The following is a 57,671-nucleotide window of genomic DNA, read 5'->3' as shown; positions in this document are numbered from 1 at the left end:
CTGGTGGTGAAGCCAGTGTCAAGTCTCTGTTCCACCTGCCCAAATAACTCACAAAAAAGATCATCTCTAGGTACACAAAAGCGAACAGCAACATGGCATATACGCCACGAGTGAGCTCCTTTTTATCCCATAGGATCAATGGCATGATCAGAATAATCACGTACCCGATGGCTCCTCCTAGACTTTTTCCAGTCCACAACTCCCACCCCAACAGGTGGTGCGTCATCGCCAAGAAGTAAAAATGTACGGCATGATTAACAGCCAATACAAGCCACACCGTCCATGCGACTGTTTGCTTCTGATTAGAAGCGTATATTGTCTTCCAACCCTCCAGTCCGACCCATAGATAGAGTCCTGAGAACAACCCCAGTGACACTCTCGCTGAGTACCTTGCTGTGAGTTGATATTGGATCGCTTTGTCCGCGAAAAACTGCCCTACTCCCCAGAACAAAACCATCTCACCGACCACTACAGCCAGTACCCACAGCGCTATGTTCTGAGCTTTCTTCACTACACCAAATACTGCAACAAGTCCGGCTTGTCGTTGAGATACTCGTAGACAAAATTCTTGGCAGTCATGCGGTCCAGCAGCCCTTGTAAGTTGTCTTTGTTTTGCAACTCGATTCCGATCAAAGCGGGTCCTTTTTCGCGGCTGTGCTTTTTCGAATATTCGAAGTGCACGATATCATCTCCTGGTGATAGTATCTCCGAGACGAACTCCTTGAGTGCCCCCGCTCGTTGTGGAAATCGCAAGATGAAATAATGCTTGAACCCCTCGTAGAGCAACGAACGTTCCTTGATTTCTTCGGTACGGGTGATATCGTTGTTGCTGCCGCTGATCACGCAGACGACATGCTTGCCTTTGATCTGCTCCTTGTAGAAGTCCAGAGCGGTCAGCGTCAAGGCGCCTGCAGGTTCTACCACGATGGCTTCCTCGTTGTACAGCTGTAGAATCGTCGTACAGATCTTGCCCTCTGGCACGAGAATAATCTCCTCCAGCCCGTCTTGGCAAATCTCCAAAGTCTGAGTCCCCACGGCTCGCACTGCCGCACCATCTACGAAAGTGTCGATCTCGTCGAGGGTCACATTCTCCCCTGCAGCGATGGAGTCACGCATGGCCGGTGCTCCAGCAGGTTCTACCCCGATGATTTTGGTCGCTGGCGACAGTTCTTTGAACACCGTGATGATGCCAGAGGCCAGACCTCCACCCCCGATCGGTACAAACAAATAGTCGATGGGCGCACCAGTATCATTGGCGATCTCTAGTCCTACTGTTCCTTGTCCTTCGATGATTTTCTGATCGTCAAACGGATGTACAAACGTCGATTGGTTTTCTTCGCAATAGCGCTGCGCCTGCTTATAGGCGTCATCGAAGGTGTCGCCTGTCAGTACGACTTCTACCTTGTCCTTGCCAAACATCTTAACCTGCCGGATCTTCTGCTTGGGCGTGACATTCGGCATGAATATCGTGCCGCGTATACCTAGCTTCTGACAAGAATATGCTACGCCCTGAGCATGGTTGCCGGCACTGGCACAGACGATTCCATTGTCTTGTTGGGCCTTGCTGAGGCTTGCGATTTTGTTGTAAGCTCCACGGAGCTTGTACGAACGTACGACCTGTAGGTCTTCACGCTTGAACTCCACCTCCGCATCGTAGCGCTCGGAGTAGTTAAGATTGGGCATGAGCGGAGTATGCACCGCCACGCCTTCCAGCCCCTTGCTCGCTTTCATCACACCTACCAGTGTAGGTTTATTGGATTTGACAGCCGACTCCATAGCTTAGGACAGTGTTGCCTCTACTGATTCGTCGACATCTGAGGTACAGAACTCATAGATTGCTTCAGCGATTTTGCTAAAAGTCTGCTTCAACACCTCTTGGTTCTCTTCGAGTAGCGTGATTCTAAACCCTCTCAATTCGGACTGAAACGAAGACAAAGGCACTACACACACGCCTTTGGCAGCTAGCAAGTAATAGACGAAGCGCTTGTCTGGCTCTCCAATTTTCTCCACCCAGTCTTCCGCTAGGGCTTGGATTTGCTCGTCCTCGATCTTCAAAAACTGCTTGTCATTGATAGATCCGTCTTTGAATACAATGGTGTTGTAAAACGCCCCATTGGTCTTGTTGAAAGTGATGTAAGGAATCTCATGGAGATACTGTGAAATGATCTCACTTCGCTCCTCAATTTCTTTTCTACGCTCACGCAGATACTCCTTGAACTTCGGATGTTCTTGGATGATAGGCAATGCCTTTTGCGGCAAAGTCGTCGAACATACCTCTACCATCTTGGCATTTTCCAGCGTCGAACAGTACTGATCGAACTGCTCATCCACCTTGCGGTTGTAGAATTCCATCCAACCACACCGAGACCCTGGCCATGGAGTATCTTTGGATATCCCCTTCATGGCAATCCCAGGTACATCACCGAGTACTTCGGCGAGAGATTTGGTCTCTACACCATTGTAGATGATGTTGGTATAGATTTCGTCACTCACCAAAAACAAGTTGAACTCCCGAGCAATCTCCACGATCTCCTCTAAAATCTCCACGGGATAGACCATCCCGGTTGGGTTGTCTGGATTGATGATCAATATCCCTACGATGTTGGGGTTGTATTTGACCTTCAATCGGAGATCTGCCAAATCTGGATACCAGTTGTTCTCGGGATCAAGGTTGTAGGTCAGTGGTTCCTTGTTGGAGTGTGCCGCCTCCAATGCAGAGTGTGTCGAGTAAGCTGGCGAGGGGCCTATCACACGCGAGTAGGGATTCAAAAACTGGTAGAGCTTGCCTATCGCATCTCCCAGCCCGTTGAAAAACAAGACATCGTCTGCAGTGATTTGTGCACCGCCTTTTTCGTTGTTTTTACCCGCGACGTATTTGCGTGTTTCGAGTTCTCCTTTGGAGTGGCAGTAACCGTAGGTCGAGTTTTCATTGACCAGAGTGGTCAAGATTTCTTTGATCCAAGCGGGTACTACCGCATGCTTGAGGATAGGGTCTCCGATGTTTTCCCAATAGATTTTTTGTCCGAGTGCTTGCAAAGCCTCTGCTTTCTTGACGATATCTCTGATCTCATAGTCAAGCTGTCTCGAACCCTCATGAAGTAGTACTTGTCTCATTGTATTAGATGTTAGATTCTTAGCACCTAGATTCAAGACTTTGACGCCAAGAGCCTAGGTGCTAATATCTAGTGTCTGTTCTTAAAAATTTCGGATGTCCAACAGATTCTCTTTGGAGTTCTCTAGTTCCTTGATGTACTCCTCCGTCTTACGCTTGGACTTAGAAAGTGCCACACGCCCCGAACGCACAAACTCCAAAAGCCCTAATGGCACGAGTTTTTCGTATAGATCGTGTGTTTCGTCCTTGAGTCCTGTCTTCTCTAAGATGATATGATCCTCTTCGATCACCAAAATCCGTGCACCGTTTTCACGGACGAGCTTCTCGATACTTTGACCGTTCAAAAACACCGAGGTAGGCACCTTATATAGAGCGATCTCTTGGTAATAGATCTGATCCTCGTTGTACAAAAAGGCCCCCAATACATCCACAATCTTGCGAATTTGCTTGACGGTTTTTTCTGCTTCGTCCTGCGTACACGTTACCACGATGGTGAATCGGCTGATACCTGCCACCTCCGTAGAAGACACGTTCAAACTGTCTATATTGATCTTCCTTCTCGTAAAGATGATCGTGATTTGATTCAACAAACCTGCTTTATCTTCGGTCAGTACCGATAATGTATGTTGCTTATCCACTTTAATCTAATTTTTTAGTCCAACCTCATTTCCGAAACCGAAGCTCCAGTTGGAACCATTGGGAATACATTTCCTTCTTTCTCTACCATCACTTCGAGCAAATAAGGACCTTCGTGATCCAAGAACGTCTTGAGCGCATCGTCGAGATTTTCTCGTTTGTCGACACGGTTGCACGGGATACCATAGCCTTCGGAGATCTTCTGAAAATCCGGATTGACCATCTCAGTAAACGAGTATCGACTGTCAAAAAACAACTGCTGCCACTGACGCACCATGCCGAGGAAGTTGTTATTCAAGATCAAAATCTTCACCCCGATCTTGCTCTGGAAGATCGTACCCAGCTCCTGAATTGTCATCTGGAATCCACCGTCCCCAATCACCGCGATGACCTCCTTCTCAGGTCGTCCCATCTTGGCTCCCATCGCCGCTGGCAGAGCAAAGCCCATGGTTCCTAAACCGCCAGAGGTCACGTTCAATCTCGTATCGCTAAACTCGTAGTATCTCGTCGCAATCATCTGGTGCTGCCCTACGTCTGTGACGAGGATAGCTTTTCCTTCTGTCTTGTCAGAGATCGCTTTGATCACTTCAGACATTTTGAGTTCTTCTCCCTTCGGGAAAAAATCACCCTCGATGACCTTGTCATACTCCATCTTGTCACAAACCTTGAACTCTTCAATCCATGACTCGTGCTTGTTCTCTTTTACTTTCGGCACCAAGTTCAACAATGCCGCTTTGGCATCCGATACGATCGCGACTTCTGTCTTCACGTTCTTGTCTACTTCCGCTGGATCGATCTCGATATGTATCACCTTGGCCTGCTTGGCATAGGTATTCAAATCTCCTGTCACCCTGTCATCGAATCGCATCCCGATTGCAATCAAAAGATCACATTCGTTGGTCTTGACGTTGGGGCCGTAGTTGCCGTGCATCCCGAGGTAGCCCATGTACAATGGGTGAGCAGTAGGTACGGCTGACAGTCCCAGCAGCGTAGATGCCATCGGTATGCCCGTTTTTTCGGCGAATGCCAAAAGCTCACGCTGTGCCTGTGAGATGATGACACCATGTCCTACGAGGATCATCGGTTTCTTCGCCTCATCGATCAGTTTGGCCGCAGCATCTACTTTGGACTCATCCAAAATTGGATACGGGTGATAGCTACGGATTCTTTCACATTTCTGATAAGAAAAATCAAACTCCTCAAACTGTGCATCCTTGGTGATATCGATCAATACCGGACCTGGACGGCCCGTATTGGCGATATAAAAGGCCTTGGCCACCGCCTCAGGAATCTCCGATGCTTTGGTCACCTGTATATTCCACTTGGTGACAGGCATAGAGATGCCCACGACATCTGTCTCCTGAAAAGCATCCGTCCCCAGCAAGTGCGAAGCGACCTGCCCGGTGATACATACCATCGGCGTAGAGTCGATCTGTGCATCCGCGATCCCTGTGATCAAGTTGGTTGCACCTGGCCCAGAAGTCGCAAAGCAGACACCTGTTTTGCCATTGACACGAGCATAACCCTGTGCGGCATGCGCGGCACCCTGCTCGTGACGTACGAGTATGTGATTGAGTCTGTCCATGTACTTGTATAGCAAGTCATAGATCGGCATGATGGCTCCACCTGGATAGCCAAATATGGTATCGACATCCTCCTCGAGTAGACATCTGAGGAGTGCCTCAGAGCCAGTCATTCTTTCGGTTTTGGCCATAGCTTTCTTTTCTTGTTCTAATGTAGAAGTCTCCATTTCTCCTAATATTTATTCGTCGGTCACACACCCTTCGGATGCAGACTTTACTTGATTGATATATTTCTTGAGTATGCCTTTGGTTGCTTTGTATGGAGGCTGTACCCATTCTTTCTTTCTTTTCTCCATCTCCTCGTCACTGATCTTCAGTTCGAGTTTGTTGTTGACCGCATCGATGGCGATGATGTCTCCATCTTTCACCAACCCTAGCGGCCCACCTTCTTGCGCTTCTGGAGTGATGTGTCCCACCACGAAACCATGCGAACCACCAGAGAATCGACCGTCTGTAATCAATGCCACGTCTTTACCTAACCCTGCGCCCATCACAGCACCTGTAGGCTTGAGCATTTCTGGCATCCCTGGCCCACCTTTTGGTCCAGAGTATCGGATCACAATCACTTCTCCTTTTTGCACCTCTTCGCCGATTCCTTTGATCGCCGCAAACTCATCGTCGTAGCATCTCGCTGGCCCTTCGAAGTACTCGCCTTCTTTGCCTGTAATCTTCGCTACCGCACCAGTCGGTGCGAGGTTTCCATACAGAATCTGCAAGTGTCCCGACTTTTTGATCGGATCTCCAAAGGAGTGAATCACATCCTGCTTCGCTTTCAAAGAAGGTCCTTCTTCTATGTTTTGTGCCAAAGTCTTACCCGTCACAGTCATACAATCACCGTGTAGATATCCTTCTTTCAACAAGACTTTCATCACACCTGGGATACCTCCCACGTTGTGAAGATCCTCCATGAGGTACTTTCCACTTGGCTTCAGATCTGCCAAGAACGGCGTACTATCTGACAATCTTTGGAAGTCATCCAATCCGATCGGCACATCGACAGATTTGGCCATGGCGATCAAGTGAAGCACTGCATTGGTAGAGCCTCCTGTAATCATCACCAACCGAATCGCATTTTCGAACGCCTCTTTGGTCATGATGTCGCTCGGACGAATATCCTCGGTCAGCAAATGTCTCACCGCCTGCCCTACTCTATAGGTCTCTTGCTTCTTGTCCTCGCTTTCGGCAGGATTGGAAGAAGAAGAAGGCAAACTCATACCCATCGCCTCAATAGCAGACGCCAGTGTATTCGCGGTGTACATCCCTCCACATGCCCCTGGACCTGGGATTGCATTTTTGATAATTCCTTTGAAATCCTCGTCAGAAATATTATTTCCTAGTTTTTGGCCATACGCCTCGAAAGCCGATACAATGTTGAGGTCTTCACCTTTCCATTTCCCAGGCTTGACCGAGCCGCCGTAGACCATGAGTCCCGGTCTGTTCAATCGTCCCAAAGCCATGATAGCACCAGGCATGTTCTTGTCACACCCTACGACTGGAACTACTGCATCGTAAAACTGTGCATTGACCACTGTCTCGATGGAATCTGCGATAATGTCACGAGACACCAATGAATATTTCATCCCTACTGTACCATTGGATATCCCGTCGGAGACTCCTATAGTATGGAAAATCAAACCGACTAGATCAGCTTCTTTGACCCCTTTTTTGACTTGGTGAGCCAAAATATTGAGGTGCATGTTACATGGGTTTCCTTCAAAACCGGTACTGACTATACCCACTTGTGCTTTGCTCATGTCGGCTTCTGTCAATCCAGTCGCGTACAATTGTGCCTGTGAACCAGGTTGCGAAGGATCTTGCGTGATCGTCTTACTGTGTTTGTTAAGTTCCATTTATATTCTAATAATTTCTAATCTTCTACTCTTATCCTACTGCCGATTCACTCAACTCTTCGTTGGTGACTCTGGATCTATACATTTGAAACAGCTCATAGGCCACTGTCTCTTTCCAATCTTTTTTGAATTCGATATCATCTATTGAGGAGATACTGGCAATTTCTGTCGCCGTACCTGTAAAAAACGCTACCTCTCCTCCTCTCATATCCTCTGGCACGAACAGCTTCTCCACGACAGGATAGCCAAGCTCCATGGCATACTCAATGATCGTTGCTCTCGTGATACCCGGCAGGATGTTTCCCAATGGTGGCGTATAGATCACACCGTCTTTGACGAAGAAAAAATTCTGTCCAGATCCCTCAGATACATAGCCGTCCGAATCCAACAACAACGCTTCGTCGTATCCCTCTCGCTTGGCTTCATTGGTAGCCAGGATGGAGTTGGTATAGTTGCCTGTCACCTTCGCTTCGATCGGAATTGACTTTGGGTTTGGACGCTGGTAGGATGAAATCATCACTTTGAGTGACTCGTCTCCAAGGTATGGAGGCCACTCCCAAGCCGCCATCATGATATGTGTCTCACCACAGGTGATGAGCTTCATGTTCGCTCCCAGATAAATCAACGGTCGGATATAGGCATTCTCTAAGTTATTCTTTTCTATCAGCTCATAAGAGATCTTGACGAGTTCGTCCACCGAGTAGGGAAACTTAATTGCCATTCGCTCTGCCGAAAACTTCAATCGTTCAAAGTGCTCCTTCGCCTTGAAGATGTTTGGTCCTGCAGCACTCCCGTATGACCGTATTCCTTCGAACACTCCATTGCCATGATGCATGGTCTGGCTATACAAATTGACTTTCGCCTCAGAAGCCTTGAGCCACTGGCCGTCTAGGTAAAGAATCGAATTTTCGTTGTAATACATCGTCTAATCTCTTTTAAAGTTAAAATCCCATTGACATAAAAAAAGCCCTTCACTATGCAGAGAAAGGCTTTCGGATATTTTTAGATATACGCACCCTCTCAGCAACCATACACGACGGCCACTATGACTATAGCTACTATGTCAATAATCGTTATCACTTTTATCTGTTGTTTGGGCAATAAAAAAGCGTCATTCTTTGGGGGAATGACGCTTCAAATATTTTTTTAGAATTATTGATATATCATTCCCGACCTGTGATCACGGTGACCACTGCTACAATCGTTAATGCTATGACAATAATTGCTATCATTTCTTCTTCTAATTAATGCCAAAAGAGCTCATTTTAATTTTCACTTCCAAACAAAAAGTCTGGTTTTTGAAAAAATTATTGACTCCACACGCTGCAGCGTACTACTTCACAATACTTGATTCAGGAAGAATGGCAATCTCTTACATATCCACCCATGAAACCACCTGCTGAGGTTTCACTCCATATCTCTTACTTAAAGACTATCTCCTCCAAAGGCATACAAGTAGCCTTTGCGCGTACCCAGACACTGGCTAGACGCCAAAAACATCCGACTGTTCAGCTCCTCGTTGCTTACTTTGCTACTTCTTTTGTTCGTCCCCAATACTGACTCTGTCTTTTTCGCTTTGTTTCGATTCATGATGCTTTGCTTGAAATTAGGCATTGATTGCCAACGTACTCATGAGTTCTTTCAACTGCTGTTCCTCTACCACATTGTGTTTGTCGGCCACTTCCAAAAACTGTTTGTACGCCACATCTAGCTCTTCTTTGGCCAGTTTGAATCCGATTTTTTCCAATCGGTAGCTCAATGCGGCTCTACCGCTACGAGCAGTCAGGATGATGGACGATTCGTTCACTCCTACTTCTGCTGGATCGATGATCTCGTAGTTGTCTCTGTTCTTAATCACCCCATCTTGGTGTATCCCCGAAGAGTGTGCAAAGGCATTGGATCCGACGATCGCCTTGTTAGGCTGCACAGGCATTCTCATTTTCTCAGAGACCAATCTACTCATGGCGTTGAGACGTCTTGCATCTATACGTGTATCACTCTTCAACCAGCTGTGCTTGCGCATGATCATCACTACCTCTTCGAGTGATGTATTTCCTGCTCTCTCACCGATTCCATTGATGGTACATTCGATTTGTCTCGCTCCATTTTGCACACCTGCGATAGAGTTGGCAGTCGCCAAACCTAGATCGTTGTGACAGTGTGTCGACAAAATCGCTTTCTCGATTCCTTTGACGTTTTCTTTGAGGTATTTGATTTTAGCCCCATACTCTTCTGGCAGACAATACCCAGTCGTATCTGGGATATTGATCACTGTAGCTCCTTCTGCGATGACCGCTTCTACGACTTGCGCCAAAAAGGCATTCTCGGTACGTCCCGCATCCTCTGCATAGAACTCCACATCCTCCACATACTTTTTTGCCCATTTGACCGCCTGCTTACTTCTCACTAGAATATCCTCTCTAGTGGTTTTGATTTTAGTAAACACGTGCTGATCCGATGTCCCAATCCCTGTATGTATTCTCGGGTATTTGGCATGCTTCAATGCTTCGGCAGCTACCTCTATATCTTTTTGTACCGCACGGGTCAATCCACATACTGTAGCATTCTTGACCAATTTGGCTATCTCAGACACAGATTCAAAGTCCCCTGGGCTGGAAACGGGAAAACCTGCTTCGATAATATCAACCCCCAAAAGCTCTAGTTCTTCAGCGATCAACAACTTATCTTTGGTATTCAACCTGCATCCAGGCACTTGCTCTCCATCTCTAAGGGTCGTATCGAATATGTGTATGCGATTTTCCATATCTGTATCTATTTCTTACTTCCCAAAAGTAATTAGCGAATTATCGCTAAAAAATACCATTGTTTTATTTAATTACGATCTCTAACCTAGAGATAAAAGAACAATAAACACCTTTAAACGTATTTACAGTAAATTTTAAATACAATGTCTAAAGAAAGATCCGACTCCCTTTTTCTTTTGATCAAGTCGCTCAAAAAGAGTGAAAAGCGATATTTCAATCTCTCAAATTCGGGAACAGAAGATGCCAAATACGCTCGACTATTTGCGATCATTGATAAACAACAGCAGTTTGATGACAAAGAGGTACTCCTAAAGGAACCCAGTATCAAACCGCAGCAATTGTCCAACCTCAAAGCCCATCTCTACACCAAAGTACTCGAGTCTTTGCGAGACTACAATTCAAGCACACTCCCCAACATTCGAATTCGAGACATGGTCGATCACGCAGAGATTCTGTTCAACAAAAGTCTCTATAGTCAATGTGCAGAAGTCATCAAAAAGGCAAAAAAAATGGCTGTCAAAAGCGACAACCTAGAAATGCAACTCGAAATCCTAAAATGGGAAAAGCAGATGGTCACTCGAGTCACTGTACGAGACAGCCTCGAACGCACAAACAAGGTCATTCGTGAGATAGAAGAAACCACAACCCGTATCAATCACATCAACTCGTTTTCGAACCTGCAATACAAGCTCCAAGCGATGTACAAAAAGATTGGTTTCATTCGCAACGAAAGCGACTATAAAGAAATCAACACTGTATTCAACACCAATCTACCGCTTTTTGAAGAAGCTACTTTTTCGGTGAGTGAAAAAATCGGTCTCTACAATCTATATATCGGGTACTATTTTTTTATCCAAGATTTCGAGAAAGGCTACCAATATGCCAAGCGACTAGTCCATTTATTTTCGGGACAAAAAGCGCTGATACAATCTAGGCTAGAAACCTATATCTCGAGTCTCAATTACCTCTTGATCGCTCAAAATAAACTACTCAAATACCGTGAATTTCAAAACACGACACGCGAACTACGAGCACTCTACACACTCCCTTCGGCCTACCTCAACGAAAACATCAAGCTAAAGCTCCAAAAGTACACTTTCGTCCATGAGTTCAACCGCTTGTTTATGAAAGGTGACTTTCGACGTGGCGTCAACCTCATGGACCGCATCATGCCTGGAATCGACCAATTTGCACTGCAACTCGACCCACACTCACGAGTGATTATGTATTTCAAAACTGCTTGTCTATACTTCGGCAATGATGACCACAAAACAGCCATCAACTGGCTCAATAAAATCATCAATTCGCACGAAGTAGATTTGCGCGAGGACATTCACGGGTTTGCAAGGATCGTCAACCTAATCAGTCACTATGAACTAGGCAACATGGAATTGATTGAGTACTACGTCCGATCCACCTACCGCTTTCTCCTCAAAAAAGAAGACCTACACCAGTTTCAAAAATACATCCTCAACTTCCTAGCACGCTTGAAGACCAACATTACGGAACAAGAACTGAAAAAACGCTTCGAAACCCTGCGTGACAACCTCCTCGTACTCTCTACAGACCCTTACGAAAAACGGGCCTTCTTGTATTTTGACATCATCTCATGGCTCGAGTCCAAAATCGAGAACCGTCCTGTACAAAACATCATTCAAGAAAAAGCTGCCGTTCGCTTGACGAACGCCTAAGTCATTGGTTACATTTGATAACTAACAACCCAAAAAACACAAGATTATGGAAGAAGTATACATTGTATCTGCCGTCCGCACTCCAATTGGGAGTTTTGGCGGTAGTTTATCCTCTCTCTCAGCGACCCAACTCGGCGCTATTGCTATCCAAGGCGCGCTCAACAAAGCAGGAATACAAGCCGATAAGGTAGACGAAGTATTCATGGGCAATGTCGTCTCAGCAGGTATTGGGCAAGCTCCAGCACGCCAAGCAGCCATCGGAGCAGGCATAGGCTACAACGTCCCCTGCACGACCGTCAACAAAGTCTGTGCCTCTGGCATGAAATCCGTGATGCTCGCTGCTCAATCTATCATGCTCGGGCAAAACGACGTGGTAGTCGCTGGCGGGATGGAAAGCATGTCCAACATCCCCTACTATGTACCCAAAGCGCGATACGGTCTCGGTTATGGACACGGACAGATGCTTGACGGATTGCTACATGACGGGCTCTGGGAGCCTTATCACAAGTTTCCGATGGGTAGTTGCGCAGACAACACCGCCAAAGAAATGAACATCAGCCGCGAAGCACAGGACGAGTATGCCATCGCCTCCTATCAAAAATCTGCAGCATCGACTGAGTCTGGTGCATTCCAAAACGAAATCGTATCTGTAGAAGTCCCGCAGCGAAAAGGAGAGCCAATCATCGTGTCAGAAGATGAAGAATTTCGCAAAGTCAAATTTGACAAAATACCTTCGTTGCGTCCGGTATTCAACCCAGACGGCACTGTCACTGCAGCGAATGCTTCGACTATCAACGATGGGGCATCCGCACTTGTCGTGATGAGCAAGCGGAAAATGGAAGAACTCGGGCTACAACCCATTGCCAAAATCCTAGGGTTCGCGGATGCCGCACAAGAACCAATATGGTTCACCACGGCTCCATCCTTGGCCATCCCAAAAGCGATCAAACAGGCTGGATTGACCCCTACCGATGTAGACTACTACGAAATCAACGAAGCATTCTCAGTGGTGGCACTAGCCAACATCCAAACACTGAAACTCAACTCTGACACAGTCAACGTACTAGGAGGTGCAGTAGCACTCGGCCATCCGCTGGGGGCATCAGGAGCACGCATCCTCACGACCCTCACCTCCGTACTGGATCAGAAAAATGGGAAAATTGGCGTAGCGGGCATTTGCAACGGTGGAGGTGGGGCTTCAGCCATCGTGATTGAGAAATGCTAATTTATCATCTTAGACACTTCTTCTGGCTTTACATTTGCTGTTCATCGCAGATGTAAAGTCTTTTTTATTTTATCATTTATGAGAATTCTATTCTTCGTACTCTTCCTTACCTCTACCTCGCTCTTTGGGCAAACCCAAGTCATTACGCATTATGATCACGAATACGAGGGAAGCTATCCGATCAAAGAAAAGTACACCACCATAGAAAAAGACACCATGAAAATCCTGCATGGACACTACACCATGTACAGCTACAATGGTCAAGTCATTCTCACAGGGTACTACCACAGGGGACGCCGCGAAGGGGAATTCATCAACTACTACGAAAGCGGACAGCTCCAACGAGAAACAAAATACGCCGACGGCCTCAGAGAAGGTGAGACGACTGTTTTTGATGAAAGCGGTCACCTGATCCAATCCGGCACTTTCAAACACGACACACTCGTCGGCACTCTCACTACCTATTATACCGATGGGAAGATCCGAAATGAGACGACTTTCGTCAAAGGAAAACCCGAAGGCCTCGTCAAAGAATATTGGCCCAACGGTAAAATCAAAGAAGAAATCAACTATGTCAATGGCAAACAACACGGCATCAACAACACCTATTACGAAAACGGCGTACTCAAATCCCAGATCAACTACCGCTATGGCCTCATCGATGGAGAGTCACTGAGCTATTATCCTAATGGCTCCCAAAATACCATCGCGTACCAGCGCAATGGATCCAATGAAGGCAGCTATAAAAAATACTACGAAAACGGACAGCTAGAAACCTCCGGCATCTACACTCATGGTCAACTCAATGGGCACATCACCTCATACTACCCCGACGGAACGATCAAACAAGAACTCAACCTAGCCAATGGCAAACGATCGGGCATCAACCTCACCTACCACCCCAACGGAGAAATCAAACTAAAGGGAGACTACTCCAACTACGAAAAAGACAGCAAAATAGAAGAATACAACGACAAGGGAACACTGATCGCAACCCGAAAATACAAATCGGATTTCAAAACTGGGACATGGAAATATTACAACCAAAAAGGCAAACCACACATCATAGAGCACTATGACCAAGGTCACTTAGAGGGCAAAAGAACAGTCTACGACGACAAAGGTCATGAGTTGAGTCAAGAATCTTACGTCAAAGGAAAGAAACACGGCGAAACAACCGCCTACTACCCCAACGGAAAAACGCTAGAAGAAAAGAACTACAAATTTGACAGATTGGACGGGAGCTACATGCGGTACTTCAAGTCAGGAGATATCGAAATCGAAGGCTCCTACACCCGCAATGAGAAAAACGGCGAGTGGACCTACTATGACAAGAAAGGAAATATTCTAAGGCAAGAAAAATACAAATTTGGACGATTGATCCCTCAACCCTAACTGGAATTCATAATCCTGTCCCATTTTTATATCTACTAATTAGCCATGATGCCTTAGATTTGCTGCTATGAATACAGGTTTAAAATCTACTGATTATCACTTTGCTGGACAGACCAAGAAGTACACTGGCAAAGTACGTGACGTCTACGAATTCGAACATGCACTAGCGATGGTAGCCAGTGACAGGATATCGGCATTCGATGTGGTACTCCCAGAGCCTATCCCCTACAAGGGGCAAGTCCTCAACCAAATCGCTGCGCGCTTCCTCAAAGCAACAGCTGATATCGTCCCCAACTGGGTAGAATCCGTGCCCGATCCTAATGTCACCATCGGCAAGAAATGCGAACCCTTCAAAGTAGAAATGGTCATTCGTGGCTATCTCGCAGGACATGCAGCCCGCGAATACAAAGCAGGGAAACGCATACTTTGTGGAGTGGCTTTGCCCGAAGGGCTCAAAGAAAACGACAAGCTACCTACACCTATCATCACTCCGACGACCAAAGCCGCCGAGGGACACGACGAAGATATCTCTAGAGAAGAAATCCTCAAGCAAGGCATTGTCAAAGAATCGCTCTACATACAACTCGAACAATATACCCAAGCGCTCTTTCAGCGAGGTACCGAAATGGCGGCAGAACGTGGGTTGATCTTGGTCGACACCAAATACGAGTTTGGATTGTATCAGGACGAGATCATTCTCATCGATGAGATCCACACCCCTGATTCATCGAGATACTTTTACGCGGACACTTACGCTGATTTACAAGCCAAAGGTGAACCCCAAAGACAACTTTCCAAGGAGTTTGTACGTCAATGGTTAATCTCTGAGGGTTTCCAAGGCAAAGACGGACAGCAAATCCCTAAAATGTCGTCGGATAAAATCAAATCCATTTCGGATCGCTACATTGAGCTATACGAAAAGATCACCGGCGACACCTTTGACCGTGTCGACACATCAGATATTTACAACAGAATCAAAGGAAACATCGAAAATTCGATTAATTTACAATAGAAGAGGAGAAATCAAGCATATGAAATTTACACTAGACAGACAGGAAAAATACAACACGATCAAGTTCAACGAAGAGAAACTAGACTCTACGATCTCTGCCGAGTTGAAAACTGAGTTCTTGGCATTTCAAGGACAAGGGGTTGCCAATATGATCGTAGACCTCTCGGATGTCAAATACATCGATTCGTCTGGACTCAGCGCACTCTTGGTGGGCAATCGTGTATTCACAGAGGCCGGTGGTTCGTTTGTCTTATCAGGCGTATCAGATCACGCCATGAAGCTGATCAAAATCTCTCAGCTCGACAAGGTCCTAGACATCCTACCTACGGTAGAAGAATCGATCGATTTGGTTTTCATGAACGAAATCGAGAAAGGGCTCAAAGAAGGAGAAGAATAATTCTTACCTCTAGCGCTCTTCACATTTGCCATTTAGCGTCAAAATACTCGGATCCAATGCATCGGTACCTGCTCACAACAGGAACCAAACGTCACAGCTACTGACCATGATGCAGGTCCCCTTCCTCATAGATTGTGGGGAAGGTACTCAGCTGCAACTCAAAAAAAACAAAATCAAAGCACAGAAGATTGATCACATATTCATCAGTCATCTGCACGGCGACCACTACTACGGACTAATTGGTTTGGTCTCTTCGCTTCACCTCTACGGTCGCAAAAAAGACCTCAACATCTACGGACCTCCAGGACTCAAAGAGATACTGGCAGTCAACCTCAAACACTCCCAAACCAACCTCAACTACAAAATCAATCTCACCGAATGGGTACACGGCGAACACCAATTGCTCTTCGAAAATCAGAACATCACCGTACACTGTTTCCCACTCAACCACCGAATCCCCTGCTCGGGATTTCTCTTTCGAGAAAAACCCAAAAAACGACGCATCGACAAGCGTCGTTTGATCTTTGACCTGCCCCCGTCCAAAATCATTCAGCTCAAAAATGGAGAAGATATAGAGGACAAAGATGGAATCAAGTATGCCAACGATGAACTGACCCTACCTCCAGCACCCTCGTGCTCTTATGCATTCTGCTCCGACACCAAATATGACGAAAACATCATCCCCTACATCCAGGGAGTCGACATCCTCTACCACGAGGCAACATTCATGGAAGACATGAAAGAGCGTGCAGCCATCACTCACCATGCCACCACGACAGAAGCAGCTACCATTGCCAAAAAAGCCCAAGTCAAACAACTCCTAATTGGGCACTTCTCTACCCGATACAAAGAACTCCTCCCCATGCTAGCAGAAGCCAAAACAATCTTTGACGCTACCGAACTAGCACTCGAAGGACACGATTTTTCTGCCGAATAACCATGAAAGACCCGCTCTACCACGAAAAAAAGAACACTCTCTTTCTCGTTCTCGCGGGAATATTCATCATGAATGCCCTACTGGCCGAAATCCTGGGCGTCAAAATATTCTCCTTAGAAAAACTCCTCGATGTCCCTCCTGCACAAATCAACTTTTTCGGACAGATGACACTAGACTTTAATTTGACAGCTGGTGCAGTGCTCTGGCCTGTAGTATTCATCACCACCGACATCATCAACGAGTTTTTTGGGCAGCGTGGCGTACGCAAGATCAGTTTCTTGACGGTAGGGCTCATTGCTTTGGCCTTTGTCCTCATCTACACCATCACCTTACTCCCTCCCGCAGATTTCTGGATCGATTACAACAGCAAAGACCCCAACGGCAATTCCTTCAACATCAACTTCGCTTACCGCCTGATCTTCCAACAGGGGCTCGGCATCATGGTCGGTTCGTTGATCGCATTTCTACTCGGTCAACTCCTTGACGTATTCATCTTCCAAAAACTCCGGCGTATCACAGGCTCTGGCAAGATCTGGCTAAGGGCCACAGGCAGTACCCTCGTCTCACAATTCATAGACAGCTTCCTCGTACTCTTTATCGCCTTTTATGTCTGGGGCAAATGGCCCCTACAGCAAGTCCTAGCGATTGGCATCATCAACTACATCTATAAATTTGGCGTAGCAATTCTACTCACACCGATGATCTATCTTGGACACAGCATCATCGACCGATACTTGGGCAAAAAAAATGCTGAACTCTTGGCCGATGAAGCCGCCGAGTCCAGCAAAAACTTATTGTAATTGACAATTTTGAAAAGAGTATGAGCGATAACTTCGCTCTAGACTATGCTGTAAAACTGTCCTCTGCACTCTCCAATATCAATATATTTCGACCAACAAGACCAAATAATAGATCACTCACCAAATCGAAGCGGCGAAAGGTCCCAAGAGAGATTGGGGTGATACGAGATACACTGCCCATCGATGGTCAAAGGGGAGTGAAAGTTATTTTCGTAGAGTTGCCCCGTCCCTAACCCTTGATAGGACAAATCCGAAAACTCAGCCGTATACTGACAGATAGCATTGAGCCCGACATTGCTTTCCAGTGCAGACGTAATCCACCAGTCAACCCCAAGTTCTTCCGCAATCTTGATCCATTCAGTCGTGGCAGCAAATCCCCCCAACAACGAGGGCTTGAGTATGATAAACGGAGGCTCAATACCTGCCAATAATTCTCGCTTCGCCTTTGGGCCAAAAACACCAATCAGCTCCTCATCCAACGCCACCGGAACTGGAGATCGCTTGCAGACCAACTGCATGGCATGATATTGACGAGGCATGATTGGCTGCTCGATAGAATGCAAGCCAAACTGCGCCAGTTCATCCAGTTTCTTGAGGACATCTTTTGTCTGAAAAGCACCGTTCGCATCTACCCTCAGCGTCAGCTCACTCTCCCCAAATCGCTTGCGTATAGATCCCAAGATCTTCTTTTCCGTCTCAAAATCAATCGCTCCTATCTTCATCTTGAGACACCGGAACCCTCGCTGTATTTTCTTCTCTATCTGGGTCAGCATAAATTCCTCATCCCCCATCCAAATCAGTCCATTGATTGGAATCTGCCGTCCATGGTTATAAAAATCATTGTCAAAAACCTTGAACTGCTCTCCGTTGAGCAAATCCAACAAAGCGGTCTCCAAACCAAAACGAATCGCAGGTTTGGCCTCTTCCACCATAGAGGCTACTAACTGGTACACTCCACTCTCTGACTGTGGCATGATTTGACCCGAGATGGCCTCACTCAATTCACCCAACTCTACATCAAAATCAAGTTTAAAATCGAGACTCAACCGTTCTATAACACTCACTTCACCGTACCCCACACTCACGGATGATTCGGTATCCGTCACTTTCAGAATCCAAACCTCTTTGGTACGAAGGACTCCTCGGGAGGTTCCCGCCGCAAATTTGAACTGAAGTATGTGTTTTTGATATTCTAGTTTCAAAGACATAGTCCACGAAGTACAGAAGAAATTTAGACTTTCGCATCAGATTATGAACAGAAAACAAGAATTTTGGCACTGAACTACACTTGACATATGTCCAAACCAAGTACGGAACTAGAAGAGTATTTATTCGAGCTACCTGACGAAAAGATAGCCAAGCACCCACTAGAAAATCGCGATGCATCCAAAATGCTGGTCTACAAACAGGGAGAAATCACGCATGACCACTTCAAAAACCTCCTAGATCACATCCCTACTGACTCGACTCTTTTTCTCAACAACACCAAAGTCATCGCTGCGCGGCTTTTTTTTCAAAAAAGCACTGGAGCGAAAATTGAGGTATTCCTGACCGAACCCATCTCTCCTTACCAAGAGTTTGAAAAAGCATTGCAAGTCAAAAAGCAGTGCAGCTGGAAATGTATCATCGGCAACTTGAGAAAATGGAAAGATGGCACCACCATCACCCTGCAGTTGGGCTCTATACAATTGCGCGCCAAACTGATCGACCGATCACATGGTATCGTGGAGTTCAGTTGGGACACTGAGGACGCCTTCCTACAAATCATCGAAGCAGCTGGCCATGTCCCTCTCCCTCCCTACCTCAACCGCAAAGAAACCGAAGATGACAAAACCCGATACCAGACCGTTTTCTCTGTAAATGAAGGTGCAGTAGCCGCTCCCACTGCCGGGCTTCACTTCACCAAAGAAATCTTGAACCGTCTCGAAGCAAACGGAACAAAAATAGATCAAGTCACCTTGCATGTGAGTGCGGGAACTTTCCGCCCCATCAAAACGACTGATTTCAAGGACCATGACATGCACAACGAGCGCATCATCATTTACCGTCACAACCTCCACAACATCCTACTATCCAAAGGCCCCGTCCTAGCAGTAGGCACCACCGCCATGCGCACCCTCGAAAGCACCTACTGGTACGGCGCCATACTGACTAAGAATCCTCAAGCTCCATTCAAAGTAGACAAAGACACCGCTTACCAAGCCCAATATGCCAACATCTCCGTTCGCGAATCAATAGAAGCTCTCCTCCAAAAAATGGACGAAATGCAGGTCGATGTACTCCATGGTGAGACCGAAATCTTTATCTACCCAGGCTATGATTTCAAAATCATACATGGGCTCTTCACCAATTTCCACATGCCCGCCTCTACGCTCGTGCTGCTCGTGGCAGCTTTTGTAGGCAAAGATTGGCAAGAGATCTACCGTCAAGCATTGGCACAGGACTACCGCTTTCTCAGCTACGGCGACACTTCTTTCCTGCTTCGTTGATTTTTTTTACACTTGCAGCGCAAGTATTGATTTCATTGGTCATCTAAAGAGTAAATAACAAAACACATTCAAGATGAAAAAGTCAATATTAACAGCCGTGCTATCGATCGGACTACTAGGTGGTCTGATGGCACAATCTCCAGCGCACCGATCAGAAGGCAGAAATGGCCACCGTGATCAGAAGAAGGGTGACCGCATTGAAATGATGACCGAAAGACTGGCCCTCAACGAATCACAAGTCGAGCAGATCAAAACCATACACATGCAGTCAGCCAAAGAGGCCAAGAACCTCCGCAATCAACTCAATGAGCTCGATGCACGTCTGACAACACTGACTACTGCGGACACCGCTGACCGAAAGCAAATCGAAAAAACAGCACACCAAATCGGAGATCTCCGCGAGAAGCTATTCGTCAGTCGTACGATGACACAAGTCAACATCCGAAGTATATTGACCGAAGAGCAGCAGATGAAATTTGACAGGATGCAAGCGCACCAAGACTCCAAAGAGTCAAGACATAGATAAGTTGTTTAATTTTAGCAGAAGAGCACAACTCTTCTGCTAAATCTGAAATCCAAACCTTGAAAGAATCACAACTGGTATCGCTGCTGCAACAACACGACGAAGAGGCCTTCAAGGTACTCTTTGACACGCATGCAAAGAGAGTGTACAACACCTCCCTCAACTTCCTACAAATCCAAGAAGATGCGGAAGAGGTCACTCAGGATGTGTTTTTGGAGGTTCACGAAAAAATCGAACGCTTTAAACAAAAATCCACACTCAGTACCTGGATATACCGCATTACCTGCAACAAGTGCTTAGAGTTTTTGCGGAAAGCAAAAAGAAAAAAACGCTTCGCGTTTTTCGTCTCAGTGGATGGTGCCGAGACAGCACACTTGAGCGTAGATCACCCAGGCCTAGCGGCCGAAAACGAACAAAAAGCGGCTCTCATACAACAACAACTCGAAACTCTGGCAGACAGCCAACGCATGGCATTTACGCTATACCACATGGACGGGCAATCTTACCAAGAAATCGCCCAAATCATGGAAACAAGCCTATCCTCAGTCGAATCGCTGATGTTCAGAGCCAAAAACAATTTGAAGAAGAAATTAGCCCACATAGATTGGACAGAGTCATGAAACAAACCGAAAAACATGAAGAGCTGTGGAAAGCTCTCAAGCCTATCAAAGCTGTAGACGTGCCAGAAGGTCTCTATGCCAAAGTGCAACAAAAAATCAGGAACAAACAACGCGAACTACGCTTCAATATATGGCAGTATGCCGCCGCTGCAACTCTGGTTCTTGCCAATGCATTGGGTATATACTACGCCCAAAAATCAAGCACCGATACGACGACAAACAATGACCAAGTCATCGAACAACTCGCCAGTGACTACTCTTGGGACAGCAACGAATACTACGACTACTAAACAATAACCTCATGAAACCCTCTCACTACAATACTTTGAAAAATACATTCATCGTCTTCCTTGTCCTTTTCAATCTAGGGTGCCTTTTTGTACTCTTCAAAGGTCACGAAAGAATAAAGAAAAGTGAACACTTGAAAGAATCAAGGAGAGAACTCCTCAAGGAAAAGCTCGGACTGGATGACTCACAAATGGAACAATTCACTCTACTAAAAAAAGAACACGTAAAAAAACTGCGCAAGAAACAAAACAAATTGTTTCAGTTGCGCAAGGAAGTATTTGCACATCTTGGAGATCCAGATTTTGACATAGACACTTACACCCAAGAAATCGGAATGATCCAACAAGACATGGACCACATGGCATTCGAACACTTTTCAAAACTCCGAGCCTTGTGCAGACCAGATCAGTACGAAAGCTTTGACGCGTTTGCGCAGAGGATCATGCTCTCGCAGCATTCCAAAGAGCGCTCGCCCAAAAGGTAGGGTTCGTTAAGATAATATCTCCTTGACGTTGGCCTTGATTTTAGTACTCAACTGGTCCAATGGCAAATCATTGATATCCTTGCCAAACGGGTCCTCGATCTCCTCTGAGATCAGTTCCAAACTCAGCAAAAAGTAGAAAACAGGCAGTACAATCAAAGTAGTCCAGTAGCCAAACTGCCAGACCAAGCCGAAGGGTAGTGTGAAAATATAAAAGAAGATAAACTTCTTGATGAACATGCTATAGGAATAAGGAATGGGTGTGGAGTGAATCCGCTCACAAGCTCCATAGATATCCGAAAAGCTCTTCAGTTCCTTGTCCAACCCAAGATATTCCATTTCAGAAATATCCCCATTTTTCTTCATCTCACGAACTTTCTTGTAGAGCAAATTGGCAATGTAATTGGGGCGATGATCACTAGCGATGATTGCCTCACGAGTTGATTCATCACTGATCTCCATTTCACCAATGATTCGGCTATCTCTCAAGTGCTCCTTGATAGCCACAGTGATATTAGGAATCATCTCTCTAAAAAATGCTTTCGTTTCTTTGTCTTCTGTATAAGTATTGATTTTTATGGCCAAGTTCCGGGTATTGTTGACTAACTGCCCCCACAGCTTACGGCCTTCCCACCATCGGTCATAGGCTGTATTGGTCCTGAGCACCAAAAACAACCCTAAGAAAATCCCTAGAATGGAGTGAAAACTAAGTATCCCTGGATAGTGCAACTGCATCCAATCCAGCACCACATACTCCAGTACGACGGTAAACAAAGTCATACCCAAAAGCATGGGCAACAATCGACGAAAGACGAAACGGCTGTAAAAATTAAAAACAAGCCAATTTTTAGGGTTATACTTTATCATAATCATTCATTCTTAGCGCCGAGTTTAGATCTGGCAAGGTCAAAATAATGGTAAGTCAATCGACAAAAACAGTCACAACCAGTAGCTCACTCCGAACTATACCAATCATTCTCCAAAGATTGTCCAATCTCCTATAATATAAAAAACAACCCCTTGTTATATTTTTGAATCCCGCTTTCTGAACTGCTATTCGTTCTGATTTCCTCAAATTGACCATAGGAAAATGGAAGTGCTTCAAACTTATTGCTATCTTTCAAAGTGAAACTAGACCCTTAACCAAACCTGTCCTTACCTCATATGCTCAAAGCCTTAGCTACCACCGCTTTTCTCTTGCTATGGACCTATCCTACGTTGGTTGCCCAACAAGGAGATCTGTTTCTAACGCATCACCAGTTGGACCTAGAAGGCTTGGACAACCTCAATTTTGATATAGCCTCTAATCACAATGGTCAACTTTGTATCGCCAATCGCTCTGGCCTCCTATTTTATGACGGAGACAAGTGGGACTACATCTCTACACCTAGCAGTGCCCTCTCCATCACCTTTGACCATGAAGACAACCTTTATGTTGGTTGTGTGGGAGACTTTGGTATCATAGACTATAAAGACAACAAATACCAGTTCATCTCTCTCAATCCAAACAAACATGATCATGGACTGTACAACAAGACTTTGTACCAAGACTCCAGTGTATACTTTTTGAGTGAAAGCAACTTACAGCGCTACCATACAGGGCAACAACGCACCAATTTACTACTACTCGATGATCCAGAGGACTATTTCACCAACATGTTTGAAGTCGACGGAGAGGTTCTGTTGCAAACCAACGACACGATCTTTCGCTACCAAAACGATGCGCTGTCCTACCCAGACTGGTCACCACCTTCTCATGCTCGTTTCTTATTTTTTGACAAGCATCCGACAGAGGACAAATATGTCGCCGGCACCTCTGACAACCGTACGTTCATCTACCGAGCCCCGAAATTTTATGAGTGCAAAATCTCGGAATTTCTAGAAGAGCACGAATCCTTTGTCAACAACGGCAAATGGGTCAACGACCGCTACTTTGCGCTAAGTACACTGGAAGACGGATGCATCCTCTACGACAACAAAAAATCCGAAATCAAAGAAATCATCAACCAGAGCAAGGGACTCCCAGACAACCAAATCCACGCCATCGGTACAGACCAAGAGGAAGGGCTATGGATATCTCACGCCTATGGACTTAGCCGTATGGAGATCAACATCCCGTTCCGGAGTTTTTCCAACTTCCAAGGACTTCATGGCAATATATCAGAGGTCTATTTTCACAATCGTACACTCTATGCCGCAACCAGCGAAGGTGTATTCTATCTAGACAAAGAGGACGTTTACAAAAACAACGTCTACTATGTACCCAAAACAAACAAGCCATCTACTCAACCCAAACAACAAGAGAAAAAAAAATGGAAGCTATTTGGAGGCAACAACAAGGAGGAGCACTACTCCAACCCACAACACATCAAAAAGGAGGATAAAAAACAATATGAAAAGCGCATTCTCAAGGAGTTTTTGCATTCCAAATTTGTATTCAAACCGGTCGAAGGCATCCACTCCAAAACGGAAAAATTCATCGTGTACAAAGGCAAACTTCTTGTCGCAGGGACCAATGGCGTATACGAAATCAAAGATGGAGCTGGCGAACTCGTCATCCACGAACCAGTACGCCTCATCGAACAAGAGCGCAAAACCAACCGACTCATCATCTGTACATATTTTGACGAAATCAAACTCTACGAAATCGAAGACGACATATGGGTCATCTCCGACGAGATCGATCTTCATGGCAACATCATCCTCAATGCCCTCAATGACGTCAGCGGTCGTACATGGTTCATCACAGCAGGCTCACTGTATGAGTTCAACTCACTCAACTCCGAAAACCCAGATTTCAACACCTATGAGTTTGACAACCCATTCGTAGATAAAGCCAAACTGGCCTATATTGACAAACAGCTCTATTTGATCAACAACCAAGGATATTTCTACCTCAACACCACGCTCAAAAAGATAATCCCTGACACGACGCTGCTCCAACAACTCGGCACTCCGATCCGGCACTTGCAGCAGCGCAACGGCATCATTTGGGTACACAATGGTGAGAATTGGCACAAAATCAATCGAGACAAAACATTCGAAGAATTCGACAAGTTCAGGCTATTTCCCAACATGAACTACATCTCCAAGTACGGAGGTAGACTCTGGCTACTCAACGAATCCAAAGAGATACTGCAGTACGAACCTGCCATCTCAGATTCATTGATTGCACTCAACAAAATGTTTTTCCGTAAAGTGACGACCAACTACGGTGATGTCAAACTAGGCAGCAACATGAGCTTTAGCCACGACGAAAACACCATCCACTTTGAAATGTCTTGTCCAGACTACCGAGGACTTCTCAAATCAGAATACCAATACAAACTCAAGGGACTCAACAACGAGTGGTCGCAATGGAGAGAAAACAACCGCATCGATTTCAATTACCTACAGCCCGGCAACTATACGCTCAAAGTCAAGTCTCGTGACTCGTTTGGCAACATCCAAGAATCCCAAGAGGTAAGTTTCACCATCCAACCACCTTACTGGAAAACGCACTGGTTCTACGGTATCCAGATTTTCATGATGGCCATGCTCGTCATCGGATCGATCGTGCTCAACCGCCGTGCCAAATCTAAAAACATCCTACTTACCGAAGCATTGACTATACTCACGATTGTGATGGTCATCGAGTTTTTGCAATCCGTAGCTGCCAGTTATTTGAGTATACAAAGCTCTCCTGTCGTAGATTTCGGTATAGATGTAGGCATTGCTCTCTGTGTATTCCCTCTGGAGCAGTTCTTGAAAAAATACATGAAAGCTGAAAAACAGGGTCCGGGACTCTCTGGCAAAGGTATCCTTGACATCCTCGGGGCTCCTTTCAAAAAAAAAGCGAAAGCTGCCAAAGCCTAAGCGGCCAATAGCTTTTCCATGATGACAAAATCATAGCCGTATTGGCGATAAGTCCGCTCAGTACGGACCATACCAAAACGCTCGTAGAGCGCTGCGGCATTGGTGCGGGCATTGCACCAAATGGCCGCAACCTGATGTGCAGGCAGTACTACATCAAACACATGCCGAAGCAATGTCGTACCATAGCCCTTGCCTTGCTGATCAACGCGCGTACAAAACTTGCGAAACTGCATCTTGCCCTCCTCGACAAAAAGTGAGATCACAGACATCAGTATATCTCCCTCGTACAGTCCATAGTGCAAACCCTGCTCGTCGGCAGGGAGCTTGACCATCTCGATACTATGCTCAGGATACATGATCTCAAAGCGCATTTTCCAAACCGATTCTAACGGCACATGTTTGATTTCCATGGATATCTACGGGTTACTTCGTCGTACGAATGTAACGTTCGATGTTATATTGTTCGACACCCAAAGACTCAATTTTTTCGATTCCCTCCTGAATCAATGTATCTCCTGTCACCTTCATGACAAACTCGAAATCATTCCCTTCCCACTCCCGGTAATTGAGAAATTCAAGATGCTCTGTATATTGATCGCCTATCAACTCATAAGTCCCTCCTCCTGCTGTAAAAGCCGCTGTAGAGTCTTTGCCTTGATTGAGATCGTGCTTCAGAAAAGCAAAGTGTGTTTTGTTGATGATCTTGATGAAGCGCAAGTTTTGAGTATAATCCGTGACGATGGTATCCGTACCCTTGATCAGAGTACCAGACTGCAATTCCCAAGTCCCGATGAGGGGGTTCTTTTCTTCTTTCGTGCGACAGCATGCAGCCATACAAACAGCGATCAAAACGATCGCCCATGGGTTCTTTTTCATATGTGATGTTTGTTTTTGTTTTCGGAAAGTAAGGGGAATACATCTTGTGTTCCCAAAGATTTCGCCGAACGGCAATATAGGCTCGCTAATAGCTCCTGCCTACCACTCGAATATACCACCCATCTGCCATCTTGAATTTGATATCCGACTTGAACACCCAATTGATCAGCAGACTCGTCCCCACAGATGCCCCAAGAGAATACAACAACTGTTCGGTGTTGTTGAACTGGTCATTGGTGCCAATCGCGTAGTAAATCCCGATGCCTACACCGATGCTTGTCAAAGGCGCTAAGATAGGCCGCACTTTGGCCATGCGCTTGAACCCCGTCACATCCGAGAGCAGGATCGTTTTGTCGTCCGTGTACCGATCCTTTTTGCCTGTAGACTGAAACCGAATGGCCGTATCCGTGATCTCCAGCACATAACGTTCCACCTCTGCCGACTGGTTGAGATAGCCTTTGTATCTCAACTTTAGATAGTCTCCTTCTTTGACTTCTACCTTTTTGCCGAGCGCATCATTTTCGAAAACCAAGTGCTTTTGGCCATACGCCTCTACAGAAGCCAAGCCAATCAGGAGTAAGAAGAAGGTGCGATACAACATCATATTTCCATATTCATAGATACAACTTTAACTCAAATAAAGACAATCCTTTCCTTTGGACGGAAAATTAAGGCTATTTTCGCTCTGTTTATGAGTACACTCGTTCAAGTCCACCAAGTTCACAAATCCTTTAAAGAAAATGTCGTCCTTCAGAACATCTCCTTCGATATATCCGAAGGGGAGGTTGTCTGTATCTTGGGTGCGAGTGGCTCTGGCAAAAGCACTCTACTTCGAATCATGGGAGGACTCGAAGATGCGGACCAAGGACAGGTACGTGTAGACGAAGAGCACATCACGGGCCCTTCCAAAAATCTCGTGCCAGGCTATGATTTCATCAACTTCGTCTCGCAACATTTCAAACTGGAACAGTTCAGAACGGTACGCGACAACATCTACTCTGTCATCTCCTACTACCCAGACAAAGAATGCAACGAACGCATCGAGGAGCTGCTTGAACTCTGTAAGCTCAAAGACAAAGCAGAATCCTATCCCCGTGAGCTCTCTGGCGGCCAACAGCAGCGAGTAGCCATCGCTATGGCACTTGCTGACAACCCCTACCTCCTACTTATGGACGAGCCCTTTAGCAACCTGGACGTCAACATGAAGACTCAAATACGGGAAGAAATCGTAGAAATATTGCGCAAAGCAGAAGTCACCGTTGTACTCGTGAGCCATGACCCCATCGATGCAATGGCTGTAGCAGACCGTGTCATGATCCTAGAAGAAGGGCACATCTCTCAAATCGATACACCCCAAAACATCTACCAAAACCCTACATCAGCCTACGCGGCGCAATTTCTCGGGCCAATTAATTACCTAAAAGTCGATGGAAAGCCAATCGGCGTAAGACCTGAGCAAATAAGAATACACAAAGAAGGTGAACATGAAGGGAAGGTCACCAAGTGTATCTTTATGGGAATGCACTACCATGTTTGGTTGACATCAGATATTGCAGACAAGACCATCCTTTTGTACCATAGCTCCGCGCTCAATATCGGACAGACCGTTCATTTCAACCTGATGACAACCGAAATCACTTAGACTATCACTTGACTCTGCGATTTCTTTTTGTGGTAATGTGCGCAAATTCTTTATTCGATTTACTGTAGTGTATGCTCAGCATAATTTCACCCGTACTACTAGGAGCGACACTGTTTTGGTTCCAGTTGTACGCGTAGTTGTAGGACAGCTGATAAATATCAAACTTCAATCCCATACCGATAGAAACTTCTTTAGTACTTGACACACCCAGTTGCCCCCAAAAACGTCCTCGGTTCTCCACAGACAGACTCAAATTCACTTTCTCTGATTTGTCAAGATAAGATACCCAGTAAGCATTGGGTTTTAGTATCCATCTGTCTTGAGAAAAATAATGTTTGTAAGCAAAATACGCATTAAAATACTGGTTGATTGCCTGCGAATCATCAAAGATATAAGGCATCGCTATACCTGCTTCTATACTTGTAGAGTAATAGGCTAGACCCAAACCCATCTGAAAATTGGTGCCATAATAATAATCTGAAGATAACGTAGGATCAGACAAATCTACATAGGCCGACAACTCATCCAAGGAGTAACTCCGATTGACTATCCCGACATCCGCTCCCAAACTAAGAACGCGCTTGTGATCTAAAACCAGCTTATAAGCGAAACTAAAATCCAAATACAACGATTCAAAAAATGCCCGTCGATCGTAAGTCATTTTCCCTCCAATACCGAGCTGAGTCCTCTCCAAGGACTGATTGACAGCTATACGGTAGTTGCTGATTTGATTGACTTGCTGGGTCATCGGACGTCTACCTGTCACATAGCCAGACAGTCCCGTGAGCGCACCGGTAAATCCCGGATTGATTAAATAAGGGTTCACACTGTAAAAGTCCGTCTCAGGATACTGCTGTCCAAAACAGAACGTTGCCCCACCACAAAGACCGATGATTAGTAGTAAAATTATTTTCTTCATGACTATCGATCTTTGATATAAAACTGACCTTGATACCTCACCCCCGTATTGATATTTTCGAATAGATAATAGTAAACTCCCACAGGCAAAACCGCTCCACGGTAGTACCCATCCCAACTGTTGTCATAATTCGCTTTGGAGTACAGACGCACACCTCGCGCATTCATCACATGCAAGACAAATCCTTCGTAAACTTCGGGATTCTCAATGGTCAAAAAATCATTGAAACCATCTCCATTTGGGGAGATATAATTTCGAATAGGTAGCTCTGCCTCGGGCAAGTCTTCAACTTCCACGCTGACAGTACACGTGTCTCGCAGTATAGGCTCCCCGTCATCTTCCACGACTACTTCGAAGGAAAAAGAAATCGTCTGCTCATAATCAAGTACCTCAGGCATATTGACCGATATCTCTCCTGACACATCATCTAGGGCAAATACCCCAGCTCCATCTTCTAAAAAAGTATATGTCAGTTGCTGACCGTGATCCTGATCGATGGCTTGGAGTTGCCCTACGACGTGACCAAACGCCGTGTTTTCGCGCACAGAGAAAACAGTATCTAAAACCACAGGTGCCTCGTTGGTGTCTTCAATCAGGATTTCTACCTTTTCAGAGACCGACAGTCCTCCTTTGTCCCATGACTTGATCTCTACTTGATAGCTCGACTGAGTTTCATAGTCGAACAATTGATTGGCAAACAGCTTGTTGTCCAAAACAACAAACGCATTGTTGGTAGGAGACTGATCAATCTGTATGATCTCATAGCTATGAAAGTCTACTTGATCAGCATCCAGCGTCTCCAACGTCCCCACTAGCGCTCCCGAATTTCGGTTTTCCAAAAGTGTCTGACCTGAAATCAAAATACGTGTAGGAGCCTCGTTGATGTCGGTCAGTCGAACATGCAGCGAAATCACCTCCTCCAACGACGGGACACCATCATCTACGATGCTCACTGATAGATAGTAGTCCGACCTAGATTCATAGTCCAACACCTCTGTCAATGAAACAGCTCCTGTCACTGGGTCCATCTCAAAAGGCAAATCGCTTAGTGCACTTCTCAGTTCATAACTGAGCTGCTGTCCTGCATCCGGATCATATGCTTCGATTTGTCCAACCAACATCCCCACAGCATGCTCCTCGGACACCGTCCATAACGTATCGTAGGCTCGGGGCTGTTCGTTTTGATCTGTCACAAAAACAAAAAGGGTCTTTTCCAGTTGATGTCCTGCCTTATCCCTGACACGCACATCCAAGGAGTAGCTATCCAAAGATTCCTTATCAATCTGCTTTTTGGTGATCAACTGATTGTCTATCAGTTCAAAGTAGGTATGATCCTGCTGGTTTTCAGTTGCTAAAATTTCATATGAAAATCGCTCACTCGCATCCTGATCGTCTACCTCTAGTTCCCCTACCAAGGAGCCGACATCTAGATTCTCTGAAATAAAGATCTCTGACAAAGTCACATCACTTGGCGGTTCGTTTTCGTCCGTCACTGCCATCACCAAGCTCTGCGTAGAAGAAAGGGATGGCGTGCCATCATCAGTCACTTTCACATCAAAAGCATATTGAGTAGCCGCTTCATAATTGATCGCTCCTGTCACGGTCAGCACCCCAGACACTGGATCCATCGAAAACGGAAGGCCAGTCGTCAGCATCTCCAAAGTCAAAGTTTGCCCCACATCTGGATCGCTAAATGTCAGCGTACCCAGTGAAGATCCAACGGATACATTTTCAACTGTACCGAATGTCGCTTCACTGATCTGTGGCGCTTCGTTCTCATCTAATACGGATAGTGTCAAGGCTTTGCTAAATGTCAACCCAAACTTGTCTTCACTCGATATCAATAGTTGATATTCTGAACGACTCTCATGATCCAAGACGGTGTTCACCTTCAGTTGACTACCGTTGATCACGAAAAATGCCGTATCCTCATTTTGACTCACTGGAGTAAAAAAATAACTGTGCATCTCATCCCTGTCCTCATCCGCTGTAGCGATCAACGCAACCAGTGCTTGCGGAGAATTGTTTTCGGTGATCGCATACTGAGAGAGGGTTATATCAGTTGGAGCCTCCTCGAGGTTCGTCACATCAAAATCCAAATCCACGGACACACTAGCACCCAAAACATCCGTAGCAGTCAGTCTGACAGAAAATGCACGCAGCATTTCATAATTCGCTACTTGGCTCACCACTATAGAGCTCCCACTGATCGCTATAAGCGAAGATGCTGCAGGAGGATCAAAATCACTCAACCCCAAAACATGACTGTCATCATCTCCATCCGACACCTCTAGGGTACAGATCACTTCCCCACTGGCTAGATTTTCTTCAAATCTCGTAGTAGAAACTGTGACAGCAGTGGGATAGCGATTGTCTGAGATCACATACGGATCACTGACCGATCCCACGAGTTGATCCGCTACGAAAGCCAACTCAAACCTTCCCTCTACTACAGCATCTTCCGTTTCGTCATAGATTTTGAATGTGACTTGCTCCCCCTGTGCTACCCGACTGCCTATCTGAAAAATCGCCAAATATCTACCCGAAGGCTCATGAAACGAATCGGCATACCCTATGCCACGTATCTCCCCCCCTACGAATGCAGCCACTTTGTTTTCTCCTTGTTCCAGTAGCCCACCCTCTCGCTCAATCACTGCGCTGACAGACATTCGAAAAGGGAACTGACTGTAGTCTACTGACCAGTCGGGATCTTGGGCATGCAAGCACTGCATCGATAGCACCCAAAACCCCAATACGCTAATTATCTTATTCACTGGTTATTCTTTAATCAACAGTTGCGATCGATCCTGACTAGCCGATTGTAGTTTGAGTACATACACTCCTCGATGGACCTCTCCTCCATGGTCATCTAGACCGTTCCACTCGAACTCCACGAGCTCTTCAGGGTTTCCTAAAAACTCACGATCAATCAATAGTTTGCCGTCCATCGATACGACTCGTAGTTGTGCAAAACCGTCGCTATCTAGGGCAAAAACAAACTTGACATCCGTATCAAATGGATTTGGGTAGACATTGGACCCCAAGTACGCATCCTCCTCTAGATGAAAGTTGAATAGAACTGGTGAGTCTGTTGTCCCCTCTAAGGTAGCTGCCTCAAATACTCGTGACTCATCCAGTGGATAGCTCTTCTCGCCAAACCGTAGCTTAAATACCACATCTTCTGATGCATCTCCATATACTGTCAAATAATACACAGATTGGCCATTGACCTCCTGCGCTTCTGCGACACCTCGGAGTTGCCCCTCATGATACGCTTCTAAGACAGGTGCATCACTTGCCAGATCCAGACCTATCACTTGCACAACCATGGACATATTGTCTCGGTACTGATGCGGATCCAAACCTGATTGTTCGTAGATAGCAGTCACTTGATTGGTCCTAGAAGACGCATTGATCAAACCCGACTGAGGAAACACCAACTGCTGATCTTCCGAAACCTTCATCACATACCCCTCATTTGGAGATAGGTATTTAAGATTCCCTATCCATTTGAGCACTGGATCGTAGATAGCAAACGCATACTGACTTTTGATGATGTCTCCATCACTAGCCTGTAGCGAAGCAAGGGCCTCATTGATCTCCATGTTTTCCTGCCCCAAGAAACTGACCCAGTTCCACTCGCGCGCCAAGGACTCACTAGTCGGTGAATATAGAGGTATCTGTGACACCTGCGTATCGACTGGCTGACCAGAAAAACTAATCCGCTGCGTGTTGGCTGAGAACACCCGGTACGATTTCGTCACGTCCAAACCTCCTTGACCCACTGGCAAATTGTCACCAGCCAAGCTTCCTATCCAAAGCTCATTTTCCTGATCATAGATATCCAAACCATCCATGCCGATGATCCGATCACCTGACGTCAGTGGCTGACCAGCAAACAAACGACTGCTACGCGTCAAATCATCAGAATCCAAACTAAAGGACACCCACTTCCAACCTTTTGGTATGTTGACTGTAGTCACCACATGTTCGTTAGATAAAAAAACTATGGGTGTAGAAGGACTACCATATATCTCGTTTTGGATAAACCAAACTGGATCAGATGGAATTTGTGGAGTTGCAATATGATTGAGCACTTTGCCCTCACTTGCGTCCCAAATCCTAAACTCCAACTCCTCACCAGACAGTGCATTGCTATAGGCAGACAAGAACACCTGATAGGTATCGTACACCTCTTGGTACGAAAGGGTCGCCATACCTCGCAACTCATCATTGACAAATACCCCTACGACATCCTCATCATCTACCGAATAGACCTCCCCTATTTTGACTTGTCCGATAAAACTCATCGTGTATTGAAAATCCTCAGGTGAGAATACCCAATCATCTGGAAGTGATCGGCTGACTTTGAGATCCAGCAATAAAGTCTCGTTGAAACCAAAATCTGTTCTAAGATGAATCGCCTCTTGGTATTCACCGATATTGAGCCCGGCATTGACTGTAAATACGATGTCCTCTTCCCCCTCCGGAGCAATCACCCCAGATGATGGGGTGGCACTAAGCCATGTAGGGAGATTGTCCACGACGAAAGACTGGTTTTCCCCTCCTTCATTGATCAGGGTACTGGTGAAGCTCAAAGGTTCATCAATCAATTTTTGTAACGATACTGTCCTATCCTCCCACGACACTTGGTTGCGATCCACATATGCCGACCAGGTCACAGGAGACTTCATCACATTTCCATTCTGATCCACTAGCCCTCTCACCGAAATATCCAGTATGCAGTTTTCGATCGTTTCGGGACTATCTTCATCAAGCGTGATGATGATTTTATCCCCGTTGACCGAATAATTAAAATAGACCGGTGTCTCGTTAGGCTTCAGGACAATGTCAGGATTTTCTACCGAATACTGCTCACCAGTACTCATCCCCTCCTCTCCCAGGTCATACTCGTCATAGCAATCAAGACTACCTTCGGAAATTCTCAACAACTCGTTGTACTTTTCGAAAGGCACATAACACACCAAACCCAATTCATCACCGTCCAGCTTGTAGTACGCCATGCGCTCTATCTGCTCGCTACGTTTGGCCATGCGCCACAGCCTAAACTCGTCCATCTGACCGACAAAAGAATCCTCGAAAGGTAGCTGCGTTGACTCATGGAAGCTCAAACGGCTACCCAAGACCACTGCAGGTCCTCCATACCCTCCAAAGGAATCTGCACCAAAAGACGAAATCAAATTCGTATCAAAGAAAGCACTGGTCTTACCGACACGATTGACAACCAATCCCAGATGATGCCATTGTTGATCCAGTACCGACTGTCCTACAAGTACAAAAAAGGAATTGTCATGAGTCAATATAATCTGCCCCAGAGGAGTAATGGCAATTTCCCAGTCCAGACCAGTGACATTGCCATTGCTCACGAGCGTCATGGTATCGGCGGTACTGGTGTTGGCGGTTTTGAACCAAAACTCCAAAGAGAAGTCCTCGTCATCATCAAAAGCCTGAGATGCGAGTGTGACCGGATTGGTTCCATCAAAATCATAAGCAAGCGAAGTAGGTTCAGACCACCAATCTGCGTGGATCGCAGCATGCCTGGCCAGCACTCTGTCTTCCGACAATGCGCCACGCCCTTCGTTGAGCGGCCAATACCCCAATAGCCCTATTTCACGCCCAGACAGGTCTCTGTAAAAATTAGACGCTATGTCTGTAGACAACATATACTGACCCCAGAGTCTCAATTCATGGACATTTCCCGTAAATGAAGTAGCTCCCTCTCCGCCCAACACTAAAGGTGTCGCAGCAAAATGTGTCGCAACGAAAGTCTCGTTGAAACCGACCAGCTCGGCATTGTAATAGAGCGCAGCTTTGTTCTCAATCGGGTCGATACTGAAAGCCACATGTGACCAAACATCCAACGAAACGGGTGCATCAGAGGTCACATCAAACGTCCCCAAAGTTAACTGAAGACGACCATCGGCAAGCAGTTTTAAACTCAGGTCAGTAGTCGTCGCGTCACCATGATGCAAAAGTTCCTGCTCTCTATGAGCAAACTCTTCGTCACGTCTCACCCACATCTCTGCAGTGATCGCCGTATTCTGAAGCTGAACATGGTCTATGACTACCTGATCCGTATCACTGTCTGAAAAACGAATACTCGTAGGGTGTCTTAGTGTTGTACCGTTGATCTTACCCGTGACTTGGATAAAATCCCTATCGACCAACCCCGCCTCTATCGGTTCATTCAGTGTCAGTATGATTTCGTCATTGGGCGACAATACACCATCCGCGGGGGAGGGTCGCCCAAAGGCATGAGGACTCGTACGGTCCAGAGTCCCATTGATGAGATTGGAGTAGGACTCCAACCCGTTGGTACACATGTATTGCCACCGAAGCTGATACCCACCATCTGGCAGATTGTACTCCTCTGTATCCCAATCATACACGATGTAATTGTTGTCTATCGGGAAATCGAAATAATTTTCCCCTATTGCTCTCTGCTCGGCTACCTCATCAACATCTCTACTCCATACAGCGGCATCTACCCAATCCTCATCGGTCTGATACGTTGCTTTGAACTGAAGTTTAATTTTCTCATGATTGGCAAAATAGAAGCTCTGCTCCTGAATCTCGACTTGGACCTTCGAGTCTACTTGATTGTTGACTATCCATCCAGGGGTAGGTGAGATCACAGTAGCTATTGGACACGAGGGGTCAAAATAAACCGATAGCGTGTCTCGGGCATAGATGTCCTCCTGAAAATCCAAATCCTGACCAAAGTCAAACTGACACCCCGCGACTAGATAAACGACGATGTCTTCATAGTCATAGACATCTTCGACGGGCCTGAGAGTAATCGACTTGGTCAGTTGCTCTCCTCCATATAGGGCGATGGGCGTCCCTTTGATGAATCGCTCTCCATCCAATCTCATCGTTGGCCCAGCACCTGTAGTTCGCTGATCCACCACGAGATTATAGGTACGGACCGTGTCTTCTGCATTCTTGTTTTCAAGAATGATATCAAAAGTAGCCCGGTCGTTTAGACTCCAAGGAATCCCTCTCTGCACACGTGGCTCAATCCTAAAGCCAGGCTGATCTCGCTGGAAAGTACCGTAGTTTAAAACATAATCCTCCGACGAGCTATTTTCTATTACGAATCGGTTATCGTCGACAGGATGTTCTAAGTACCCTCCAATTATTCCTTTTGATTGTAGATCATCCAATAATTCTGGTCTTAAAAACTCCAAATACCTAGCCTTCTCCTCAGGCTCATATGGACAAGAGGTTCGCCCCCCTTTGGTGATAAACACGGGATTGATATAGTCTGTAGTATCAGGTTTCACATAATGAAACTCTCCGTCAACGTCATTGATACTACCCGCACTAGCAGGCACAGCCGCCACACCTTGATCAAATCTAGAATATAGATCATTCATACTGATCACTGCACTATCTGTATCATAATTAGCACCACTCAAAATCACATCAACTGAATATTGATCGCCTGGATCATCATCCTGAAGATGGATGGTGGTGGCTTGGGTACTACTCTGCTCAGAGCTATTTCCTGTTTCTACATATACGGCATTGCCTATTTGAAAATTGATATCTGTATAAGCTCCGAAAAAAGAAAAGTCCGAATGAAAATCAAATGCTGTGTACCAACTATACTGCTGACTGTACCCAAAATCATTGGTCACTCCGAGTTCATAGGATTTTTCAATGTTAGAACCGTACCCAAACGATATATTTTCCTTCCTATAATCGCTATCATTTCGAGAGGCAAAATACTTCGCTACCAGTTTATCATATTCATTCTGGGCAATTGCGGACTTCCAAATCCTAATCTGATTTTTCAATCTATTTTGATCATCAGGGTCAGATACGGCTACCAGATCCTTTTCAAGGTCAGCAATGAGCTGTTCGATTTGTCTCTGTGTGTAATAAAAAAGCGTCGATTCTTGAAGGTTAAAAGAAATAGATTTTGACCTAGCAAAAGCATACTCTTCACTGTTAACAACAAAACTATTCGCATAACACTCATTGACCCCTCCACAAGAGTCTAGAGGGATAATATCAAGATTATAACTGGGAGAATAGAATATATTTAAAGCATTACCCACAAATAAATCACTCCCGGCCCCAGTGTTTTTGTTTTCTTTAGAAGTATTGAGTTTGACCCCCTCGGTAAATGATATAATAGAGGTCTCTTTGGCTTGCCTATCCCCACTCGAATTCTCCACAAACCCCAAAGTAGTCTTCATTTTGACTGCCACATTGGAACTAATCAGTGTGCCTATATCTTGTTCATAATAAACCCCCATTTTTATTGACCCTTGTTGCTTAAACCCTCGCTTATACGTGGACGATCTGACTTTTGTAAATTTGGCCTTATTCAAAAACTCAGTGTAACTCTGACTTCCTGGAGGATCTCTTAAAACAATATCTACAACTTGGTATTCTTCCTGAGAGACCGTGTAGAAACTTTGCTGTGATTTATCCAATGAAGTTCCAAGCACAATTCCACGAAACAAATCATCCTTTTCTTTCCACGACGTAGTAGGCCCTATGATCTGAACCGTCTTGGTAAAGCTCTTTTCTGGATATTGACGATCTATTAACAGTGACGGTTCGCCAACAGAGAACGTGTATATAACCTCCCCATTTTCCAAACTCATCACGCCGGAGTGTCCCGCAATTTCATTATCAATCTGTATTGTACCTGACCTTATGGTATCCTGGTAATAAACAATCGGATTATGGGAGTCTAACACATTATTGTCTCTGTTTTCATATTCTTCACTCAGTGTGATACCCCATGTGTATTCACCTGTCGCGAATACTTCATACGGAAGTGGAGAGGCCTTAATATCAAGTGAAACACCCGGAAGAACCTCATAGAATTCAGAGCCTAACACCCCAGGTATTTCCACCAAATCATCCCCTACCCGGTACTGTTTCACAGTAAATCGTTCTCGTGTTCTAAAAACAAAATCTCTCTTCAAGTCATAGAGTACCAAATCCGAATCACATGTAGTCCCTGTACACGCTACTGTATCCGTCTCTAGATCATCTCTTGACAAATCAATCGAAGACTCTGCCAACCGTTTAAGCTCTCGATTAAATTCAGTGGTTTGTGAGGGGACTCGAAGGTCAACGATATTGTATCGAAATGGAGGAAGATCAACGAGATACTCCCCCGTAGCGACATCAGTGGTCACCACCGTCTCAAAGCATGTCTTCCCAATTGATTTGAGTTTGATTTCGGCTGTACCGATGTTGTTGATTGATTGGCCAGATCCAGATATTTTCTCCCCTTCTGTCGCGCCTCCCACGACCTTGCCTATCAAGGTACGCGTGGTGTTGTCATAGAATACCAGGTCAAAGACATTGTCTTGAAAATTGTACTTACCCGACGGAGGCCAAACCGCCTCTGCGAATGTATGATTGTTTTTGGCAACTTTGATTCTATGCTTACCAATCGGTACATCCATTTCAAACCGACCATTGGCATCAGTAGTCAACACCTGCCCATCTACCAACACTGGCTGATCATCAATATATATATTGACTCCCTCTACATAGCAATTGGGCGCATCTGGATCATCCGCAGACTCATAACCTAAAATCCTCGGATCGTACTTGACCGTACCTGTGACAGCAAAGGACGAGTTGTCCTTAAAATTCTTTTCGTTTTGTATCTGCTGCGATGGACCTATATACAGAATCTTGTTGGATGGCTCAAAACTGTGTGCCCCAAAAACTGGTACCAGTTTGAAGTTGTTGCCACTACCCGAATAGATGATAGACTGAATAGAATAATTACCGTCTGCATCCGTGAAGGCTGTAAAGGACAAATCCTCTTGCTCCGGCACGACATTCGTCCACTGTGCAAGTCCTATCGTCGCATGGTGACCATTGAAAGCCTTCTTGCCTGTACCGTCTAAGGCATACGAGGCATCAAACGCATGAGTAGAGACCTTTTCATCGATTCTCCAATACCCAACCAAACCTTCCTGTCCTCCTGACAAGTAGCGGTTGTAATCTTGATCAATACTCTGCTGGCTCTTGGCTCCCGACCAAAGCAACACCTCATCTATCATCCCCGCAAATCCTCCGAAATGTATCTCCTGATCCTCCGCCTCAAACAAATCTTCGAGATGAGAAACAGCCACTGTATCCACCCCTTTGCCATTGATATATAAGATCAAGTCAGCACCATCATAGGTCATCAGCAGGTTGTTGTACTCTCCCAAGTAAAGCTCCGGGCTCAAAACAATCTCTTCGCTCCCCATACTTCCTGCTTGGATACTCAAGGCTGCTTGGTAGGCCTCCTTTTGATAAGTATTGACGGTATCGTTGACGATGTATGAAAACTGCTCTCCCATCGCCTTGAAAACTTGTCTCTCTCCGTCTAGCGTTTGTCCCAAATAGTACACATACTCGTCGGTAGTTGCGTCCCGGACAAAATCCTCCACATCTAGGTATCCATCCTTTAGGGAGATTTGATACAGCGTATCCTTCGCTGAGTTGAACAAAAACTCTTCTTCGCCTGTGGATAAGTTCGTCAAAGTCAAAGCAGTCACAGCATGACTAGCAGCTCCCTGTGGCACATACAATACGGTGTCCTGGTACTCGGCAGTGCGAAGAATCCCTGATGGATCGATGAGGTACTGCGTCAGTCCCGATCCAGTAGTATCAAAGACTTTCGTTCTGTCTGTATTGACGACCCCTAGGCTCTGTCCTTTTTGGATTTCCTCTGTTATGGTTTTGTCAAGCAAAAAAACGTCATAACTCACTTCTGGGTCTGTATCATTTGGCAACCTGCGCGCAAAGCGCTTTCCTCGGACGAGCTTATTGTTGAGTTCGTCTCTATAGACGTAGTACACGTTGTTGCCCACGATCATATGCATCGCATCACCCGCTGCATTGTATACGACATCATCTATAATCGTCCCTTTGGTGTCCGCATCATTCGCGAATATCATTTGGTTGTCCTTGATGCTAGCATACGCCTGCCCTAGCTCATAGGAGATATTGAAATGCTTGGCTAGTCTCAGCTGATCACTATCTATAAAAGCCAGTACAAAATCACTATCAAAAGCTTCGTAAACCGTGTCTCCTCTCAAGTACCCGACCAATGAGTCTGCCATTGCTAGGGAGGTGCGCTGTGTCTCCAACGGATACCACTTCTCGTCCTGTTTGACCATCCATGGCTCCCCTCCCACAAAGTGATACAGCGTATCTCCCGAAGCGAAAGCTGAAATCTCTTCCTTGCTATACTGGACAAAACCCGTCCCAGACAGCTGGCCCAATATCGATTGATCCTGCAAGGACTGTACCTCACCAGAAGGCAACATATACCCCACGAGTTCGTCTGCTACCCCTATCCTCTCTGTGGCCTCCAAATAGTCTATCTCATGAAACTCCGTAGCACCACCTGCCAAAGGTGCAATCTGCAAGTAATCTGTCCCATCAGACACCTGCATGAGGGTTTGTCCTGCGGATTTATCTTCCAACCGAAACCAAAACGATAGAGACCATTCCTTGTCTGGAAACCAGTTTTCTCCTTCATTTTCTAGAGGGATTGTCAAGAGATTGTTGGTCATATCGAGACTGACCCCTCTATTTTCTCCATCAGAGGGGGTAGCCAATACACGCACTCCTTCGACGGCATTGCCTCCCTCGTAGTTGATTTGACCGTTGATGATACCTGTCTCGGACCTGACTCCTACATCTGTGATCATCGATGCGATTTCTAACTTGGACGGGACGTAGTTCGGACATGAAATGGCCAGTTGTCCATAGTTGTACAGTACGCCTGGCTCGGTATCAAAATCTTCAAATGAAGAGGTTTTGATATCTTGTCTATTTACGATTTCGGGGTTATCCTCCGATCCCTCTCTTTTTCGATATATGATGATCTCGGAAGCCTCATTGTCACTGCTCACTATCCAATTCAGTGCCACACGATCATTGTAGTGATATTTGGACACCTCTAATTCGTCAAAGCCATTGAGGTCCGTATTGAATGAAATGACCTGTTCTACACGCATAGAGTTCGCCTCATCAAAACAGTCCTTGCCTGCTACGACCATGTACTCATACTGTAGACAGTTGCTCAGACCATCATCTACAAACGATGTAGTCCCGATGGGCAGCTTGTCAGATCTAGGTGATCCGTCGCGATAGACCTGAAAATAATCTACAGGAGTACCGTCTACTGGGTAGGTCCATTCGACCGTTGCTTCGTCTGTCCCATCAGTCGCTGGAATGATCTGCACAATAGAGGGTTTGGAAGGAGGTCCCTCAAACATAATGTGCTGGGTATACTCACTCTTGGTGTATACTTGGTTGCCACAATTATCAAATGCTCTAACCCTATAATAAAAATCCTGATTGACCGGTACTCCTGGATCGTCGAATGTAATCGTGCCAAAAGTCTGTGTGACTGTGCTGACAATAGGAGCAGTAAACGCATCGGTAACATCTCGCTCTACTTCGAAATAGTCTATATCTACCTGATCATCTATCTCCCACTGCAAACGAACCGATTGGTCACAAAAATTAGGGGTGCTCAAAGAAAAAGATTCGAAGTAATTCGAACTATCAAAATTTTTGATTGGGTTGCCATCTACTGAGGTAGGCAATCCCAAATCCCTGACTTCCGAATCATGCCGTACCCGTACTTCGTATTCGTGATCCGAGACGTTATCGTAAGCCACGTTAGTATCCTTCCATTTCAACGTATTGAAAGAGACAGCCGCTCGATACACCCCGTCACGATATATAACGAACGACGCGTTCGTGCACGAGAAGCTCGGTTTCTCCCATTCCAACTCAACCCCGTCACACAGTGGCTCCAACTCCAGAGGTCCTACTATACGCGGAATATTCGGAGCTGTCTGATTTCCTGAAGCCCAAGATTTTGAACTTCCATTGTAAACACTCTTGTATTCTATTTTAAACGTCTGACCTTCTCCAGATTTATCATCTGGCAGGTTAATGGTAAAATCCGTATACTTATGATATCGATGACCTGTAGAGGCTGCACACCCTACATTATCCGTAGTGTTGTGCCAAGAATAAGAAGCTGAAAACCCACTATTTTTACTCCAAGAATAAGTAGATGAGGTTCTGACAAGATCATAAATTCGAGTGCTCGTACCATTGACAACAATGTTTACCTCTGCACTGCTGGTACGGTCAGCAAAACTTCCAACCGCACAAACCCCGCCTCCATTATAAACTTCCTCAATATGAACTCTAAAGGAAACTTGATTTTTACAGAAGTCGTAGTTAAAGTTAGACACTCCTCCGCCAGCCACTGCTTTCCAATGACTCAGCAAAATAAAGAGTATAACTGCTAGACTGTTGAATATTGCTCTCATGATGTTCGTTGATATGGTTGTAGTATTACCACCACAAACCTATAACGGCTCCACACCCTGTACTCAAAACTTCAAGCTTCAAACACCCTACATCTACTTGTCGCAGAGCTTCAAACACCCTACACAATCCTAAATCATACTTCACATACCCATAAAACTCTCAAAATCACCAAAGTTCAAAAACCATTTGCATACGGTCCAAACGACCACCCTAATCCTCTCACACCTCGAATGAGCTGCAGATTATTCTCGATTATTTAATAGTATATTAACGCAGAGGACAACACATTTCACAGTCTCCAACATAGCTTCGCTATCCCTACCGAACCACCTACCAGCAATGCCTAAGAGATGACTTTTACCTTTTCAAGATGGATGTATTTCCTATTCGTTTTAATCCTACCCACCCCATGTTGGAGTCTTGGATCTACCCCTACAATCCATCTCAGCGACATTCAAGAGTGGAACTGCCTCGAAAACTATAGCCTATACCAACTCAGAGCAGACACACTCACAGACATCTCCACCATCTTATCTCAGGGTAAATTTGAACCCTATGCGAACCTCTCTCTTGACTCAAAAACTCAGGCTATCTGGATGACTTTTGCCATAGAAAATGATCAAAATTTTGGTGATTCACTTCACATCAATTGCAAGTTTTATGATGAAGTCAGGCTCTACGAAATCTACCAAGACAGCAGTGCGCATTTGCTCAACACTACGGGTTACCTTCCTCAATACTATCGATCCAAAAAATGGAATTCGACCATTGCTTTTCACCACCCTCAAAAGTCACGCAAAACATACCTACTGGGACTAATTTCTCACACTAGGAATTCCAAAATGCTGTCTAGCTACTTCACCTCCAACTGTGCCAAGATCTATTCGGACCACGGGTTCAGAAGTCAATACCGATTGTCCCAACCTCTGCTTTTCTTTTTTTTCGGCGGCATTCTCATGATGTCTCTGTACAACCTAGGCATTGCTTTGAGCACTCATTATAGAGAGTACATTCTCTTTTCCATTTACAACTTCTGCTTTGTCCTATTGGGTATCAATTTTTCCAACCTACATATAGAGCTAGACTGGGTCACTCCTTTCGATCTCGAAAGGAACCTCCGCTTCACCCCCGCGATCATAGGGATAGCTGTATACCTGCTATTTTCTATATCCTTTCTGGATTTGAAAAAACTAAATTTCCGTTTGTATCAAATACTCCGGCATTTGTTTTGGATCTTTCCAATCATGCTCCTAGGCATTTTTCTCTCCTACTTCACCCTGGTTTTTGTTGTGTTTACAGCCCTGATGCCTCCCCTATTTATCAGCATACTCTATGCCTCTTGGTGCCGAGCGCGTTCTCTTTCTTACGCCCGGTATTTTCTGGCAGGCAATATACTTCTCATATCAGTGGGACTGCTACAGCTGCTATCACTCTACGGCCTGATCTCCGTAGTACACATGTCCTCTCTAACAATCATAGCACTGATGGTAGAGGTAATCATGTTCTCTTTTGCGGTAGCTATCAAACAAAAAGTAACAAAAAAAGAACTCTATCTCATGCGAGTAAAAAATCAACTCCAAAGAGAACGCATCGAGTATGAATTGGATCTAAAGCAAAAACTAGAGCTCGAGATAGAAAAAAAATCTCGAACACTGACCTCTTCCTCCGTACAGTGGCTCAACCTGACAGACCAACTCACATCTCTCAAGAAAAAACTAAAAAAAGAGCTCAAAGCGACCGATGAAAAGCTCTATAAAGAAATCTTAAAACAAATCGAGGAAATTGAGAATTTTGAAGACCAATGGAACAGCTTCAAACTCCACTTCGAAAACGTCTACAGGGGCTTTTTTGAACGGATAGAAAAAAACTACCCAATGTTGTCTCAAAATGACCTCAAAATCTGTGCATTCATGAAAATGAAACTATCCAACAAAGAAATGGCACAAATCCTCAACGTCACCAAAAAGGCCATAGAGCAAAGCAAGCGAAGAATGAGAAAAAAAATAGGCCTAGAATCTGACTGTGACCTATTAGAATATCTCGAACAATCTATAAAACCAGAATTGGTATAGAAAAATTATTATACAATGGCTGCAACTTATTCGAATCTAGAGGCATCTAATGAGTAGATTCAAAACTTGTCTGCCATGAAAAAATTATTCGCTGCATTGATTCTCCTGCTCCTCATTGGACAGATCACCTATCTCCAGACACGGTACATTTACAACCCCATCGATCAATCACTCGCCCAATGGCAAGTACCCTGTCATGCCTCCACTCCAACCAAAACGCAGGTGATTGCACATCCCAGATGTCCCCTCACCCCCACGTCTGTGGCCTCCGTTACAGCAATTCGTTTGCAATATTAGCCAATTCGGACCTTTCTCCTTTCTCAAGTGTCACATGTGCAAAGAGCGATTGCCCCTGCAGTCGATCCACCAAGTAGGACAGCCCGTTACTCTGAGAGTCTAGGTAGGGGGTATCGATCTGATGCACATCCCCTGTAAACACAATTTTGCAGTTTTCTCCCGCACGCGTGATAATCGTCTTCACTTCATGTGGAGTCAAGTTCTGCGCTTCGTCTACGATGAAGTATATGTTGGACAAACTACGCCCTCTGATATAGGCCAGTGGCGTGATCAGCACCTTTTCTTGATTGACCATCTCGGTCAATTGTTTGTTTTCCTTTTCTGTCTCTTTCCACTGATTTTGGATGAACTTCAGGTTGTCCCAAAGCGGTTCCATGTAGGGATTGAGTTTGGATTTGATATCTCCTGGCAAGTAGCCTATATCCTTGTTGCTCAAGGGTACGATAGGTCTCGCGATGTAGATCTGCTTGAATTCCCGACGCTGCTGCAATGCTGAGGCCAATGCCATGAGGGTCTTGCCCGTCCCAGCGACCCCTGTGATGGCGACCAATTTGACCTCAGGGTTCATCATGGCATGTATCGCAAAAGCCTGCTCGGCATTTTTAGGTTTGATACCGTATACCGACCGCTTCTCGACATGACTCACCTGTGCGGTCACAGGGTTGTAAAACGATAAAGCAGAATTCTTGCTACTCTTGAGTATGTAGTAGCAATTGTTGATCGGCTCGACCTTGCCGAGTGCCTTTTTGGCATCCACGGCTCCTTTCTTGTAGAGCTCGTCGATAGTAGTCGCCGCGACACGATTGATCTCACTCTTGCCCAGAGTGCCCATCGAGTCGACATTTTTGATCTTGCCCGTCTCATAATCCTCCGCAGAGAGGTCAAGCGACTTGGCCTTGAGCCGCAGGTTGATATCCTTGGAGACAAGAATCACCTTCTTTCCTGGCTCTTCCTTCTGCAATTTCAGCGCTGCATTGATGATTTTGTGATCGTTTTTGCGATCCCCAAAAATCACCTCTGCATCTACATCAGTTTTGGTGTCCGAGTACATGAGAACTTTGAGCTTACCACGTCCCTTCCCGTTGAGCGGAATCCAATCTTGTAGCATATGATCTGCCGCCAGATTGTCCAACAAACGGGCAAATTCGCGTGCCTCAAAGTTGAGTGTATCGTTTCCTTTTTTGAAATTGTCGAGCTCCTCGAGCACCGTGATGGGGATCCCCACATCGTGCTCCGCAAAATTCATGATGGAGTCGTGAGAGAAGAGAATTACAGATGTGTCTAAGACAAATATCTTTTTCTTGGTGACTTTTTTTGCCATATGATTTGGTGGTTTTTGCTTTCGTTAAACTGTATAAAAAACAGTACAACTACAACAAAAACCACCAATCCTTTCCTTCTTTTTTGGCAAAGAGTCTTATTTGTTTACCCAAGCTTTTCTCAAGGCCAGTTGCTCAGGTGTAGGATTCTCTACGAGAGTCATCTTGCCTGGTTTCTTTACCGTCACTTCCATCGCCGAAGCTTTGAGTTTGACCTGCTTCAACTTCCCTTTCTTGTTGGCTCTCAACACAGTGATTTGAACATTGTCCCCTACTTGATGATTGCTTTTGAAAGCAGCAAACACCTCTTGGTAATTGCCTATATCAATCAATGTATCATCAATCTCGTAGAGCAAATCACCATCCTCATACCCCATTTCTTCACCAAATGCGTTCATCTGATCGGTCGAATTGACAACCAGCAGACTGTCTTGCACTCCGAAGCTAATATGTCCCAATGTCAACTCCTGGGTTTCCACCACTCCTGCAAACTCCACGCCTACTGCAGCAAAATACTCGCCGTATGGGATCGGCTCTGCCCCCTCTACATATTGGCTAAAAAACGTCCGAATCTCTGGATAAGTCATCGCAGTGATGGTGTCAAACAAGACCTCGTCTTGAAACGACTTGTGCTTGCCGTACTCCTCCGAAAGGTCGATCATCATATTTTCCACGCCGTATTGTCCCTCCGATAATTCACGAAGCTGGATATCCAAGGCCATACCGATCAAGGCTCCTTTTTGGTAGACATTGCCGTATTGGTCTTTGGTCTCATCCAAACAATGGATACTGAGCTCGGTGAAAGGCAAATCGTCCTTAAATGACCCCGCACGTTTGATCTTGCTCTCCAAAACTGTCAAGTACTCCTCGAAACTCATCGAGCCGTATTTGACTTGTGCCAAACCCGCCGCATACTCTGTCATCCCCTCATACAACCACAGGTGTTTGGACATCTTGGGATTGATAAAATCAAAATCTCCTATCTCCTCGGAGTGGATATTGAGAGGGGTCACGATATGAAAAAACTCGTGCGCTGCGACATCACGAATGATCTGAGCCAAGTAGCTTGGGTCCGCTTCGGGCAAAGAATACAACGAAGAGTACGAATGCTCCAACGCACCAAATGCACCCGACAAGGAAGACCCGTCAAACAAGTAAATCAAAAACGCATAGTTATCGACAGGTAGTGTACCTCCCATGTATTCCTTTTGTGCCTCAAGCGTAGGCTCGATTTGTTCCTTGACAAAAGATGCTTCCAAGACACCGTTTGGAGAATATACAGAAATCAGTATCTCTGCACCTCCGACTACAAAAGTCGTCGTATCTGGTACACTGTATAGAATCGGCCCATCCGCCAAGTCAAAGTAATTGTCCGTACTGAATACATCCGTCGAGTCATTGACTATTTCTTTGGCCAATGCCGAAGCTCCAAACAAAGCCTGTGGTTTTGTAACGGTCAACTCAAAAGGCAGGTCTTTCATGTCCTCCAAGTACCCTACAAACGCAAAGGTATTGAGTACGTATGCACTATCCTCTTCTATACTCGAACCCGCAGGCTCGAAGATCACATTGCCTAGGTCTGTATCGTAGCTATCCTCTACCCAATAGGAGATCGATGCTAGTTTGGATGCCTCCAAAATAGCTATTCGATTTTCAGTGATCTTTTCTGTCACGAGAGCTTGACCCTGTGCGTCCATCGCTTGAAAATCTCCCAAGAAACGACCAAAGTCATAAATCGAATAAGTCCCTGGTACGATCTTAGGGATGTGAAACTCAATCGTATCTCGCTCTACCTTCGGCAGGGTATAGGTCACCTTTACCTTGTCATTGACCACTTGGTTTAGGTCGATATTTACTACATATTTTTGTTGTGCTACGGCAGTAGTCAAAACTGCTACCCACACAAAAGCCGATATTGCTAATCTCTTTTTCATACTCATATTGATAGTTGGATGTAATCTACGCAAATGACGAATCGCCATGCGGGACTATGTGATGAATGGTTAAATGACTGGTTGAAGCAACTGTTTTTATTCCTTTGTGAAGCTTCCGTACCAGATATTGAGTGGATCGAGGACGACATTGCTCTCCACATTGGCATGGTCCAAGACGAAGGATTGGGACCTCTCGGTGAGTTCAATTTGCCTCACTTCGATCGTATTGTTACTCATGACCACTGGCACGTCGATTTTCAAATGGTACACATGCTTGGTTTTCTGCTCCAGGTTCAACTCCAGTTTGCCACGGCGATACTTCCAGTTGTAGCGCACATCTACACCACCAGGGATTCTGAGCCATTGGTAAAAAAAACCTCCCAGATCTTCCCCTGAAACCTCCTCTGCGACTGAGATAAAATCCTCTGTCCGCGCGTTGCTGTAGCTATAGCGCGCGTAGTAGGTCTGGATGAGCTGTGCAAATTGCTGCTCTCCGATCCAATGCTTGAGTGCTCTCAGCATCCAAGCCGCTTTGTCATAACTGAGTGCATTGAGTAGGCTATTGAGCGTACTGTAATTGGTTTGTATGATGGTTCGACCCGGGTATTTATCCTCATACCGCTGGATCTTATTTTCACTTTTCAACGACACCTTCTTGAGGCTATCCAGTCCGTAGGTATCCTTGATGTACATAAACTGAAAATAGGTCGCAAACCCTTCGCTCAACCATACGTCTTCCCACACCGCTTCACTGGCACTGTTGCCAAACCACTGATGCGCCAGTTCATGTGCCACGAGAGCATTGATGCCATGTCCCAAGCGGACTTCCTTTTCATTGTAAAAAATACAACTGGCATTTTCCATTCCTCCAAACCGAGTCGTAGACTCTACATGGTCCGCTTTGTCAAAAGGGTACGCTCCAATCTGACCTTCGAGGTAAGCCAAAACACTCGGGGCATCTCCAAACCCCGTATAGCCTGCCTCAGCAGTCTGTCGATATAGCCAAGCCGTCGATGCACTATCCAGTGCTTGGGTTTCAAACGGTGCTACCCCCATCGCCATGACCTTAGGTGGGATGGGTTGTTGGATTTTCCAATGCGTGCGTTTGTATCCTGTCACCATCGCCTGGACGGATATCAAGTCTCCGTTGGAGATCACACTGTATTCTTCTGGAGCCTCCACGATAAACTCACAGGTAGCTTTTTCGCTAGGATGATCCACCACGGGCAGCCATTGACTCGCTCGGTTGGGCCAGTGATCTGTAAAAAATGTACGGTCTCCATATTTGTTTTCGGATATCACCAATCCGTCTCTCGGGACGCCGCGGTACTGGATATCAATCTCCACAGTCCTCGCAAGCGCCATCCCCCGGGGTACCACGATGTATACCACGTCTTCTCGATGTACAAACGCCACAGGACGCTTTTCCATCTCTATTTTTTTGATGATCATTTGATTGGCAAGATCCAAACGAATCGTATCCATCCCCTCGGGCACATCTACTGTGATGGCTGCTCGGTTGTGCAGTAGGTTACTCTCATTGGACAATTTGACCTCAAAGCGATAATGCTTCACATCCATTTGGGGCAGTTGAGCAAAGGTCTGGAAAAAGGAAAAAAGGAAAGAAAGGGAAATAGCTATGCGGTTGTAGATCATTATGGTCATTTAGGGTACCATCAAAAATACGCTTATTTCCGTATTGTCAAAAACATCTCCATCAATTGCCTCCAACTATTCAGGTTTTTCCAATGTATCTCAGTGCGATACGACCCTACGCCACTCCCCCGACCACTCAGCGGCCTGCTCGACCGCTCCCTACAAGTTGATATGATTCAAGTGTCGCTCCCTCTAGTTTTGATTCATCAACAAAAACAAACACACCATGAAAAATCGAATTTGCCCCTCTAAAAATCCACTGACACCCTGGATCGCCGTACTCATCGGCATCTTCACAGCACTGTCCTCCGTCTCCAAGGCACAGGACTACTCTTTTCGTATTGATCTATCTGGCCAAGGACAGGACATCCTCTTCATTCCTGGGCTCGCCTGCGATGGAGCGGTCTGGGATGCTGCAGTCAGCCAATTCCAGCAAAATTATACTTGCCATGTGATCACACTACCAGGTTTTGCCGGGCAACCCGCCATCGATCTATCGGAGGGCTTCACCCCTCAGATATCTGACGAACTGATTCGCTATGTACGAGACAACCAACTCCGTCAACCCATCGTCATCGGACACAGTCTGGGAGGATTCCTCGCTCTGGACATACTATCCCGAGAACCCGAACTATTCAGCAAAGCCGTGATAGTAGATGCGCTCCCCTTCCTCGCTAAGATCCAAAATCCCCAAGCCACCGAAGAATCCATGAAGCCCGCGGCTAAAAACATGATCACTGCACAACAAAACATACCGCCAGAACAATACGCCGAACAACAGCGCATGTACCTGCACTCCATGATCACTGACGAAGCAAATATCGATACTGCCATGCAGTGGGGTGCTGCCAGTGACCGGTCCACGGTAGGGCAAGCCATGTACGATCTCTACACGACCGACCTACGAGACGATATCGCTCAGATCAACAAGCCCGTACTCGTACTAGGCGCATACATCGCCTACCTCCAATATGGCGTCACCAAAGAGATGACCCTTACCAACTTCCAAAATCAATACAGCGAACTGGAAGACGTACAGATTGTACTCTCCGACCAAGGCAAGCACTTCATCATGTGGGACGACCCTATGTTCTTCGTGCAGCAGACGACCGATTTCCTCTCCAAACAATAATCACCCCAAACCATGCTAACACTAGAGCAACACAGAATCGAATTTTCTAACCGCCCGTTCATCGCTACACCTCTAGCAGGACTAATCATCTGGCTACTCATCGGCTTGTCAGGCATCTTTTTCTCTACTGAGGCCACCGTCTGGATCCTATTCATTGGTACGGGAAGCATCGTCTATTTGGCGATGTTCCTCTCCCGATTCACAGGGGAGAACTTCTCCGAACAGAGAAAGAAAAAGACCCCCTTTGATACGCTGTTTCTATTCGCCGTAGGGCAATCCTTCCTTGTTTATGCGATAGCCATCCCATTTTTTCGTCAGGACATCAGCTCGCTCCCGCTAGCCATCGGTATACTTACTGGCACGATGTGGCTCCCCTTCTCCTGGATCATTCGGCACTGGGTGGGGATATTCCATGCTGTCACACGCACCCTTGGACTGCTTGCGCTCTGGTACATCTTACCAGACGACCGCTTCGTCACGATCCCCTTCGCTATCGTCGCACTCTACATCGCTACTCTCCTCATCCTTCGGTATAGAAAGAAACAACTATCCCGTACCGGTACGGCTTCCATTGAAAACATCGTCTAAAAACCCTTGAAAAGTTATGACTAGAGGCATGTGCTTCCTTTTTATCTAAGAAAAAACAAGAACCCCTTATCTTGCATCCCATGCAACATACCACCAAAGCCGCCCTCTACTGGAGCTGCCAACTCATCGGCTGGGGCATCTATGTGGGCTTACTTGTCTACAACGCCATCGCCTATACCACAGAAGAGGACAAACTCCCTCCAATCATAGCGCTACAGTTCATCATAGGACTATGTGTACTGCTAGCCTCTCACGCGATCCGAAAGATCATCCTCCATAGGGGGTGGATCGAACGAGGCACAGGAGCACTGGCTCTCCGAGTCTTGGGACTCGCCGCTGGATGTGCCGTAGTATCCATCACGGTGATTCATCTCATGATGGTGGGGCTACTCGACTGGCACAACACCGTGCACCCTATCGAGTGGTCGAGCATACCTCTATACACTGCCAACCTGTTTTTCATGCTGATGTTTTGGAGTGTTATCTATGTGGGATACAAATACGCCGAAAGCGCCCGAAAGAATAAAATCGAGAAACTAGAGACTCAATCTTCGCTCAAGGAAGCCGAACTCATTGCCCTCAAGGCACAAATCAATCCACACTTCCTTTTCAACTCGCTCAACAACATCCGGGCACTCATCCTCGACCAACCGATGATCGCCCGCGACATGGTGACCAACCTCTCCGACTTGCTGCGCTACTCCATCGCCTTTAGCCAACGAGCACAAGTCACCATCGCCGAGGAAGTCGATATCGTCAAAAACTACCTCGATCTCGAAAGCATACAGTACGACGGGCGTCTCGACTACCATATCGATGTAGAAGAGGGAGCCCTGGCCTGTATCATCCCTCCCATGGTCATCCAAACCATGGCCGAAAATGCCGTCAAACATGGTATCTCACAAATCAAAGACGCTGGAAAAATACAGCTTTCCGTCTGGCAGCAAGACGAGCAACTGGTGATCACCGTATCCAATACTGGCCACCTCGAAAACAGCCAGAAAGGCACGGGTATAGGGATCAAAAACGCACAAGAGCGCCTCAGGCTGCTTTTCGATGTATCACCTTCTTTTACTTTGACAGAAAAGAACAATATAGTCACCGCCACCTTACAATTCCCCGCGAGACCATGAAAGCCATACTAATAGACGACACCAAATTGGCTAGACAGGAGCTACGGTTTTTGCTGCAAAACACCAAGGATCTGGAACTAGTCGGCGAAGCAGCAAACGTCGATGAAGCTAAAACCCTCATCGAACAAGAACGGCCAGACCTGATCTTCCTAGACATCCAAATGCCGGGCAAGGACGGATTCCAGCTACTGGAACTGCTCGACGAAGTACCCGAGGTGATCTTCGTCACCGCCTACAACGAGTACGCCATGAAGGCCTTTGACTACAACGCCCTCGACTACCTACAAAAACCCGTCAAAGAAGAGCGCCTCAAAACCGCACTCGACAAGGTCAGAGCCAAGCTCAATGACAAACAAGAACAAAAGAAAGGACTGCTCTCAGACAATAGCCAAGTATTCGTCAAGGATGGAGAAAACTGCTGGTTCGTCGAGTTGAAGCACATCCGTATCTTCGAAATCTACGACAACTACACCAAGATCTACTTCGAAGACCACACGCCCATGATCCCCAAGACACTCAACTACATGGAGACACGCCTCGATCCACAGACATTCTTCCGGGCCAACCGCCAGCAGATCATCAATCTCAAATGGATCGCCCGTGTCGAACCGTGGTTTAGTGGGTGCATACGCATCCACCTCCGTGATGACTCCATCGTAGAGGTCTCCCGTCGACAGACACTCAAGTTCAAAGAGCTGATGAGTTTTTGATCACGCAACCGATGGGCTCACATCTCGCTAAGCTTGCAGGTCGTGTTCCAGTTGCGAGAGGTGGCAGAGACCTGCAGCTTCGACTCGACGAACTTGTTGTCCATCTTGGTCTTGCCCGCTCCCTGATGGTAGCAGAGATACAACACGTCCCCACGAAGGACATACTCGTCTCCCTTGAGGTCTGCATCCGCTAGGACTTGGATCCGGTCGCTACTCGGCTGCTCATAGAGGAAACAAAAATACAGCTTGCGGGTCTCCTCGCCTCGTTCCACGTAGGGATTGTCCGAGATGATGCCTGGCAAGCGCTCCTGCTCCACCACCAGTGTCGGCACCTCGTACGCCCACTGCTCACGGATCACCTGCTCGATACACGTCGAACACGCCGCAGCGGACTGCTCACTCTCGAAGACCACATTGCCACTCTGAATATAGGTCTGCACCGCTTGCAATCCCGCCGCTTCGAGTGCGGCTTTGAGCTCGGCCATTTTGATTTTCTTCTGTCCACTGACATTGATCCCTCTCAGGAGTGCGACGTATTTTTTCATGGGATCAAGATAGCACTTCGTACGAAAACCCACACAGGAGCAGACCAAGTATTGTTCAAAACACACTCCATCACTATCCCGTCTCTGCAAAACACACTACACTATCAATAGAATCCGCCGTCTCTGACAAGCGAGAAAAAGCACCTCCCCAACACATGAAATGACTAGTGAAGCGGGACAATAGTAACCCCTGCATAGAAAACCTTATTGGTGAATTCTGGTTTCGAACTTTGCTTTTTTGCCTCTTGGTAGGGGGCTAGACTATTCATCTCTCCCTCTCCAAAAGGCACCATGATACCAAACGGGATGAGAAAACAATTGAGCTGTACCTTCTTCTTTCTCCCCTTGGCACTTACCTTTTTTGAGAGAAAATTCAACTTCAAATCCAGGCCATAACTCCCCATTGCTCCCAAATCATAATACTTAGGAAAAGCTTCATATGGATCATAGCTCAACATCGTATTGATCTCTATTATGTTTTTAGTTCCTCTGGTTTTGTAGCGAAACAAACCAAACAATCCCTCAACAGATGCCCCCCATTGCCAAGAAGAATAATTGGCCGCACCCCCTCGCAAGGTTATGTTTTTTTGGACATACGCCTCAGGGCTAACTTGAAATGTAAACGCTCCCTCACATAAGGATTTGCTGAAATTAATACCTACAGCTGTTCTGAGAAAAGCATAAGTGGCGTTGGTCTCTAACCCAGGTATCGTTCGGACAAAGTCCTCATTGTTGAAACCATGTTTTTCCAACAAATAATGATACTTTGACTGGATGCTCGTGAGCAATTGGGTTCTCCCATGGTCCAACCGTACAGATCCAACCCCCACATCTACAAACATCCTTTGGGCAAAAGGTATGAGGGTACTGATCTCATGTCGATAAACTGACAGGGGAGTCTGGTTGTTGAGAGTCACATACGTCCTTCCATCTATGGCATGGTCTTTATACTTGTCCCACAAATCCGTCTCTACTTCGTACGTCAGCCGATACCAAGTTTCATTTGCATTGGGCGTCCCGTCATAAAACCTCTTGGTTCCTTTATTTGTGATCTGTGTTGTGCCTAGTTCTTGTCTGGTAAACAGGCTGCTCACAGTATTGTAGCGAACTTGGACAGTTCTTTTGGCCTTCGTGCTTAGCTCCACATTCAACCAAAACTCAAACCCCAGCGTATTGCCGTAATCATCCCCGTCGATGAGCCCATTGTCATTGATAACGCCCAACCCTAAACCCACTGATCTAAGAGCCAAAGACCTCTCAGTACTTTTTCCCAAATTTTGCGCATAGGCAGACACCCAACAAAACTGTAAAACCGAAAGAAATAGAAAACGAAATATCCAATGCAACCCCAACCGCGCAGCTCTCTTTTAGTTAATTCTAGAATACAGCGCGAAACTACACTTCGCACCTCAAATAATCAAAACTATATCCTTTCACTCTTAACAGTGGTGCGAACTGAGCATTTAGCCAACTTTAGCGGAACGAACCCGTGCATCTGCCGGGGAAATTACTTCTCTGCTTATAGTAGGAACAGTTCGCTACCTGGACAGATAGAAAGATAGGGAAAACGCAGCGCTCACCCATTCGCTAATAGGTTCGGCAGATTTTCACTACTTTGACTCTTTTATCAAACGGCACGCACATGCACCATACGCAGGCGGTATCTATGGTAAAAACAGGCGTAATCGCCTTTTTTTAATCCCGTTTCTCTTTCTAGGGTGTTCCTCTTTTGACAACCGCTACCACACGATGAAGCAGTTTGTTCTTACTGCATTTAATGCAAATGATGTTTGATTTGTTTATTGGCAAAACTTGAGGTACCGACCGGGTTGAGAAAATATACTTGTGCCACTGCGATACTCAAAAGGAGCTACCCCACAGTAGCAAACCCAAAGTTATTTACCAATCGATCGGTAATTAAATAGAGTTTTATATCTTTGTCCTATGAGACCACAGAAAATAAATGATGAAGAGCTATTAGTTTCCTTGACCAAAGTTTTTCGAGCAAGAGGTTATGAAGGAACAAGTTTAAAGGAACTATCTGATGTTACTGGCTTAAGAAAAGCAAGTCTTTATCACAGATTTCCAAATGGAAAACAGGAAATGGCGGAATCTGTTCTTAATTATATGAGCAAATGGGTTACCGATAATATATTTAACGCCCTTAATAAAGAAGGAAATTCGAGTGAAGTAAGACTCAAAAATGGTTTTTCACAAATAAGAAGACTTTATGATGGAGGAAGGGATTCCTGCATATTCAGAGCTTTATCCATGCAAAATGGAATGGAATTATTTCATCAAATTATTAGTAAAGGTATGAATGAATGGTTAATCGCATTTAAAAATCTTGGCTTATCAATGAACCTATCGGATCAGGTGGCAGAGGAAATGGCTTTGCAAACATTGATTGATATACAGGGTAGCCTTATTTTAAGCAAAGGGCTGAAGGATACTGATATTTTTGAAAACACATTGAAAAAAATAGAAAATAGATACACATAAAAAATTTGCTTCTTTTTTTACCGTATGTTCGGTAAAAAAAGAAGCAAATTTTAAAACAAGTAAAATGAAAAGAATAGTCGCAATTTATTTAGGGGTATCGCTCTTTTTCTTTGGATGTCAAGAGCCTGAAAAAGATTCAAGAAAAGACCGTTTAATCATTCAAACAGAAATCAAATCGCAAAATAGATCTTACATGGAAACTACAAAATATAAAAAAATCAAAATAGATGGTATCAATATAGCATACCGGGAAGCTGGAAACCCGCAAAACCCGACACTTGTACTATTGCATGGATATCCAGCATCCTCGCACCAATACCGAAAAGTACTCAATGCACTATCAGACGATTATTATTTGATCGCACCCGACTATCCAGGTTACGGGAACAGTGATTTTCCTTCTCCTGATGATTATGAATACACCTTTAAGAACATCGCCAATACCTTGGATTCCTTCTTGGAAACAAAGGGATTAAGCTCATACGCCATTATGATGCAGGATTACGGCGCTCCAATTGGGTTTCGGATTGCCAATAAACACCCCGAAAGAGTAACTGCCATCATAAATCAAAATGGTAATGCCTATGAGGAAGGCCTTGGAAAAGGTTGGGAACTGATCAGGGAGTTCTGGGCCGACAGAAATGAAAAAACAGAAAAAGCATTGTTACCTGCTTTTACATTGGAAGGCTTAAAATGGCAATATACGCATGGTACCAGAAATCCAGAAACCGTAAATCCTGATACTTGGCACTTGGATTACCTAAGAATGTCCAGACCCAATGCACATAAAGTAAATTTGGATTTATGGTATGATTACCAAGACAATGTGAAGCAATACCCCCTATGGCAAAAATACTTGCGAGATAACGAACCACCAATGCTTATTGTATGGGGGAAAAACGATGAATATTTTCCAGAACAAGGTGCTGAAGCATTCAAAAAAGATGTGAAAAATTTAGACTATAATATCTACAACACAGGACACTTCGCTTTGGAAGAAGATGGGACTGAAATTATCAAAAAAATTAGAACGTTCATGAAGAAAACATTGAAATAGCCAGTTGCTCACTATGTATAAAAAACAATAGCCGATATAATAGTAAATGCATGGGTTGTATCCCGCTTCAACTCTCTAGTAACTTGACAGGAAAATGCTCTGAAACTGGCTACTATACTTATACTGAACGTTAGAGCAAACGGTCTTTGTTTCTTGATTTTCAGATTGTACAGCCGAACTACCTATCGAACACTCAAACATCCGAATAGTTCTGTGCAAACACTTGGTCAACTGGAGGATTGACCTGAAGATTTTCTAACCTTTTGCTTACTTT

General features: G+C 45.5%; 44 protein-coding genes (1 of these 44 running past the window's edge). 22 read left to right on the top strand and 22 right to left on the bottom strand.

Annotation, left to right across the window (positions count from 1 at the left end):
• The 9 genes from BFP72_RS01205 to BFP72_RS01170 form a co-directional block, all read right to left on the bottom strand.
• A protein-coding gene (locus BFP72_RS01205; protein ID WP_099597363.1) for a hypothetical protein crosses the window boundary here: on the bottom strand, window positions 1–511 show its 5' portion. Its footprint begins 89 nt before the window's first position; only the first 511 of its 600 coding nucleotides appear in the window; the start codon lies at window positions 509–511; its stop codon lies beyond the left edge, outside the window.
• Complete coding sequence (gene ilvA / locus BFP72_RS01200) at window positions 511–1,776, bottom strand: threonine ammonia-lyase IlvA (RefSeq protein ID WP_099597362.1); 1,266 nt, start codon at window positions 1,774–1,776, stop codon at window positions 511–513. Before ilvA ends, BFP72_RS01205 begins: the two co-directional genes overlap by 1 nt.
• Window positions 1,777–1,779: 3 nt before the next feature.
• Window positions 1,780–3,114, bottom strand: coding sequence for a pyridoxal phosphate-dependent aminotransferase (locus BFP72_RS01195; RefSeq protein WP_073122621.1), 1,335 nt, complete (start codon window positions 3,112–3,114; stop codon window positions 1,780–1,782).
• 81 nt (window positions 3,115–3,195) lie between these two features.
• Window positions 3,196–3,750 (bottom strand): acetolactate synthase small subunit, encoded by a 555-nt coding sequence (gene ilvN / locus BFP72_RS01190; RefSeq protein ID WP_221406453.1) that lies wholly within the window; start codon window positions 3,748–3,750, stop codon window positions 3,196–3,198.
• A gap of 14 nt (window positions 3,751–3,764) precedes the next feature.
• Window positions 3,765–5,498: a biosynthetic-type acetolactate synthase large subunit gene (ilvB, locus tag BFP72_RS01185; protein ID WP_099597360.1), complete on the bottom strand. Its 1,734-nt coding sequence runs from the start codon at window positions 5,496–5,498 to the stop codon at window positions 3,765–3,767.
• 12 nt (window positions 5,499–5,510) lie between these two features.
• Entirely contained in the window at window positions 5,511–7,181 is a 1,671-nt protein-coding gene (gene ilvD / locus BFP72_RS01180) for a dihydroxy-acid dehydratase (protein WP_099597359.1), read from the bottom strand.
• A 31-nt stretch (window positions 7,182–7,212) separates the two neighbouring features.
• Window positions 7,213–8,103: a branched-chain amino acid transaminase gene (locus BFP72_RS01175; RefSeq protein ID WP_099597358.1), complete on the bottom strand. Its 891-nt coding sequence runs from the start codon at window positions 8,101–8,103 to the stop codon at window positions 7,213–7,215.
• Between the two features lie 503 nt (window positions 8,104–8,606).
• A complete protein-coding gene (locus tag BFP72_RS19065) occupies window positions 8,607–8,771 on the bottom strand; it encodes a hypothetical protein (protein ID WP_158233223.1) in 165 nt (54 codons plus the stop codon).
• A 16-nt stretch (window positions 8,772–8,787) separates the two neighbouring features.
• Window positions 8,788–9,945: a 2-isopropylmalate synthase gene (locus BFP72_RS01170; RefSeq protein ID WP_099597357.1), complete on the bottom strand. Its 1,158-nt coding sequence runs from the start codon at window positions 9,943–9,945 to the stop codon at window positions 8,788–8,790.
• A 144-nt stretch (window positions 9,946–10,089) separates the two neighbouring features.
• Here BFP72_RS01170 and BFP72_RS01165 point away from each other — a divergent pair, with 144 nt between their 5' ends.
• The 7 genes from BFP72_RS01165 to BFP72_RS01135 all read left to right on the top strand — a co-directional run bounded on the left by BFP72_RS01165 (window position 10,090) and on the right by BFP72_RS01135 (window position 17,403).
• Window positions 10,090–11,637, top strand: coding sequence for a hypothetical protein (locus BFP72_RS01165; RefSeq protein WP_099597356.1), 1,548 nt, complete (start codon window positions 10,090–10,092; stop codon window positions 11,635–11,637).
• 46 nt (window positions 11,638–11,683) lie between these two features.
• Window positions 11,684–12,862, top strand: a complete 1,179-nt coding sequence (locus tag BFP72_RS01160; RefSeq protein WP_099597355.1) for an acetyl-CoA C-acyltransferase — start codon at window positions 11,684–11,686, stop codon at window positions 12,860–12,862.
• Window positions 12,863–12,940: 78 nt separating this feature from the next.
• Entirely contained in the window at window positions 12,941–14,257 is a 1,317-nt protein-coding gene (locus BFP72_RS01155) for a toxin-antitoxin system YwqK family antitoxin (RefSeq protein ID WP_099597354.1), read from the top strand.
• 67 nt (window positions 14,258–14,324) lie between these two features.
• Window positions 14,325–15,269, top strand: a complete 945-nt coding sequence (locus tag BFP72_RS01150; RefSeq protein ID WP_099597353.1) for a phosphoribosylaminoimidazolesuccinocarboxamide synthase — start codon at window positions 14,325–14,327, stop codon at window positions 15,267–15,269.
• Between the two features lie 19 nt (window positions 15,270–15,288).
• Window positions 15,289–15,666 (top strand): STAS domain-containing protein, encoded by a 378-nt coding sequence (locus tag BFP72_RS01145; protein ID WP_099597352.1) that lies wholly within the window; start codon window positions 15,289–15,291, stop codon window positions 15,664–15,666.
• 25 nt (window positions 15,667–15,691) lie between these two features.
• Complete coding sequence (locus BFP72_RS01140; RefSeq protein ID WP_099597351.1) at window positions 15,692–16,603, top strand: ribonuclease Z; 912 nt, start codon at window positions 15,692–15,694, stop codon at window positions 16,601–16,603.
• Between the two features lie 2 nt (window positions 16,604–16,605).
• Window positions 16,606–17,403 (top strand): queuosine precursor transporter, encoded by a 798-nt coding sequence (locus BFP72_RS01135; RefSeq protein WP_099597350.1) that lies wholly within the window; start codon window positions 16,606–16,608, stop codon window positions 17,401–17,403.
• 113 nt (window positions 17,404–17,516) lie between these two features.
• Here the strand turns inward: BFP72_RS01135 and BFP72_RS01130 are convergent, their stop codons facing one another.
• Window positions 17,517–18,611, bottom strand: a complete 1,095-nt coding sequence (locus tag BFP72_RS01130; protein ID WP_099597349.1) for an o-succinylbenzoate synthase — start codon at window positions 18,609–18,611, stop codon at window positions 17,517–17,519.
• Window positions 18,612–18,698: 87 nt separating this feature from the next.
• Here BFP72_RS01130 and BFP72_RS01125 point away from each other — a divergent pair, with 87 nt between their 5' ends.
• The 5 genes from BFP72_RS01125 to BFP72_RS01105 all read left to right on the top strand — a co-directional run bounded on the left by BFP72_RS01125 (window position 18,699) and on the right by BFP72_RS01105 (window position 21,807).
• A complete protein-coding gene (locus BFP72_RS01125) occupies window positions 18,699–19,892 on the top strand; it encodes an S-adenosylmethionine:tRNA ribosyltransferase-isomerase (RefSeq protein WP_099597348.1) in 1,194 nt (397 codons plus the stop codon).
• A gap of 73 nt (window positions 19,893–19,965) precedes the next feature.
• Window positions 19,966–20,418, top strand: coding sequence for a Spy/CpxP family protein refolding chaperone (locus tag BFP72_RS01120; protein ID WP_099597347.1), 453 nt, complete (start codon window positions 19,966–19,968; stop codon window positions 20,416–20,418).
• 56 nt (window positions 20,419–20,474) lie between these two features.
• Window positions 20,475–21,035 (top strand): RNA polymerase sigma factor, encoded by a 561-nt coding sequence (locus BFP72_RS01115; RefSeq protein ID WP_099597346.1) that lies wholly within the window; start codon window positions 20,475–20,477, stop codon window positions 21,033–21,035.
• Complete coding sequence (locus BFP72_RS01110; RefSeq protein ID WP_099597345.1) at window positions 21,032–21,325, top strand: hypothetical protein; 294 nt, start codon at window positions 21,032–21,034, stop codon at window positions 21,323–21,325. The genes BFP72_RS01115 and BFP72_RS01110 overlap by 4 nt, the downstream gene beginning before the upstream one ends.
• Before the next feature lie 11 nt (window positions 21,326–21,336).
• Entirely contained in the window at window positions 21,337–21,807 is a 471-nt protein-coding gene (locus BFP72_RS01105) for a periplasmic heavy metal sensor (protein ID WP_099597344.1), read from the top strand.
• Between the two features lie 6 nt (window positions 21,808–21,813).
• Here the strand turns inward: BFP72_RS01105 and BFP72_RS01100 are convergent, their stop codons facing one another.
• Window positions 21,814–22,671 carry a bestrophin family protein gene (locus BFP72_RS01100; RefSeq protein WP_099600652.1) on the bottom strand — a complete coding sequence of 286 codons (858 nt, stop codon included), beginning with the start codon at window positions 22,669–22,671 and terminating at the stop codon, window positions 21,814–21,816.
• A gap of 297 nt (window positions 22,672–22,968) precedes the next feature.
• Between BFP72_RS01100 and BFP72_RS01095 the strand changes: the two genes are divergently transcribed.
• Window positions 22,969–25,659 carry a triple tyrosine motif-containing protein gene (locus tag BFP72_RS01095; protein WP_099597343.1) on the top strand — a complete coding sequence of 897 codons (2,691 nt, stop codon included), beginning with the start codon at window positions 22,969–22,971 and terminating at the stop codon, window positions 25,657–25,659.
• Here the strand turns inward: BFP72_RS01095 and BFP72_RS01090 are convergent.
• From BFP72_RS01090 to BFP72_RS01080, 3 genes are all read right to left on the bottom strand, one after another.
• Window positions 25,656–26,069 carry a GNAT family N-acetyltransferase gene (locus tag BFP72_RS01090; protein WP_221406452.1) on the bottom strand — a complete coding sequence of 138 codons (414 nt, stop codon included), beginning with the start codon at window positions 26,067–26,069 and terminating at the stop codon, window positions 25,656–25,658. The genes BFP72_RS01095 and BFP72_RS01090 overlap by 4 nt on opposite strands.
• Before the next feature lie 13 nt (window positions 26,070–26,082).
• Window positions 26,083–26,535 (bottom strand): hypothetical protein, encoded by a 453-nt coding sequence (locus BFP72_RS01085; RefSeq protein ID WP_099597342.1) that lies wholly within the window; start codon window positions 26,533–26,535, stop codon window positions 26,083–26,085.
• Between the two features lie 85 nt (window positions 26,536–26,620).
• Entirely contained in the window at window positions 26,621–27,139 is a 519-nt protein-coding gene (locus BFP72_RS01080; protein ID WP_099597341.1) for a hypothetical protein, read from the bottom strand.
• An 87-nt stretch (window positions 27,140–27,226) separates the two neighbouring features.
• On the opposite strand from BFP72_RS01080, the gene BFP72_RS01075 reads away from it, so the two are divergent.
• Window positions 27,227–28,177: an ABC transporter ATP-binding protein gene (locus BFP72_RS01075; protein WP_099597340.1), complete on the top strand. Its 951-nt coding sequence runs from the start codon at window positions 27,227–27,229 to the stop codon at window positions 28,175–28,177.
• 4 nt (window positions 28,178–28,181) lie between these two features.
• On the opposite strand, the gene BFP72_RS01070 is transcribed toward BFP72_RS01075, so the two are convergent.
• The 3 genes from BFP72_RS01070 to BFP72_RS01060 are packed head-to-tail and all read right to left on the bottom strand — an operon-like array spanning window position 28,182 to window position 42,451.
• Window positions 28,182–29,096, bottom strand: coding sequence for a PorP/SprF family type IX secretion system membrane protein (locus BFP72_RS01070; RefSeq protein ID WP_099597339.1), 915 nt, complete (start codon window positions 29,094–29,096; stop codon window positions 28,182–28,184).
• A 2-nt stretch (window positions 29,097–29,098) separates the two neighbouring features.
• Window positions 29,099–31,870, bottom strand: a complete 2,772-nt coding sequence (locus BFP72_RS01065) for a cadherin domain-containing protein (protein WP_143519893.1) — start codon at window positions 31,868–31,870, stop codon at window positions 29,099–29,101.
• Between the two features lie 3 nt (window positions 31,871–31,873).
• Window positions 31,874–42,451 (bottom strand): LamG-like jellyroll fold domain-containing protein, encoded by a 10,578-nt coding sequence (locus BFP72_RS01060; protein ID WP_099597337.1) that lies wholly within the window; start codon window positions 42,449–42,451, stop codon window positions 31,874–31,876.
• Between the two features lie 351 nt (window positions 42,452–42,802).
• Between BFP72_RS01060 and BFP72_RS01055 the strand changes: the two genes are divergently transcribed.
• Together BFP72_RS01055 and BFP72_RS18930 are read left to right on the top strand one after the other, a co-directional pair.
• Complete coding sequence (locus tag BFP72_RS01055) at window positions 42,803–44,524, top strand: 7TM diverse intracellular signaling domain-containing protein (RefSeq protein ID WP_099597336.1); 1,722 nt, start codon at window positions 42,803–42,805, stop codon at window positions 44,522–44,524.
• Window positions 44,525–44,599: 75 nt separating this feature from the next.
• Entirely contained in the window at window positions 44,600–44,821 is a 222-nt protein-coding gene (locus BFP72_RS18930; RefSeq protein WP_143519892.1) for a hypothetical protein, read from the top strand.
• Here the strand turns inward: BFP72_RS18930 and BFP72_RS01050 are convergent.
• From BFP72_RS01050 to BFP72_RS01040, 3 genes are all read right to left on the bottom strand, one after another.
• A complete protein-coding gene (locus BFP72_RS01050; protein WP_099597335.1) occupies window positions 44,796–46,142 on the bottom strand; it encodes a PhoH family protein in 1,347 nt (448 codons plus the stop codon). The two genes, BFP72_RS18930 and BFP72_RS01050, sit on opposite strands and share 26 nt — an antisense overlap.
• A 96-nt stretch (window positions 46,143–46,238) precedes the next feature.
• A complete protein-coding gene (locus BFP72_RS01045; protein ID WP_158233222.1) occupies window positions 46,239–48,074 on the bottom strand; it encodes a peptidase M61 in 1,836 nt (611 codons plus the stop codon).
• Window positions 48,075–48,170: 96 nt separating this feature from the next.
• Window positions 48,171–49,739 (bottom strand): M1 family metallopeptidase, encoded by a 1,569-nt coding sequence (locus BFP72_RS01040; protein WP_099597333.1) that lies wholly within the window; start codon window positions 49,737–49,739, stop codon window positions 48,171–48,173.
• Window positions 49,740–49,956: 217 nt separating this feature from the next.
• Between BFP72_RS01040 and BFP72_RS01035 the strand changes: the two genes are divergently transcribed.
• The 4 genes from BFP72_RS01035 to BFP72_RS01020 all read left to right on the top strand — a co-directional run bounded on the left by BFP72_RS01035 (window position 49,957) and on the right by BFP72_RS01020 (window position 53,293).
• On the top strand, window positions 49,957–50,862 hold the full coding sequence (locus tag BFP72_RS01035; protein WP_099597332.1) for an alpha/beta fold hydrolase: 906 nt from the start codon (window positions 49,957–49,959) through the stop codon (window positions 50,860–50,862).
• 12 nt (window positions 50,863–50,874) lie between these two features.
• Entirely contained in the window at window positions 50,875–51,450 is a 576-nt protein-coding gene (locus BFP72_RS01030; protein WP_099597331.1) for a hypothetical protein, read from the top strand.
• 80 nt (window positions 51,451–51,530) lie between these two features.
• Complete coding sequence (locus tag BFP72_RS01025; protein ID WP_099597330.1) at window positions 51,531–52,583, top strand: sensor histidine kinase; 1,053 nt, start codon at window positions 51,531–51,533, stop codon at window positions 52,581–52,583.
• Complete coding sequence (locus BFP72_RS01020; RefSeq protein ID WP_099597329.1) at window positions 52,580–53,293, top strand: LytTR family DNA-binding domain-containing protein; 714 nt, start codon at window positions 52,580–52,582, stop codon at window positions 53,291–53,293. Before BFP72_RS01025 ends, BFP72_RS01020 begins: the two co-directional genes overlap by 4 nt.
• A gap of 17 nt (window positions 53,294–53,310) precedes the next feature.
• Here the strand turns inward: BFP72_RS01020 and BFP72_RS01015 are convergent, their stop codons facing one another.
• Window positions 53,311–53,838 carry a DUF1697 domain-containing protein gene (locus BFP72_RS01015; RefSeq protein ID WP_099597328.1) on the bottom strand — a complete coding sequence of 176 codons (528 nt, stop codon included), beginning with the start codon at window positions 53,836–53,838 and terminating at the stop codon, window positions 53,311–53,313.
• A gap of 164 nt (window positions 53,839–54,002) precedes the next feature.
• Window positions 54,003–55,088, bottom strand: a complete 1,086-nt coding sequence (locus BFP72_RS01010) for a hypothetical protein (RefSeq protein WP_143519891.1) — start codon at window positions 55,086–55,088, stop codon at window positions 54,003–54,005.
• A gap of 694 nt (window positions 55,089–55,782) precedes the next feature.
• Here BFP72_RS01010 and BFP72_RS01005 point away from each other — a divergent pair.
• The gene (locus tag BFP72_RS01005; RefSeq protein ID WP_099597326.1) at window positions 55,783–56,340 is read left to right on the top strand and encodes a TetR/AcrR family transcriptional regulator; all 558 of its coding nucleotides are present in this window, start codon (window positions 55,783–55,785) and stop codon (window positions 56,338–56,340) included.
• A 64-nt stretch (window positions 56,341–56,404) separates the two neighbouring features.
• Entirely contained in the window at window positions 56,405–57,397 is a 993-nt protein-coding gene (locus BFP72_RS01000) for an alpha/beta fold hydrolase (RefSeq protein ID WP_255397138.1), read from the top strand.
• The last annotated feature ends 274 nt before the right edge of the window (window positions 57,398–57,671 follow it).

It is taken from the genome of Reichenbachiella sp. 5M10, assembly GCF_002742335.1.
Taxonomy (GTDB): domain Bacteria; phylum Bacteroidota; class Bacteroidia; order Cytophagales; family Cyclobacteriaceae; genus Reichenbachiella.
This window is presented reverse-complemented; position numbering and strand designations above follow the sequence as displayed.

What these genes read in the sequence shown, in the direction of transcription:
- ilvA (WP_099597362.1), bottom strand. Translation starts at nt 1,776, where the DNA reads ATGGAGTCGGCTGTCAAATCCAATAAACCTACACTGGTAGGTGTGATG.
- BFP72_RS01195 (WP_073122621.1), bottom strand. Translation starts at nt 3,114, where the DNA reads ATGAGACAAGTACTACTTCATGAGGGTTCGAGACAGCTTGACTATGAG.
- ilvB (WP_099597360.1), bottom strand. Translation starts at nt 5,498, where the DNA reads ATGGAGACTTCTACATTAGAACAAGAAAAGAAAGCTATGGCCAAAACC.
- ilvD (WP_099597359.1), bottom strand. Translation starts at nt 7,181, where the DNA reads ATGGAACTTAACAAACACAGTAAGACGATCACGCAAGATCCTTCGCAA.
- BFP72_RS01175 (WP_099597358.1), bottom strand. Translation starts at nt 8,103, where the DNA reads ATGTATTACAACGAAAATTCGATTCTTTACCTAGACGGCCAGTGGCTC.
- BFP72_RS19065 (WP_158233223.1), bottom strand. Translation starts at nt 8,771, where the DNA reads ATGAATCGAAACAAAGCGAAAAAGACAGAGTCAGTATTGGGGACGAAC.
- BFP72_RS01170 (WP_099597357.1), bottom strand. Translation starts at nt 9,945, where the DNA reads ATGGAAAATCGCATACACATATTCGATACGACCCTTAGAGATGGAGAG.
- BFP72_RS01165 (WP_099597356.1), top strand. Translation starts at nt 10,090, where the DNA reads ATGTCTAAAGAAAGATCCGACTCCCTTTTTCTTTTGATCAAGTCGCTC.
- BFP72_RS01160 (WP_099597355.1), top strand. Translation starts at nt 11,684, where the DNA reads ATGGAAGAAGTATACATTGTATCTGCCGTCCGCACTCCAATTGGGAGT.
- BFP72_RS01155 (WP_099597354.1), top strand. Translation starts at nt 12,941, where the DNA reads ATGAGAATTCTATTCTTCGTACTCTTCCTTACCTCTACCTCGCTCTTT.
- BFP72_RS01150 (WP_099597353.1), top strand. Translation starts at nt 14,325, where the DNA reads ATGAATACAGGTTTAAAATCTACTGATTATCACTTTGCTGGACAGACC.
- BFP72_RS01145 (WP_099597352.1), top strand. Translation starts at nt 15,289, where the DNA reads ATGAAATTTACACTAGACAGACAGGAAAAATACAACACGATCAAGTTC.
- BFP72_RS01135 (WP_099597350.1), top strand. Translation starts at nt 16,606, where the DNA reads ATGAAAGACCCGCTCTACCACGAAAAAAAGAACACTCTCTTTCTCGTT.
- BFP72_RS01130 (WP_099597349.1), bottom strand. Translation starts at nt 18,611, where the DNA reads ATGTCTTTGAAACTAGAATATCAAAAACACATACTTCAGTTCAAATTT.
- BFP72_RS01125 (WP_099597348.1), top strand. Translation starts at nt 18,699, where the DNA reads ATGTCCAAACCAAGTACGGAACTAGAAGAGTATTTATTCGAGCTACCT.
- BFP72_RS01120 (WP_099597347.1), top strand. Translation starts at nt 19,966, where the DNA reads ATGAAAAAGTCAATATTAACAGCCGTGCTATCGATCGGACTACTAGGT.
- BFP72_RS01110 (WP_099597345.1), top strand. Translation starts at nt 21,032, where the DNA reads ATGAAACAAACCGAAAAACATGAAGAGCTGTGGAAAGCTCTCAAGCCT.
- BFP72_RS01105 (WP_099597344.1), top strand. Translation starts at nt 21,337, where the DNA reads ATGAAACCCTCTCACTACAATACTTTGAAAAATACATTCATCGTCTTC.
- BFP72_RS01100 (WP_099600652.1), bottom strand. Translation starts at nt 22,671, where the DNA reads ATGATAAAGTATAACCCTAAAAATTGGCTTGTTTTTAATTTTTACAGC.
- BFP72_RS01095 (WP_099597343.1), top strand. Translation starts at nt 22,969, where the DNA reads ATGCTCAAAGCCTTAGCTACCACCGCTTTTCTCTTGCTATGGACCTAT.
- BFP72_RS01090 (WP_221406452.1), bottom strand. Translation starts at nt 26,069, where the DNA reads ATGGAAATCAAACATGTGCCGTTAGAATCGGTTTGGAAAATGCGCTTT.
- BFP72_RS01085 (WP_099597342.1), bottom strand. Translation starts at nt 26,535, where the DNA reads ATGAAAAAGAACCCATGGGCGATCGTTTTGATCGCTGTTTGTATGGCT.
- BFP72_RS01080 (WP_099597341.1), bottom strand. Translation starts at nt 27,139, where the DNA reads ATGATGTTGTATCGCACCTTCTTCTTACTCCTGATTGGCTTGGCTTCT.
- BFP72_RS01075 (WP_099597340.1), top strand. Translation starts at nt 27,227, where the DNA reads ATGAGTACACTCGTTCAAGTCCACCAAGTTCACAAATCCTTTAAAGAA.
- BFP72_RS01070 (WP_099597339.1), bottom strand. Translation starts at nt 29,096, where the DNA reads ATGAAGAAAATAATTTTACTACTAATCATCGGTCTTTGTGGTGGGGCA.
- BFP72_RS01060 (WP_099597337.1), bottom strand. Translation starts at nt 42,451, where the DNA reads ATGAGAGCAATATTCAACAGTCTAGCAGTTATACTCTTTATTTTGCTG.
- BFP72_RS01055 (WP_099597336.1), top strand. Translation starts at nt 42,803, where the DNA reads ATGACTTTTACCTTTTCAAGATGGATGTATTTCCTATTCGTTTTAATC.
- BFP72_RS18930 (WP_143519892.1), top strand. Translation starts at nt 44,600, where the DNA reads ATGAAAAAATTATTCGCTGCATTGATTCTCCTGCTCCTCATTGGACAG.
- BFP72_RS01050 (WP_099597335.1), bottom strand. Translation starts at nt 46,142, where the DNA reads ATGGCAAAAAAAGTCACCAAGAAAAAGATATTTGTCTTAGACACATCT.
- BFP72_RS01045 (WP_158233222.1), bottom strand. Translation starts at nt 48,074, where the DNA reads ATGAAAAAGAGATTAGCAATATCGGCTTTTGTGTGGGTAGCAGTTTTG.
- BFP72_RS01040 (WP_099597333.1), bottom strand. Translation starts at nt 49,739, where the DNA reads ATGACCATAATGATCTACAACCGCATAGCTATTTCCCTTTCTTTCCTT.
- BFP72_RS01035 (WP_099597332.1), top strand. Translation starts at nt 49,957, where the DNA reads ATGAAAAATCGAATTTGCCCCTCTAAAAATCCACTGACACCCTGGATC.
- BFP72_RS01030 (WP_099597331.1), top strand. Translation starts at nt 50,875, where the DNA reads ATGCTAACACTAGAGCAACACAGAATCGAATTTTCTAACCGCCCGTTC.
- BFP72_RS01025 (WP_099597330.1), top strand. Translation starts at nt 51,531, where the DNA reads ATGCAACATACCACCAAAGCCGCCCTCTACTGGAGCTGCCAACTCATC.
- BFP72_RS01020 (WP_099597329.1), top strand. Translation starts at nt 52,580, where the DNA reads ATGAAAGCCATACTAATAGACGACACCAAATTGGCTAGACAGGAGCTA.
- BFP72_RS01015 (WP_099597328.1), bottom strand. Translation starts at nt 53,838, where the DNA reads ATGAAAAAATACGTCGCACTCCTGAGAGGGATCAATGTCAGTGGACAG.
- BFP72_RS01005 (WP_099597326.1), top strand. Translation starts at nt 55,783, where the DNA reads ATGAGACCACAGAAAATAAATGATGAAGAGCTATTAGTTTCCTTGACC.
- BFP72_RS01000 (WP_255397138.1), top strand. Translation starts at nt 56,405, where the DNA reads ATGAAAAGAATAGTCGCAATTTATTTAGGGGTATCGCTCTTTTTCTTT.